The following is a 55,087-nucleotide window of genomic DNA, read 5'->3' on the forward strand; positions in this document are numbered from 1 at the left end:
GCCAGCAATTCCGCCAGCGCCGCGCCGTGCTGCAGGTCGCGCAAACCCGGCGTGTTGGGGGAGCTGATGTTGATCGTCACGTAATCCGCGACCGCCGCCGCCTTGGCCACGCCGCTCACATAATCGGCGATGCGATCGGTCGCGTCCTTGTTCGCGCCGACGTTGATGCCGAGCACGCCCGCGCGTTTGGCGGCCGCCGCACGCGGCAGCGCCGCATCGATCCCGCCGTTGTTGAAGCCCATGCGGTTGATAACCGCCTGATCCTCGACCAGCCGGAACAGCCGTGGCTTCGGGTTGCCCGCCTGCGGCAACGGGGTCAGCGTGCCGATCTCGACGCTGCCGAAGCCCAATGCAAAGAAGCCGTCAATCGCGCGCCCGTCCTTGTCGACGCCCGCCGCCAGCCCGACCGGACTCGCGAAATCGATGCCCGCGACCGTGTTGCGCAACCGCGCGTCCGGCGTCGCGGCGGCGAGCGGCGTGCCTGCCTTCGCCCACAGCGCGAGCGCATCTATGGTGAGCGTATGCGCGCGCTCGCCATCGAGCAGGAACAGGGCGGGGCGCACGGGAAAAGCCATCGCCGCCTGATGGCACCGCGCCGCGCGCGGGTCAAAATCGGCTTTCCGAAAATTGCGCGAAAATGCGAAAAAACCGCTTCCGCGTCGCTTCCATCCAATACGCCCCCGCACGATTCTGGTGAAGAGGGGCCGCGACCCAAGGGGTTCTCGGACCGGGAACCCTAGAACTATTGGCCCGGACGGTTTCCACCGTCCGGGCCACTTTTCTTTGGGGTGCGTTCGCGCTAACCGCCTGTTTTCTGAAAACACGTTCGAGAAAACAGGGGTCGCAGCGTGTCGGATGTAGAGCTGGACTATGCAGTCCCGGCGGCGGATGTCGCCGATTACGTGACATTGTTCTACGATTTCCGCGCCGATGTCGCGGTTTTCGAGGATACCGAGCGCGCCGATCACGCGCAGTTGCGCTTTCGCTTGCTGCCCGGCACCGCCGAATATCGTTTCCCCGACGGGTCGAAGCAGAAAGCGGGCGAGGTCCATCTGATCGGCCCGACCAGCGGCGCGATGAAGGTGCGCGCGCCGGGCCCGGTCGTGGTGTTCGGCATGGGTCTGACGCCCGCGGGCTGGGCGGCGATGGTCGGCGACGACGCCTCGGCGATGATGAACCGCGTGATCGATGCGTCCAGCCTGTTCGGCGCGCCGCTGCTGCGCAAGGCCATCGCCGACCTGCGCCATGCCCCCGATGCCGAGACGCGCGTCGCGGTGGCGGAACGGCTGGTGCGCGAACTGGTGCGCACCGGCGACGCGGGCGCGCGGCGCTTCGTGCGGCAGGTCGATGCGTGGCTGGCCGAGAGCCCCTCGCCCGAGATGGACGATCTCGTCGCCGAATCCGGGCTGTCGCGGCGGCAGGTCGAGCGCAAGTGCAAGGCGCTGTACGGCGTGCCGCCCAAGCTGCTCGCGCGCAAATACCGCGCGCTCCGCGCGGCGGTGGCCTTGCTGGCGACCGACGAACCGCTCGACGACCTGATGGAGCGCGGCTTCTACGACCAGTCGCACCTCATCCGCGAGATCAAGCATTTCACCGGCCTCACCCCGGGCCAGATGAAGGCCGAACCGACGATGCTCTCGCGCCTCACGATCACGCAGAGGTCCGCGCTCGGCGACCGGGTAAGCCCGCTGATCAGCGGCACTTAGTCTCGAACCTGTTCTCCCGCGAAAGCGGGAGTCGAGAGTCACGAACGCGACGCTACTTGGCGCTGGACTCCCGCTTTCGCGGAAGAACAAGGTGTTGACCTGACGCGTGTCAAAGCCCACATGCGCAATCGGATCGATTCCGTCCGATTTGAGAACCATTCGCAACTATGCGTCTTTCGAGCCTTGCCGATTATGCCGTCGTGATGATGTCGGCCGCCGCGCGCCATTGCGGCGTGAGCGGGCGGTTGAACGCGACGCTGCTCGCGAACGAGACCAGCCTCCCGCTGCCGACGGTGCAGAAACTGGTCAGCAAGCTCTCGGCCGCCGGCCTCATCGAATCGACGCGCGGCACCGGCGGCGGCTTCCGCCTCTCGCGTCCGCCCGCCTCGATCACGCTGGCCGACATCGTCGAGGCGATCGAGGGCCCGATCGCGATGACCGCATGCGTCGAGGCCGGCGCGCACGACTGCGCGATCGAGGGCGACTGCAAGGTCAAGCCGCACTGGAACGCCGTCAACGGCGCGGTGCGTGGCGCGCTGGCGGGGGTATCGCTGGCCTCGCTTTCCACCGTTCGCCCTGAGCCTGTCGAAGGGCTGCCCTTCTCTGCAGTCGTTGAAAAGAAGGACAGGGCTTCGACAAGCTCAGCCCGAACGGAAATGAAGGTTTCGCTCTGATGGCCACCAAGAACGCCGATGCGCTCGCCGCCGCCAACAAGGCGTATGAATGGGGCTTCAGCTCGGACATCGAGCAGGAGTTCGCGCCCAAGGGCCTCTCCGAGGACACCGTCCGCTTCATCTCCGCCAAGAAGAACGAGCCGGAATGGATGCTCGACTGGCGGCTCAAGGCCTATCGCCACTGGCTGACGATGGAGAGCCCCGACTGGGCCAAGCTGGAGATCGATCCGATCGATTACCAGGACGCCTATTATTACGCCGAGCCCAAGGCCAAGCCCAAGCTCGGCAGCCTCGATGAGGTCGATCCCGAGATCCTCAAGGTCTACGAAAAGCTCGGCATCCCGATCGAGGAGCAGAAGATGCTCGCGGGCGTCGAGGGCGCGCGCAAGATCGCCGTCGACGCCGTGTTCGATTCGGTCAGCGTCGCCACCACCTTCCGCAAGGAGCTGGAAGCCGCCGGCGTCATCTTCCGCTCGATCAGCGAGGCGATCCGCGAATACCCGGAGCTGGTGAAGAAGTGGCTCGGCAAGGTCGTGCCGATGCACGACAATTATTTCGCCGCGCTCAACTGCGCGGTCTTTTCGGACGGCACCTTCGTCTACATTCCCGAGGGCGTGCGCTGCCCGATGGAGCTGAGCACCTATTTCCGCATCAATGCCGAGAATACCGGCCAGTTCGAACGCACGCTGATCGTCGCCGACAAGGGCGCGTATGTCTCTTACCTCGAAGGCTGCACCGCGCCGATGCGCGACGAGAACCAGCTGCACGCCGCCGTGGTCGAGCTGGTCGCATTGGACGATGCCGAGATCAAATATTCGACCGTGCAGAACTGGTATCCCGGCGACGCCGACGGCAAGGGCGGCATCTACAATTTCGTCACCAAGCGCGCGCTCTGCCAGGGCCGCAACAGCAAGGTGAGCTGGACGCAGGTCGAGACCGGCAGTGCGATCACCTGGAAATACCCGAGCTGCGTGCTGAACGGCGAGAACAGCGTCGGCGAATTCTATTCGGTCGCCGTCACCAACAACCGCCAGCAGGCCGATACCGGCACCAAGATGATCCACAACGGCAAGGGCAGCCGCTCGACGATCGTGTCGAAGGGCATCTCCGCCGGCCGGTCGAACAACACCTATCGCGGGCTGGTGCGCGTGGCGGCGGGCGCGGAAGGGGTGCGCAACTTCACCCAATGCGATTCGCTGCTGCTGGGCAGCGAATGCGGAGCGCACACCGTGCCCTATATCGAGGTCCGCAACCCGAGCGCGCAGATCGAGCATGAGGCGACCACCTCGAAGATCTCCGACGACCAGCTTTTCTACGCGATGCAACGGGGCCTCGATCAGGAAGCGGCGGTGGCGCTGATCGTCAACGGTTTCGCCAAGGAAGTGCTGCAACAACTGCCGATGGAATTCGCTGTCGAGGCACAGAAGCTGCTGGGGATCAGCCTCGAGGGGAGCGTGGGGTGAGCCGCGCCCTCACTCCCTTCCGTCATGCTGGACTCGTTTCAGCATCCATCGCGCCGCAAATCCGGTCTACGCAAGTGGAGAGGTGGACCCTGAAACAAGTTCAGGGTGACGGCGTGTTTGGGGTGAGCGCGACATGATCCTCCTGCCCCTCCTCCTCGCCGGGCAGGCCGCCGAGACGCCGCCAGACGTCGTCGTGATGCACGACAAGCTCCGCAAGCTGCGCGTCAGCACGCAGCTCGACGCGCGCGGCCGGGTTCATGCCTGCGCCATCACCGTATCGAGCGGCGACCGCATGATCGACGAACGCGCCTGCCTCGCCACCCGCGACTGCGTGGCGGCCGGCAACCGCGACGGCGAGACGCTGGCGAACTGTGTCGATGCGAAGCTGGTGGCGTTCGTCCGCTCGGGGATGAGCGGATGAGCGCGTCACTTAACGAGTTTGAGGGCTGGTTCTTGATCCCAACTATACTGTCGGGATTCATGACTACATTTTTGCTAGCATTTAAATTCGTAAATGCAAAATTGGCGTACGTAACCGGGTTTCTTTGCGGATTTTTTTCGGCGCTTGTTGGGATTGTTGTTTTGTTCTCATCAAACTTCGCCAATCTCGATTATGATCTGTTTATATTTCCTTTTCGCATCGTTCAATGCGGAGCCTTAGGAGTTGGGACCGGCTTGTTCGCGGCATTCTGCACCAAAGCAATTTGTGATCTTTAAGTGAAAAGACAATTTGATGCTCCAAATCCATAACCTCCACGCCGAGATCGACGGCAAGCCGATCCTCAAGGGCCTCACCCTCACCGTGAATGCGGGCGAGGTCCACGCCATCATGGGGCCGAACGGCGCGGGTAAGTCGACGCTTGGCTATGTCCTCGGTGGTCGCCCCGGCTACGAAGTCACCGAAGGCGAAGTCACCTTCGACGGCATCGATTTGCTCACCCTCGCCCCGCACGAGCGCGCCGCGGCGGGGCTGTTCCTCGGCTTCCAGTATCCGGTCGAGATTCCCGGCGTTTCCAACGTGCAGTTCCTGCGCGAGGCGCTCAACGCGCAGCGCAAGGGCCGCGGCGAGGCCCCGCTTTCCGGTGGCGATTTCCTCAAGGTCGCGCGCGCGCAGGCCGCCGCGATCGGTATGGATGCCGAGATGCTCAAGCGCCCCGTCAACGTCGGCTTCTCGGGCGGCGAGAAGAAGCGCAACGAGATGGTGCAGATGGGCATCCTGAGCCCCAAGTTCGCGATCCTCGACGAGACCGACTCCGGCCTCGACATCGACGCGCTGCGCGCCGTCGGCGACGGCATCAACCGCATCATGCGCGCGAGCGACAAGGGCGTGCTGCTGATCACGCATTACCAGCGGCTGCTCGACTACGTGAAGCCCGACGTCGTCCACGTCCTCGCGGGCGGGCGCATCGTCAAGACCGGCGGGCCCGAACTGGCGCTGGAGCTCGAAGCGGCCGGCTATGCCGAGGTGGTGGCATGACGAGCGCCACCCTCTCTTCCCGTCATGCTGAACTTGTTTCAGCATCCATCGTGCCGCAATTCCCGTCCGTGCCCGTGGAGGGATGGACCCTGAAACGAGTTCAGGGTGACGGAGCTTTTTGTGGCTGACCTCGCGACTCTCCCTACCCGCCGCGACGAGGCGTGGCGGTACTCCGACCTGGAGGCCGTCGCCTCGGTCTGGCCACTCCCCGCGCCCGAACTGATCGAGGTCGCGGCCGGCGAGAGCGTCGCGCGCGTCATCGTGCAGGATGCGCCCGCCACCGGCACCGCGATCCGCGCCTACCGCGTCGTCCTCCACGCCGGCGCGACCGCGACCTTCCATGTGCTCAACACCGGCGGGAAACTCGGCCGGGTCGAGATCGACGTTACCTGCCACGACGGCGCGCATTTCGAGCTTGGCGCGGCGATGCTCGGCACCGGCGACCAGACGCTCGAGATCGTCACCACGCTCAATCACATCGAACCCAACGCCACCTCGAACCAGATCGTCCGCTCGGTGCTGGGCGGGCGCGCGACGGGCAGCTATCTTGGCAAGGTCGCCGTCGCGCGCGACGCGCAAAAGACCGACGCCAGCCAGTCGGTGAAGGCGATGCTGCTCGATCGCACCGCGACCGCCAACGCCAAGCCCGAGCTGGAAATCTACGCCGACGACGTGAAGTGCGCGCACGGCGCGACCGTCGGCGAGCTGGACAAGACCGCGCTTTTCTATCTCCAGAGCCGCGGCCTCCCCCCCGCCGAGGCCAAGACGCTGCTGCTGCGCGCCTTCGTCGGATCGGTGTTCGACGGCATAGCCGATGCGGACGAGCGCGAGGCCGTCGAAGCCGCGGCGCAGGCCGCGCTGGAGCGGATGCTGTGAGGGCAATGCGCAACCTGCTCCCCTCCCTGGAAGGGAGGAAGAAGGCATGAGCACGATATCCGACACCCGCCCGCTCGACCGGCTCGCCGATTTCCCGGCCATCCGCGACGGCTGGGCCTATCTCGACACCGCCGCCACCGCGCAGAAGCCGATAGCCGTGATCGACGCCATCGCGCGCGGATACGACACCACCTACGCCACCGTGCATCGCGGCGTGTATCAGCGCAGCGCCGACATGACGCTTGCGTTCGAGGCGGGCCGCAAGCGCGTGGCGCGCTTCCTCAATGCCGACGAGACCGAAGTGGTTTTCGTGCGCGGCGCGACCGAGGCGATCAATCTCGTCGCGCAGTGCTGGGCGCAAGAACAGCTCAAGCCCGGCGACCGCATCCTGCTCTCGCAGCTCGAGCATCACAGCAATATCGTGCCGTGGCAGATGGCGGCGGAAAAGACCGGCGCGGCGATCGACGTGGTGCCGCTCACGCCCGATCACCGCATCGATCTCGACGCGATGGCGGCGATGATCACCCCCGCGCACAAGCTCGTCGCGCTCGGCCATGTCTCGAACGTGCTTGGCTCGGTGCTCGACGCGAAGCGCGCGACCGAAATCGCCCATTCGGTCGGCGCGAAGATCCTGCTCGACGGCTGCCAGGCGGTGCCGCGCCTGCCCGTCGACGTGGCGGAGATCGGCTGCGATTTCTACGTCTTCTCGGGCCACAAGCTCTACGGCCCGACCGGCATCGGCGTGCTGTGGGGCCGCGCCGAATTGCTGGCGGCAATGCCCCCGTATCAGGGCGGCGGATCGATGATCGACCGCGTTACCTTCGCCAAGACCACCTACGCTCCCCCGCCCGGCCGCTTCGAAGCAGGGACGCCGCATATCGTCGGCGTGCTCGGGCTGCACGCCGCGATCGATTATGTCGACGCCATCGGGCTGGAGGCGATCCACACGCACGAGACGGAGCTCGTCGCACAGACGCGCGCGGCGCTGCGCGGCATCAACTCGGTCACGCTCTACGGGCCGGAGGATGCGGCCGGCATCGTCTCTTTCAGCATCCAGGGGGTGCATCCGCACGACATCGGCACCATCTTGGACGAGGGGCATGTCGCCATCCGCGCCGGGCATCATTGCGCGCAGCCGCTGATGGACAGCCTTGGCATACCCGCGACGGCGCGGGCCAGTTTCGGGGTTTATAACGGCCCGCAGGATATCGAGGCGCTGGTGCGCGGGATCGAACGAGTAACGAGGATCTTCGGATGAACGAGGAAAGCAGGATCGCGGTGGAAGAAGTCGAATCGGTCGATGCGCCGCCCAAGGCGCGCGTGGAGTCCGCCGATACCGGCCCGGCGCCCGGCACGCTCGCCGAGAAGCTGGTGCGCAAGCGCGACTATCTCGAGGGCTTTCTGGCGCAAAAGCCCGAGGGCGGCGCATCGGGCGAGCCCGGCGGCGAACTCTACGAGGCCGTCATCGCCGCGCTGAAGGAAATCTACGACCCGGAAATCCCGGTCAACATCTACGATCTCGGCCTGATCTACGGCGTCGAAGTGACGACGGAGGGCCACGCCGCCGTAACCATGACGCTGACGACGCCGCACTGCCCGGTCGCGGAGTCGATGCCCGGCGAGGTCGAAATGCGCGTATCCTCGGTCCCCGGCATCGCCACCGCCGACGTCAACCTCGTGTGGGAACCCGCCTGGGATCCGCAAAAGATGAGTGACGATGCGAAATTAGAATTGGGGATGCTGTGATGGCCACGATCACCCGCCAGCGGCCCGCCGCGCTCAACCTGACGCCTTCCGCAGAAGCGCGCATCACCGCGTTGATGGCCAAGGCCCCGGAAGGGTCGATCGGCGTCAAGCTCTCGACCCCCAAGCGCGGCTGCTCGGGCCTCGCCTATTCGGTAGATTACGTGAGCGAGGCCAAGCCTTTCGACGAGCGCATCGACACGCCCGGCGGCACCCTGTTCGTCGACGGCGGCTCGATCATGTATCTCGTCGGCAGCACGATGAACTGGGTCGAGGACGATTTCGCGGCAGGCTTCGTGTTCGAGAATCCCAACGCCAAGGGCGCCTGCGGGTGCGGGGAAAGCTTCACGGTCTAGTCGCCGCACCGGAGCCGCCGAGTTGCTGCGGCACGCGGTCGCCCCAAAACGCAGCGGCCCCGGCCTGCGCCCGGGCGACGTAACTCGATCTACTTCGCCGGAGCCGCCTTCGGCACCACCTGCAGCGTCCAGTCCTTGTCGGGGCGCAGATACCGCGCCGCCGTCGCCTGCACGTCCGCCGCCGTCATGCGCGTGAGCGTGCCGTAGAGCCCGGCCAGCGCATCGATGCGGCGCGGGTCGTAGGACGCGCCGGTCAGTTGCAGCATCCAGAACTGGTTGCCGGTCGATTGCCGCAGGATCGATTGCTGCATCGGCCCGAGCGTCCGCTTGAGCTCGTCGTCGCTCACCGGATTGGCGACGAGATCGGCGGCGATCTCGCGGCTGAGCTTGAAGAACAGCGGGATGTTGTTCGGCGCGACCTGGCCGATCGCGACCATCCGCCCGCCGCCGGGCAGGCCGGCGGGCCAGCTGCTCGACACGTTCGGGCTGTAGCTCGCGCCCGCTTCGGAACGGAGCTTGTCGAACAGCCGGTCGCTAAAGATCGCCGCCAGCACGTCGAGCCGCCGCGCGTCGGCGATCTCGTCGAGCCCACCGCCGGTCGGCCAGGCGATCACCGCCGCCGCCTGGTTCTCCGGCCCGTCGTGCGTGCGCGTGACGGGGGTGGTGTTGTGTGCGGGGAAGCGCACCGGCGGCGTGATCTCGGCGATCGCCGGCCGCGGCTTCAGCGCGCCGAAGGTCTTGCCGACCGCGAGCACCGCATCCTCGGGTGTGACGTCGCCGAACACCTGCACCTCGATGGGGCCGGTCTTCATCAACGGTTCCCACAGCGCGCGGAACGCCTCGGGCGTCGTACCCGAAATCTGCTCGCGGCTGGGCGTGCCCCAGCGCTGGTCGCCGTCACGCAGCAGCCGTTCGAGGTCGCGGCTCAGCACGCCGTCTGGCGAGGAATCGTACCCGGCATAGCCCGCCAGCGCGACGCTCTTGCCCCGCGCGAGCGGGTTCGGATCCCAGCCCGGCGTGTTGAGCTCGCTCGCCAGCAGCTTCAACTGGTCGTTGAAATCGGCAGGCGACGTCTGGCCGGAAAGCGAGAAAGCGTCGTCCTCGATATCGAAATCGAGTCCCATGCGCCGCCCCGCCGTCAGCGCGTCGAGATCGCCCTGACCGAGCTTGCCGATGCCGCCCTGGACGAGCGCGAGCTCGGCCGCCCAGGCCGGGGTCGGCTTGTCGGCGGGCAACGCAGCGTAGCCACCACCGAAACGTACGCGGACGTAGATGCGATTGTCCTCCGCCTTGGTCGAATAGACCATCAGGCGCACGCCGTTGGTGAATTCGCCCTGGCTGAGGTTCATGTCGGGGCCGAAGCGATTGATCTTCTCGAGCGGCGCCTTCAGCGCACCGGGCTTGCCGAGCGGCGGCAGCTTCGAGAAGGAGATGTTGGCCTGCGCACGGCGCTTGCCCGCCAGGCCCGACACATCGGCCGACAAGGCGGTGGCGAGCTTCGCGGCGGCGCCGTCCTCGGGCACCTGCAGCGAAATCAGCGCGCGCTGCGCCGTGCCCTCGAACACCTTCTTGGTCGAGGCGAGGATGCGCGCGGGCGTGAACATCTTCTTGGCGCGCGCGTCCTGGAACACCTTCTGGATGGTCGAGGGCGCGGTGGTGGTCTCGCGGATGTCGACCGCCTGCACCATGTCGTCGGCTTCCTTTGAGCCGGCCTCGGCGCGCGCGGTTTCCACGAGGGTGCGGAACGTCACCTCGGTATCGGCGAGCTCGCGATCGATCTCGGCCTGCGTCGCGGGATGGACCTGCGCGTCGGCGATCACGGCGCGGACATCGCGCAGCGCCGGTTCCCAATCGTTGCCGACCGGCAGGATCGTCACCAGAGTGACGTTGGCCGAGCGCGAGGGATCGTCGAGCGCGGCCTGTGCCGCGATGAAGCTGCCGCCGGTGCGCGCGCGCGTTTCCAGCCGGCGGTTGATCACGGCGAGCGCGACCTGATCGACCAGCCGGTTCTGGTTGAAGACCACCGTATCGTCATTGTATTTCCACGGCCGCACCACGGCGAAGGCGATGCGCGTCGGCAGGCCGGGCTCGGTGATCGCACCGGTGGCGGGCTGCTTGGCGTCGGGCGTGCCGAAATCGGGATCGGCGGGCGCGGGTCCGGTGCCCTTCCACGTACCGAAATACTTCGCGATCAGCGGCTCGATCATCGCCGGATCGAAATCACCGGCGATCGAGACGAGCGTGCGTTCCGGGCGATACCAGCGATCGTGGAAGGCGCGCACCGTCTCGGGCGTCGCCGCCTCCAGCGTCTTGATATTGCCGATCGGCGAGCGGTCGGCGAGCGGTTGCCCTGCGAACAGCGCCCCGTTGATCGCGTTCATGAAACGCACCTGCGGCCCCGGCTGCTCGCGCTGCTCGGCCAGCACGGCGGGGCGCTCGCCGGTCAGCGCCGCCTGCGTGATGTTGGGCTGGGAGACCATGCCCGACATGATCTTGATGCTCTGGTCGATGCCCTCGGGCGTCGCGGCGGGCAGATCGAGCTTGTAGACCGTCTGCGTCGTCGTGGTCTGCGCGTTGGTGTCCGATCCGAAGGTCGTGCCCATGCGCTGCCAGATGCGCTTGGCCTCGCCGTCAGGCACGTAGACCGAGCCGCGGAAGGAAAGATGCTCGATCAGATGCGCGAAGCCGCGCTCGCTGTCCTGCTCGTAGAGCGAACCCGCGTCGATGCGCACGCGGATCGAGATCTGGCCGGGCGGCACGCCGTTCTTGCGCACGGCATAGCGCAGGCCGTTCTTGAGCGTACCGAAATGCCACGCCGGATCGGGCGTGATGTCGCTGCCCTTGTAGAGCCAGGGGTCGCGGTTCGCGATCGCGCTGTCGTCCTGCCCCGCCTGCGAAAGCGAGGGGGCGATCAGCAGGGTTGCAGCCAGAATGACCTTGAGGGGGGCGAAGCGCGTCGCGCGCGAAAGAAGATGCATGGCAGGCAACGTAGCGACCTTCCCGCGCCGCCGCCAGCCGCGATCACGCCGCAGCAGGGTGGCTCTCGTTTACGCCGGGAAACCATTCGTTTCCGCAATCGCCTTGATCCCGCCCGCGCGCCGGGCCACATGGGGCCCATGCTGATCGAGACCGAAACGACGCCCAACCCGGTGACCCTGAAGTTCCTGCCCGGCCGCGCCGTGATGGATGCGGGGACGCGCGATTTCGCGACGCCGGAAGAGGCCGAGGCCTCGCCGCTCGCCGAGGCGCTGTTCGGCCTCGGCGATGTGACCGGCGTGTTCTTCGGTCGCGATTTCGTGTCGGTCACCGCCGGGCCGGGCGTCGAATGGTCTGGCCTGAAACCGGATGTGCTGGCGCTGCTGCTCGATCATTTCAGCGCGAACATGCCGCTGTTCCGCGCCGCCGGTAACGGCATCGCCGTGCCCGCCGAGGACGATTTCGCCGAAAACCCGGAGGACGCCGACATCGTCGCGCAGATCAAGGATCTGATCGAGACGCGCGTTCGCCCGGCGGTCGCCAACGATGGCGGCGACATCATCTATCGCGGTTTCGACAAGGGCAAGGTGTTCCTGCAGATGCAGGGCGCGTGTTCCGGCTGCCCGTCGTCTTCGGCGACGCTGAAGAACGGCATCGAGCAACTGCTGAAATATTACGTGCCCGAAGTCACCGAGGTCCGCGCGGTCTGATCTCCGCGCCGTTCTTCCAAACCCAGACAAGGAACCTGCGCATGGCAAAGCTGGCCGATGATGTGCTCGACACGATCTTTCGCAAGGGGCGCACCTACAACGGCTTCACCGACGCGCCCTTCACCGCCGCCGATGCCGATTCGATCTGGGAGCTGATGAAGTTCGGCCCGACCTCGGCCAATCTGCTGCCGGCGCGTCTCGTCTGGTGCTTCAGTCAGGAATCGAAGGAGAAGCTCGCCGCACTGTCGAGCGGCACCAACGGCGAGAAGATCGTGAAGGCGCCCGCCACCGTAATCATCGGCATGGACACCAATTTCCATGAACAGGCGCCGATCCTGTTTCCGCACGCACCCGGCGTGAAGGACTGGTTTCCCGATCCGGCCGCGCGCGAGATCATGGCGTTGCGCAATTCGTCGCTGCAGGGCGGCTATTTCATCCTAGCCGCGCGCGCGCTCGGTTTCGATACCGGGCCGATGTCGGGATTCGACAATGCCGCCGTTGATGCCGCCTTCTTCGCCGATACGCCGGCGGTAAAGTCGAACTTCATCTCGACGATCGGCGTCGGCGATCCTTCGACGATCTTCGAGCGCCTGCCGCGCCCGCCGTTCGAGACGTTTAACACGATCGTCTGAGGTCTTGCGCACGCTGGTGATCGAAACCGCGACCGCCGCCTGTTCGGTCGCGTTGCTGGAAGACGGCGCGGTCATCGCGGCGCTGCATGAGGTGGTCGGGCGCGGCCACGCCGAACGCCTGCTGCCGATGATCGCCGAACTGCCCGGCGGCGGCCGCGCGGCGCATATCCTCGTCGATTGCGGACCGGGCAGCTTCACCGGCGTGCGCGTCGGCATCGCTGCCGCACGCGGCCTCGCGCTCGGCTGGCGCGCGCAGGCGACGGGATATTCCTCGCTCGCGCTGATCGCCGCCGCCGCCTTCGCCGCCGGTCCCAGCCCCAATCCAAGCCTGCCCTCGCTTGCGGTCGTAATCGAAGGCGGGCATGGCGAGGTCTTTATGCAAGCCTTCGACGCTCCGCTCGCGCCCACGTCCGCCCTCGCCTCGCTGCGGCCCGAGGTTGCGCTCGCCGCATTGCGGGGCCGCCCGGCGATCGGCAACGGCGTGCGCCTGCTGCGCGCGATCGATCCCGAAGTCGCTTCGATCGAAGCACTGCCCCGCGCCGCCGACGCGGTGCTGCTCCCCGCCGCTTTCACCGTCCTGCCGCCGCGCCCGATCTACGGCCGTGCGCCCGACGCGAAAGTGCCCGGCACCGGGTCGATCGGGGCGTGAGCACGATCCTCAACGTCGTCGATCTGCGAAGCGGTGCCGCCGCCGATCTCGGTATTGTCGATACCATCATGCAGTCCGCCTTCGACACGCGCTTCGGCGAGGCGTGGACGCGCACCCAGTGCCTCGGCATCCTCGCCATGCCCGGCGTGTGGCTGACCATCGCGGCGGCAAACGGGGAGGATGCGGGCTTCGCCTTGTCCCGGATCATCGCCGACGAGGCCGAGCTTCTGCTGCTCGCCACCACGCCCGCCGCGCGCCGCCGCGGCATCGGCGCAGCATTGTTGCGATCCGTTATCACCGACGCGAAGGGTCGCGGCGCCCGGACAATCCATCTCGAGGTTCGGGAAAACAATGGTGCGATAAAGCTTTATCAAAGCGCAGGCTTCACGAAGGTTGGGGAACGGCGCCAATACTATCGCGGATCGAACGGCCAGACTTTCGACGCATTTACCTTCCGGCGCGAATTAGCCTGAACGCTTGTTCATGGACTAATTTGTTGCTTGCGAAACTTTCTCCGAAGGTGGATATGGCAAGCAACGGTTACGCCTAAAAGTAGCCGGGAATGGGTCGAAAGGACAATAATGGATACTACGCTCGAATTGCAGGAAACCCTGATCACGTTGACCGCGGATATTGTTGCGGCGCATGTCAGCAACAATAGTGTGGCCGTGTCGGACCTTCCGGTCCTCATCGCCAACGTGCATGGTGCGCTTACGGGTCTTGGCGGTGCCGCACCCGCACCCGAAGTGAAGCAGGAACCGGCGGTTTCGGTGCGCTCGTCGATCAAGCCCGACTACATCGTCTGTCTCGAAGACGGCAAGAAGCTGAAGATGCTCAAGCGTCACCTGATGACGCACTATCAGATGACGCCGGAACAGTATCGGGCCAAGTGGAACCTCCCCGCCGACTATCCGATGGTCGCGCCGAGCTATGCCGAGCAGCGTCGCACGCTCGCCAAGAAGATCGGCCTCGGCACCAAGCGCCGCAAGACCGCGACGCGCTGAGCCAACCAGATCGGCGGCGCGTGAGAAATCCGCGCCGCCGCTCTTTATCCTGTCGCGCAGACGCCCTACACTAGGCGCATGGCGCGCAAGATCGACATCGAATCCCTTTGCAATGAAAAGGGCCTCCGTATCACCGAACAGCGCCGCGTCATCGCGCGCGTGCTTTCGGAAGCCGAGGATCATCCCGACGTCGAGCGCGTCTATGAACGCGCCTCCGCAATCGATCCGGGCATCTCGATCGCCACCGTTTACCGCACGGTGCGGCTGTTCGAAGAGGCCGGGATCCTCGATCGTCACGATTTCGGCGATGGCCGCTCGCGCTACGAGCCCGCGCCCGAGGCGCATCACGATCACCTGATCGAGGTCGAGACCGGCCGCGTGATCGAATTCGTCGATCCCGAGCTCGAGCAGTTGCAGAAGGCGATCGCGGAACGTCTGGGTTTCCGCCTCGTCGATCACCGTATGGAGCTGTACGGCGTCGCCATCGACCGCAAGAACTGAGGCGGCGGCGGGCCGCCCGCAGCCGATCACGCCGCTGGGCTGGTGCCGGATAGCTCTGCGCGTGTCCGGCCTTCTGCTTGCGTTGGTGCTGACGGTCCCGCTGCATTATCTCTGGCGGCTGTTCCGCCTCACGTCGCCCTGGCCCAAACTGTTCCTGGGGGCTGCCGCGCGCATCGTCGGCGCGCGTGTCGAGCGGATCGGCGTGCCGTTGAAGCGCGATGTCTTCTACATCGCCAACCACCTGAGCTGGATCGATATTCTCGCCATCGCCGGACAGAGCGGCACCGCCTTCGTCGCCAAGGAGGAGATCCGCGCCTCGCCGGTGGTCGGCTGGCTGGCGACGCTCAACCGCACGGTGTTCGTGAAGCGCGAGAACCGCCTCGGCGTCGCCGAACAGATCAACGAACTGCGCGATGCGCTGGCGGAAAACTGGTCGGTCACGGTTTTCCCGGAAGGCACGACGACCGACGGCCAGTCGCTGCTCCCCTTCAAGACGCCGATGCTGCGCGTGCTGGAGCCACCGCCGCCCGGCGTAATGGTGCAGCCGGTGCTGCTCGATTACGGCGACATGGGCGAGGAGATCGGCTGGATCGGCGAGGAAGCGGGCATCGACAATGCCGGCCGCATCCTCTCGCGCCGCGGCAGCTTCCCGGTGCGCGTGCATTTCCTGGAGCCGTTCCACCCGCGCGACTTCCCCGGCCGCAAGGCGATCGCCGCCGAAAGCCGGCGGCGGATAGAGGAGGCTTTGGTCACGGTGCTCGGCCACCCCTTGCGCGACTTCGCCTATGCGGTCGGCGCGGTGCGCTATGCGGCGAAACCGCAGCCACTGGCGGATTCGGGCCAATCGGACTAAGGGCGCGGCGATGAAATCCGCTCCCAAGACATTCCACGTCAAGTCGTTCGGCTGCCAGATGAACGTCTATGACGGCGATCGCATGGCCGAATTGATGAGCGCTGAAGGGCTCGTCGCGACCGACGATGCCCATGCCGCCGATCTCGTCGTGCTCAACACCTGTCACATTCGCGAGAAGGCGACCGAGAAGGTCTATTCGGACATCGGCCGCATCCGCAAGGAAGCGGGGAAGCGCGGCGGCGATCCGATGATCGCGGTGGCAGGCTGCGTCGCGCAGGCCGAAGGTGTGGAGATCGTGCGGCGCGCGAAGGTCGATGTCGTGGTCGGCCCGCAGGCGTATCACAACCTTCCCGGCCTCGTCGCCAGGGCCGCCACGGGCACGTCCGCGCTCGACACCGACATGCCGGTCGATCTCAAGTTCGGCCATCTGCCCGCGCGCCGCCGCGTCTCACCCAGCACTTTCCTGACGGTGCAGGAAGGCTGCGACAAATTCTGCACTTATTGTGTCGTGCCTTATACGCGCGGCGCCGAAGTCTCGCGCGGGCGCGCGCAGATCGTCGACGAGGCGAAGGCGCTGGTCGATGCCGGCGCGCGCGAACTCACGTTGCTCGGCCAGAACGTCAATGCGTGGGAGGATGATGGCAAGGGTCTGCACGACCTGATCGCCGACCTCGCCGATATCCCCGCCCTCGCCCGCATCCGCTACACGACGAGCCATCCCAACGACATGGCCCAGGGCCTGATCGAGGCGCACCGCGATATATCGAAGTTGATGCCCTTCCTGCACCTCCCCGTGCAATCGGGCAGCGACCGCGTCCTCAAGGCGATGAACCGCAGCCACAGCCGCGACAGCTACCTCCGCCTGCTCGACCGCGTCCGCGCGGTGCGGCCCGACATCGCGCTGTCGGGCGATTTCATCGTCGGCTTCCCCGGCGAGACCGAACAGGATTTCGCCGAGACGCTCAGCCTGGTCGATGCGGTCGGTTACGCGCAGGCGTTCAGCTTCAAATATTCGCCGCGCCCCGGCACCCCCGCCGCGAGCATGACCGATCAGATCGCGCCCGAGGTGATGGACGAGCGCCTCCAGCGCCTGCAGGAAGCGCTCAACCGCGATCAGGCCGCCTTCAACGCCGCCACCGTCGGGCGGACGTGCGATGTGCTGATCGAGCGCAAGGGCAAGCTGCCCGGCCAGTTCCTCGGCAAGAGCCCGTGGCTCCATTCGGTGCATATCGTCGGCGATCTCGCGATCGGCGATCTCGTGTCGGTCGAGATCACGGCGGCCGGGCCCAATTCGGTCACCGGCGTGCCCAAAAGCGGCCATGAGCCGCTGCGAGAGAGCGCGCATGAACGTAACCGCGCCGCCGCGTAACGGAACCGAGATCGTGCTCCCGGATCCCCTCGACGAACACCGCCCGGTGAAGTGGAAGCGCAATCCGATCGGCCTCTGGATCTATGCCGGCATGGGTGCGGTGCGGATCATCCTCTCGGGGCTCTCGATCCTCATCATCCGGCGCTGACGAAAAAGATTTCGCGCCCCCTGTCGCTGCGCCGCGCGATCTGCCAAACTCCCGGGCGGATGCAGCGCAACCGCCTTCTTCCGCGATTTCCTCCGGCGCCCGCTCGCCGTGACGGGCCCCGGCGTTCGCTGCACCCTTCCGTCCTCCGTAGCGAAGGAATTGCATGAGCCGTAAGCCCGTCCCCGCCCAGGCCGGTGAGCGCAGCCGCGCCGAGGTCGTGTTCGAACGCCCGCAGCTGATGGCGCAGCTGTTCGGCGAGTTCGACCAGAACCTGCTGCTGCTCGAGAACCGGCTCGGCGTGTATATCACCGCGCGCGGCAACCGCGTCGGGCTGGAGGGACGCGCCGAATCGGTAGCGGCTGCGCGCGACGTGCTGACCGGGCTCTACAACCGCATCATGCGCGGCGAGGTGGTCGATCAGGGGCTGGTCGAGGCGGTGATCGCAATGTCGGCCGAACCGACGCTCACCGGCATCATCAGCGCGGAGGCGAGCGCCCCGCCGCAGATCATGATTCGCACGCGCAAGAAAACGATCGTGCCGAGGACGGTGGCGCAGGCGCATTATATGCGTGAGCTGCTCAATCACGATATCATCTTTGCGCTGGGGCCGGCGGGGACGGGCAAGACCTATATCGCCGTCGCGCAGGCGGTCGCGCAGCTCATCACCGGCAGCATCCAGCGGCTGATCCTGTCGCGGCCGGCGGTGGAGGCGGGCGAGAAGCTCGGCTTCCTGCCCGGCGACATGAAGGAGAAGGTCGATCCGTATCTGCGCCCGCTCTACGACGCGCTGAACGACTGCCTGCCCGCCGAGCAGGTCGAGCGCCGCATCGCGTCGGGCGAGATCGAGATCGCGCCGATCGCCTTCATGCGCGGCCGCACGCTGGCCGACGCCTTCATCATCCTCGACGAGGCGCAGAACACCACGCCCGCGCAGATGAAGATGTTCCTCACCCGCTTCGGCGAGAACAGCCGCATGGTGATCTGCGGCGACCCCAAGCAGACCGACCTGCCCGGCGGCATGGGCGCGAGCGGCCTGAACGACGCGGTCGGCCGGCTGGAAGGCGTCGAGGGCCTTTCGATCTGCCGCTTCGGCAGCGGCGACGTGGTGCGCCACCCGATCGTCGGGCGCATCGTCGAGGCGTATGAGGGTACGGATGCTTGAGATCGCCCTGTCGCGCGAGGACGTCTGGCCCGATCTCGACTGGGATGCGCTCGCCTTGCGCGCCGCCACCGCCGCCATCACGCGCACGCCGCAGGGCGAGATCCTGCGTGCCGCCGCGCTGTTCGAAGTGTCGGTGCGGCTCACCACCGACGACGAGGTGCAGGTGCTCAACCGGCAGTATCGCCAGAAGGACAAGCCGACCAACGTCCTCAGCTTCCCGATGGTGCAGGCCGATCTGCTCGACACGATCGGGCAGAACAGCGACGACGGCGAGGTGCTGCTCGGCGATATCGTCCTCGCCCACGGCGTCTGCGAACGCGAGGCGGTGGAGCGCGGCATCGCGATTACCGATCACGCCACGCATTTGATCGTGCATGGCGTGCTGCATTTGCTAGGCTATGATCATATGGCCGACGGCGAAGCCGAGGCGATGGAGGCGATCGAGACCGATACGCTGACCTCGCTGGGGCTCGCCGACCCGTATCTTATTCGAGAGGACTGAAACCGCCATTATGCCCGAGGGCCCCAGTAGCAGCGCGACGACGGCGCATTCTACCACCACCGGCAGCCATTCCGCCGACGCCCAGGAGGGCGGGATATGGCGCAACCTGAAGGCGATGATCTTCGGCGATCCCGGCGACGAATCGCTCCGCGCGCAGCTCGAGGAAGTGATCGACGCGCATGAGGACGATCCCGCCCCCGACGCCAAGGGCGACCTTTCCCAGCTCGAGCGTCAGATGGTGCGCAACCTCCTGCATTTCGGCGAGCGCGACGCGGGCGACGTGGGCGTGCCGCGCGCCGACATCGTCGCGGTGGAGGAAGCGACGAGCTTCGCCGACCTCGTGCAACTCTTCGCCGACGCGGGGCACAGCCGCATCCCGGTCTACAAGGAGAAGCTCGATACGATCATCGGCATGGTCCACATCAAGGACGTGTTCAACATCCTCGCGACCGGCGCGCCGCACCCGGACAGCATCGCCGGGCTGATCCGCGAGCCGCTCTACGTGCCGATGTCGCGCGGGGCGCTCGATCTGCTGGCGGACATGCGCACGAAGCGCGTCCACCTCGCCGTGGTGCTCGACGAATATTTCGGCACCGAGGGGCTCGTTACGATCGAGGATCTGATCGAGGAGATCGTCGGCGATATCGAGGACGAGCATGACGACGCGCCCGAGGCGCTGATCGTGCCGATCGATGGCGGCGGCTGGCAGGTCGACGCGCGTGCGGAGCTGGAAGATGTCGGCGAGGTGATCGACCCGCGCCTGGCCGAAGTCGACGGCGACATCGACACGATCGGCGGCCTGGCGGCGGTGCTGGCGGGGCACGTCCCCGAAGTCGGCGAGTGTATCGCCCACCCCAGCGGCTGGACGATCGAGATCGCCGCCGCCGATACGCGCCGCGTGCTGGCGCTGCGGCTGCATCCTCCCAGGCCGGAGCCGGAGGAATAAGCGTCATTCCGGTGCGGCGTCACCGTTGACGAGCGCCGCCACCCGCAGGCGGGGGAACACCGCCTCCAGCGGTTTGGTGTCGGGCAGGACATAGACGTACCCGCCCCTGCGCTGGAACAGCGGCCGCAGTTTCGTGCCGTAGAACACCTTGGGCACGTTGATGCAGCCGAAGGTGATGCGATTGTCGTCGGGCGTCGGCGACAGCATTCGTTCGCGGCGGCGGTCCTTCTTCTTACTGTCTGGCGGAATCGGGTGGAGCGCCACCGACGTGGCGTAGTCGACCCAGAGGATCCGTTCCTTGCCGAAGGCCAGGCCGAACTTGGCAAGGAAGCGGCCAGCCGGCGTGGTCTTTTCGGCCGGGCCGATCTCGGCGAGCTTCTTGCTGCCGATGCCGGGGCTGGCATCGTCGCCCACGGCGACGCCGATCAGCACCGGCACGACGGCGATCGGTTTCGCCTTCGCGTCGAACAGGAAGAGAGCGGCGTTCTTCTTGTCGACGATGGCATAGGGCAAGGCGCGATTGTCCCCCGATGCCGCGACCCAATCGGCGACGCGCAGCGCCTCCGCCGAAGGGAGGATCGCGGTGCCGTCGCGCGCCGCCGCGACCGGCGCGGGTTTCGGGGACGTAGTGCGCGGACGCTCCGCAGCCGGAGTGGCCAGCGCGAGGCCGGCGAGCGCCAGCAGGACATGGATCATCGGATCGGACGCTCAACAAGCAACGGCCGCCGCGGGATGCGACGGCCGTTGCGGCATATCACCCTGGATTCAGGACGGAATGGGGATTCAGGACGGAATGGCCGTGCGCGATCAATTGCGCGGGCGCTTCCGGCGCGATTCCTGCGCCGCCAGCCGCTGCTCCACGCCGTCCACACGACCGTTGAGCTGATCGAGCCGCTGGTTGCTGTTCTGCAACTGACCCGATGCGGCCTGCGCCTCCGCCAGCGCCTGCTTCGCGGTGCCGTCCGTCACCTGCAACCGCTGTTCCAGCGCATCGACGCGCTGGCTCACCGGAGCGATCTGTTCCCGCACATAGGATTTGGAGGCGCAGCCGCCGAGGCCGACGGCGCCCGCGAGAATCACAAGGGCGGGCGCAAATTTTACGGATGGCGACATCGCGTTTCTTCCTATCGTTAAGCAACTGCGCGGAAACGAAGCCGAGCGTCGCGGCACCGACAATCCGATTCTGTCCGGTCGTGCATCTTCCCGGATCAGCCGATGCCGTTTCGGGCCGCCCGCCGGGGTCAGCGCGCGCCGGATCGCCGCTTTGCGTCGGGGGAGAAAGGATCCCTGGGAATACCCTCCTCCCGGACCTTTCCGGCAGTGGGTCCGGGCTGGCGCATGGCGAGGCAGCGGCGCAATTCGGCCATCGCCGCGCCGCTGCCGTCGAGGTTCAGCCGCTCGACCGGGATGTCGCCGCGATCGACGCGCAGAAAGGTGGAAGCGGCGAAATAGACGGGAAACTTCGCCTCGAAATTCGTGACGAACCCCTGCTTGCCGTCCGACACGATGCCGATCGCGAAGTGCTTTGCATAGCCGCCGCGCGAGAGGCGGAAATCGAGCTTGAGCCGGTCACGCGACGCGATCGACCAGTTGGCATTGAGCAGGGTCAGATGATTGGTGCCGTCGGTATCGATGCCGAACAGCAATGTGGTGCCGCCGGGGCGCTGATAGGTTCTGGAGAGGAAGCAGCCGTTGCCGTCCGCGCTCGCGGCGACGGTCCAGTCGCCGACCTCGCGCGCCGGATAGCGTTGCGCGGCGGCGGGCGCGCCCGCGAACAGCACGGCGGCGAGGGCGAAAGCGGCGGGCAGTTTGGGAACAGGCATCGGCATCGGTCGACAACGATCCTGACGTGTACGGGTGCCATGCGCAACGCTCCCGTCGTCAATCAGCCAATCGATCACTATCGGCGATTTAATGTGTTTTCCCGATTGAACGGGAGGTGGCATCCCGCGTTCCACGACCAAACAGGCGTGGGAGAGTGCCATGAACAGCGAAACGAAATGTCCGGTAGGCTTCGGCAAGAATGGGGGTTTCGGCAAGAAGGGCCCCAGCAACAAGGAATGGTGGCCGAATGCGCTGAGCCTCGAAAGCCTCAACCAGCATAACCCGCGCTCCAACCCGCTCGGCGATTTCGACTATGCCGAGGCGTTCAAGGGCCTCGATCTCGACGCCGTCATCGCCGATCTCCACGCGCTGATGACCGATTCGCAGGAGTGGTGGCCCGCCGATTTCGGCCATTACGGCGGCCTGTTCATCCGGCTCGCCTGGCATAGCGCGGGCACGTACCGCGTATCGGACGGGCGCGGCGGCGCCGGTGGCGGCCAGCAGCGGTTCGCCCCGCTCAATAGCTGGCCGGACAATGCCAGCCTCGACAAGGCGCGCCGCCTGTTGTGGCCGATCAAGCAGAAATACGGCCGCGCGCTGAGCTGGGCCGATCTGTTCGTGCTGGTCGGCAACGTCGCGCTCGAATCGATGGGCTTCAAGACTTTCGGCTTCGCGGGCGGCCGCGCCGACACGTGGGAGCCCGAGGAGCTGTTCTGGGGCCCCGAAGGATCGTGGCTGGGCGACGAGCGCTACAGCGGCGAACGCCAGCTCGCCGAGCCGCTCGGCGCGGTGCAGATGGGGCTCATCTACGTCAATCCCGAGGGCCCCGGCGGCAATTCCGACCCCGCCGCGTCGGCGCGCGACATCCGCGAGACCTTCGCGCGCATGGCGATGGATGACGAGGAAACCGTCGCGCTGATCGCGGGCGGGCACACTTTCGGCAAGACGCACGGCGCGGGCGACCCGAGCTTCATCGGCGTCGAGCCCGAGGGGGCGGATATCGAGAACCAGGGCCTCGGCTGGAGCAGCAAGTACGAGACCGGCGTCGGCGCGCACGCCATCACCTCGGGCCTCGAAGTGATCTGGAGCCAGACCCCTACGCAATGGTCGAATCACTTCTTCGACAATCTGTTCAAGTTCGAATGGGAATTGGGCACGAGCCCGGCCGGTGCGCACCAGTGGTTCGCCAAGGATGCGCCCGAGAGCATCCCCGATCCCTTCGATCCGGCGAAGAAGCGCCGCCCGACGATGCTGACCTCCGACCTCGCGCTGCGCGTGGACCCGGCGTACGAGGCGATCTCGCGGCGGTTCTACGAGAACCCTGACCAGTTCGCCGATGCCTTCGCCCGCGCGTGGTTCAAGCTGACGCACCGCGACATGGGGCCGATCGCGCGGTATCTCGGCCCGCTCGTGCCGCAGGAAGCACTGATCTGGCAGGACCGCGTGCCGGCGGGTCCGCAGCTCGGCGATGGCGACGTGGCGGCGTTGAAGGCGAAGATCCTGGAGACGGGCCTCGGCGTGCCGCAGCTCGTCTCGGCGGCCTGGGCCTCGGCCGCGACCTTCCGCGGATCGGACAAGCGTGGTGGTGCGAACGGCGCGCGCGTGCGGCTGGAACCGCAGAAGCACTGGGAGGCGAACGATCCGGCACAGCTTGGCGAGGTGCTGTCGAAGCTGGGCGAGGTGCAGGCCGCGTTCGGCAAGCCGGTCAGCATCGCCGATCTGATCGTGATCGGGGGTGCTGCGGCGGTGGAGAAGGCGGCGAAGGATGCGGGCGTCGACGTCACCGTCCCGGTCACCACCGGCCGCGGCGACGCGACGCAGGAGGCGACCGACGTCCACAGCTTCGCGCCGCTGGAGCCGCGATCGGACGGCTTCCGCAATTATCGCAACGCCGACAGCGCGCACTTCATGTCGCCCGAGGAATCGCTGGTCGACAAGGCGCAACTGCTGCGCCTCAGCGGTCCCGAAATGACCGCGCTGGTCGGTGGCCTGCGCGTGCTCGGCGCCAATTCGGGCGGGTCGCGGCACGGCGTGTTCACCGACCGGGTGGGGCAATTGACGACCGATTTCTTCGTCAATCTGCTCGACATGGCGACGCAGTGGCAGGCGACCGGCGACGAGAACGCCTTCCAGGGCGTCGACCGCAAGACCGGCGCGGCGAAATGGACGGCGACGCGGGTGGACCTGATCTTCGGGTCGAACTCGCAACTGCGCGCGCTGGCGGAGGCGTTCGCGACCGCCGATGCGCAGCCCGCCTTCGTCGCGGCGTTCGTCGCCGCGTGGACGAAGGTGATGGACAACGACCGCTACGACCTCGGCTGAGGGCGTTTACGATCGCGACGGGGCCGCCGGCAGCGATGCCGGCGGTCTTTTCGTGTTCGGATGATACAGAATAACCTTTCGCTCGACCGCCCGCGCCCCTACCTTGGCGGGCATGCGCAAACACATCCTCATCGTCCTCGGCATCTTCATCGTCGCCGGCGCGGCTTTCTATTACTGGGCGAGCCGGCCCGATATCGCCAAGCTCCCCGCCGATGCGGTGACGGGCAAGCGGCCGAAGATCACGCAGGCGCGCTACCAGAATTTCCCGACGATCGGCATCGCCAAGCCGGTCGGCTGGGGCGGTGCGAAGCCGACCGCGGCGGCGGGGTTGCAGGTCAACGCCTTCGCCAGCGGGCTCGATCACCCGCGCTGGATCTACCGCCTGCCCAATGGTGACGTGCTGGTCGCGGAGACCAACTCGCCGCCGCGCCAGGTGCGCGGCGTGACCGACTGGGTGATGGGCCTGTTCCTCAGTCAGGCGGGCGCGAACACGCCCTCCGCCAACCGCATCACCCTGCTGCGCGATGCCGACGGTGACGGCGTGGCGGAAACGAAAACGGTGCTGATCGGCGGGCTCAACTCGCCGCTCGGCATGGCGCTGACGGGGGGCTATCTCTACATCGCCAACACCGATGCGCTGGTGCGCGTGCCCTTCACGCCCGGCCAGACGAAGATCACCGCCAGGCCCGAGACCGTCGTCACCTATCCCGGCGGCGGCAATCACTGGGGGCGCGGCCTGCTGGCGGCCCCCGACGGCAGTTCGCTCTACGTCTCGGTCGGGTCGTCGTCGAACATCGCGGAAGGCGAGATCGAGCCCGACGCGACGATCCCGGAGGAAAAGAACCGCGCCAACATCCTGCAGGTCGATTCCGTCCACAAGGCGGCGCGCGTCTATGCCGGCGGTCTGCGCAATCCGCAGGGGCTCGCCTTCAATCCGCAGTCGGGCGGGCTGTGGACCGTCGTCAACGAGCGCGACATGATGGGTTCCGATCTCGCGCCCGATTACATGACGCAGATCGAGCTCGGCGATCACTTCGGCTGGCCCTGGTATTATTGGGGCGGCTATCCCGATGCGCGCGTGAAGCCCCAGAACCCCGCGCTGCAGGAATATGCGAAGCGGCCGGACTATGCGCTCGGCGCGCATGTCGCCGCGCTCGGCCTCGCCTTCGCGAACGATGCGAAGCTCGGGCCGAATTTCGCCAACGGCGCCTTCGTCGGTGAGCATGGCTCGTGGAACCGCAAGCCGCTGACCGGCTACAAGGTCGTCTATATCCCCTTCGCCGCCGACGGTTTCCCGGTGAAGGGCGCACGGCCCGTCGATCTGCTCACCGGTTTCCTCGACGCGAACGGCCAGGCGCGCGGGCGGCCGGTCGGCGTCGCGACGGACAAGACCGGCGGGCTGCTCGTCGCGGACGACGTCGGCAACGTGATCTGGCGGGTCAGCGCGAAATAGGTCGATCCGCTCACGTGGACAGACCCTCGACATGAGACGGGCCGCGGCGATCCCCCGATCGCCGCGGCCCGTATTGGAACTGCTTTTCCCCCCGGAAACAGCAGCTCCGCCCCTACGCTTGTACACCCAGGCCGCTATTACCCGTCCCGTATCGGCACGGGCAATTGCGTATAAACCCTTAGTTTACGTTACAACCGAAACTACCCATAGCGGGTACATGGCCGAAGCGGACGTTTCCGGCCATGAGTGAGGTGTCATGGCCAGTGTTGTCGTAACGAACCAAGAAAAGATGATCGAGAACTGGCGCGTCGTAATGACCGCTTTGTGCAACCAGTTCCTGACGATGCATACGACTGTTGCGGAGAAAGTCGATCTCGGCCCCACCGAGATGCTGATTTATCTGACGGTGACTGTCGCCAATGTGCAGCGCCTTATGCGCCAGCGTGCGATCCCGCCCGAATATTGCGGCGGCACCACCCCGTTGCCGCGCGAATGGGTCGTGCCGATCTCGCGCAACGCCATCGCGTCGGCCAGCCGGCTGCCGCGCGAGACGGTGCGCCGCCACATCGGCAAGATGATCGCGCGCGGCCTGCTGGTGGAGGATGCGCGCGGCGGCGTTACCCCGCCGCCGGATATCGTCCACGTCGACCGCTACGAGTTGATGGTCGAGGCGCTGATGACCGATTTCGCACGCACGACCGAGACGATGCTGCGCACCGGGGTGATCTCGATCCGCCAGGAATAAGCGTCATTCGTCGACCGTCAGCACTTCGATCGCGACGCTGACCGGATCACCGCGCCGCACCGCCGCGATGGTGAGATCGGCGACCAAGGTCCGCCGCACCGGCAATTCCGCCTCGGGCAGCGCGGCGAGCCATGCATCCAGCGCGTCGCCCGGCCGCGCCTGCAGCGTGAGCGCGTGACGCGCGCCCGCGAAGGTCGCACTCGCCCAGCGGTCCCAGGCCGCCTCCGTGACGGTGATCGCAACGCCATTGCGCGCGGCATGGGCGACGATCGCACGTTCGAGCAGGGTGCCCGCATCCGGCCCGCGGCTCATCGCGCGTCGCCTTCGGCCAGGAACGATTCGATTCGCGCAACCATGCGCGCGCCGGGTTCGCGCCCGTTGCGAAGATCGTGGACGAGGCGCGGATCGCGCACCGCCAGCCGCCCGAATCTGGTCGGCGTCATGTTCCTGGCCTTCAGAAACCGATCGATTTTTCCCAAAGTCGTCACCGCAATCTCCCTCGCCGACTCGATATGTTCTTTTTTTGTTCTCCGATTTCCAACTTGTCTAGGAAATTTCCTAGGCCTAGAGTGCGGCAATGGATCAGGCGCGCGAGACTCTGGCGACGCTGATCGCCGAAAGCGGGCAAAGCTACGGCGCGCTGTCGCGGATGCTCCGCCGCAACGAGGCGTATCTGCAGCAATATGTGCGGCGCGGGACGCCCCGCATCCTTGCCGAGCGCGACCGGCGCTTGCTGGCGGCGTTCTTCCGCGTCGAGGAAAGCGTGCTGGGCGGGCCGCCGTCCAGTGCGCCCGCGCGAATCGCCGTGCGTCGTCTCGACATCCACGCCTCTGCCGGTCCCGGTGCGCTGGCCGATGACGATCTGCGCACCGGATCCGCCCATTTCGACGCCGGGCTGCTCGCGCGGCTAGGTGTCCAGCCCGGTGCGGCGGCGGAAATTCGCGCGTCGGGCGAATCGATGGCACCGCTGATCCAGGACGGCGACCTGATGCTGGTCGACGAACGCGATCGCCGCGTCGGCACTGCCTCGGGCGTTTACGTGCTGCGGCTGGACGGCGCGCTGATGGTCAAGCGCCTGTCGCGCGACGGCCCCCTCATCCGCATCCAAAGCGACAATCCCGCCGCGCCGCCGATCGCACCGCGCGACCTGCGCGAGATGGAGGTGATCGGCCGCGTCGTCTGGCTGTCGCGGTCGCTGCGTTAATTCCGGCGGTCGAGCAGCCAGATCGCGATCGCCATGCCGATGCCGGCACCAAGGCCGATGAGGAAGCCCTTGGTCGGCTCGCCCTGAAACAGGCCGATAATCGCGCCCGCGATCGATCCGATCGCGATCAGGAAGCCGCCTGCCGCGGGTGATTTTGTCTTGCCTGCCATCGTTGCGGCTCTGCCATGTCCCGATCGAGGACGCCAGCGTCCCATGCCGGCACGCCCGGCACGCCGCTTGCCGCGACGTTTACCACTGCGACGCGCGGGCGCTGGCGGTTCCGCCGATCTGGCACGGCGCTTGTTACTGCGCGGGAACCTATCGGCCCCCGGGAGAATCCACAGAATGTCGCACATGCCCTGGCTCGCCGACGTTTCGCAGTACAATGACGCGGCGCAGTTGATCGCGACGTTCGGCGACGATGCAGGTTTCGAGGCGGCCGCGCGCGCCGACCGCAGCCGCGATCTCGGCAATCACATCCATTTCTGCCGCTGGCGCCAGATCGAGCGGCTGATCGTGCTGCTCTCGGTCGAGCAGGCGGTTGGAACGGTGCATTGATCTAACGCTGTCACTGGCGCGGACGCCGCGCTAGGACGCCTTCATGTCTTTGAGGTTCGGGCTGCGGAGCGCGGTGTGCGGCGCCACCGCCGGGTTGCTGGTTTCCGCCTGCCCGGCCGCCCGCGCGCAACAGACGCCGCCTCCCGAACCCGTGCTCGATCCGAACAGCCCGATGGCGCCGCTGCCCGATCTCGGCGTCGCCTGGCCCGAGCTCGGCCCGCAGAGCCCCGAGGACGCGAAGGCAACCGAGACCGTCCACGGCGATGCGCGCTATTCGTACCGGATCGAGGGGATCGACGCGATCCCCTCGCCGCTGCTGCGCACGCGCTTCGACCAGCTCTCGACGCTCGCGGCCAACGACGGGCAGGCGGCCAATGCCGCCCAGCTCGATCGCCGCGCGCGCGAGGACGCGGGCCTGCTTGCCAGCCTGCTGCGCGCCGAGGGCTATTACGATGCGCGCGTCACCAGCCGCGTCGAGCCGGCGGACGGCCGCCCGGTCGTCGTGATCGCTGCCGAGCCGGGCAGCCTGTACACCTTCGGCGGCGTCGCCGTGACCGGGCTCGATACCACGGGCGACAAGGCCGCCGCCTTGCGCGAGGCGTTCGGCGTGAAGGAAGGCGATCCCGTCAACGCCGACAAGATCGCGGCCGGCGAGGCGAATTTGCGCACGCTGATCGGCAATCGCGGCTTCCCCTTCGCCGTCGTCGGCGAACCCTCGGTCGTCGTCGATCACGCCGCCCATACCGCGACGCTCGCCATGACGGTCGCGCCCGGCACCGAGCGCAAATTCGGCAAGATCACCGCGCCCGACAACAAGGTGTTCGGCGCGAAGCACGTCCAGGAGATCGCGCGCTTCCGCCCTGGAGACCCGTACAGCACCACCGCCATTGCCGACCTGCGCCGCGCGCTGATCCAGACCGGCCTCGTCTCCAGCGTCGACATCAAGCCGGTCGATGCGCCCGATCCTAACGTGGTGGATATCGCCGTCGCGCTCGAACCCGCGCCGCCGCATACGATCGCGGGCGAGCTCGGCTACGGCACCGGCGAAGGCGCGCGCGCGGAGGTGAGCTGGACGCACCGCAACCTCTGGGCTCCCGAGGGCGCGCTCACCTTGCGCGGGGTCGCGGGCACGCAGGAACAGCTCGCCGCGATCACCTATCGCCGCAACAATTTCCACGGCCGCGACCGCGTGCTGACCTTCCAGGCGACCGCCTCCAACCTCAACCGCCCGGCTTACCGGGCAAAGACGGTGTCGCTGTCCGGCAGTCTGGAGCGGCAGACCAACATCTTCTTCCAGAAGAAATGGACCTGGTCGCTCGGGGCCGAGCTCACCGCCTCCGACGAGCGCGACGTGATCGAGACGACCGGACTGCCGCGCCGCCAGACTTACTTCGTCGGCGCGCTGCCGACGACGCTCAGCTACGACGGGTCGGACGATCTGCTCAATCCGAGCAAGGGCTTCCGCCTCGCCGGGCGGCTTTCCCCCGAAGTGTCGCTGGAAGGCAAGGCGTTCGGCTATGCCCGCGTCCAGTTCGACGCGAGCGCCTACCGCCCGGTAACGCCGCGCGTCGTCGTGGCGGGGCGCATCCGGCTCGGCACGATCGTGGGCGCGCCGCGCGACGCGATCGCGCCGTCGCGGCGCTTCTACGCGGGCGGCGGCGCGTCGGTACGCGGCTACGGCTATCAGGATATCGGCCCGCGCGACCCGAACAACGATCCGATCGGCGGGCGCAGCCTGAGCGAGTTTTCGCTCGAGGCGCGGGTGAAGGTGTTCGGCAGCTTCGGCATCGTGCCGTTCTTCGACGGCGGCAACATCTACACCAGCGCGCTGCCCAAATTCACCGGCTTCCGCTACGGCACCGGCATCGGCGTGCGCTATTATTCGAACTTCGGGCCGATCCGCATCGACGTCGGCACGCCGGTGAACCCGCAGACCGGCGATCCGCGCGTCGCCGTCTATGTCTCGCTGGGCCAGGCGTTTTGAGCGAGGACGCGGCCCCCGCGCCGAAGCGGACGGGCGGCTGGGCGCGCCGCATCCTCACGCTCGTCGCGCTGTTGCTCGCGCTCGTCACGCTCGGCGTGGTGACGCTCGATTCGGATATCGGCCACCGCTGGGTCGCCGACCGCATCGCCGCTTTGCGCCCCGCCAATGGCCTGCGCTACAGCGTCGGGCGGATCGACGGCTCGCTGTTCTCGAAGGCGGTGATCGTCGATCTCCGCATCAGCGACCCGCAGGGGCTCGTCCTTGCCGTTCCCCGCGCCGATCTCGACTGGTCGCCGCTCGCCTGGCTCGGCAACCGCCTCGATATCGAGAGCCTCGTCGCCCCGCAGGCGAGCCTCGTGCGCGTGCCGACATTGGTGCCCTCGGCCAGGAAGGGCCCGATCCTGCCGGGCTTCGACATCCGCATCGGTGCCTTGCGCATCGACCGCCTCACCGTCGCGCGGCGGATCACCGGCACCGCGCGGCGCGGGCGGGTGGCGGTGAAGGCCGATATCCGCGGGGGCCGGGCACGCATCGACCTCGACGCGCTTATCGCGGGCAGCGACACGGTGAAGCTCAAGCTCGACGCAGAACCCGACCACGACCGTTTCGACCTCGACCTGACGGCACGCGGGACGGCGCGCGGCCTGCTCGCCCACACGATCGGCGTGCCGCAGCCCGTCGCGGTGGACATTCACGGCGATGGCACGTGGCGCAAGTGGCGCGGCAAGGCGCTCGCCGATATCGGCACGACCCGCCTCGCCGACCTCGCGCTCGGCAACGATGCGGGCGCGTACACGCTGGCGGGCACGCTCACCCCCTCCCCCATCGCGCGCGGCAAGCTGCAGCGGCTGACCGCGCCGCACGTCCGCGTCGATGGCCGCGCCAGGCTCGCCGACCGGCGGCTGACCGGCACGCTCAATCTGCGCTCGGCGGCGATGGCGGTCGAGAGCGAGGGCGTGATCGATCTCGCCAGCAGCGCCTTCGAGTCCGTGCGCCTGCGCGCGCGGCTGCTGCAACCGCCCGCGCTGTTTCCCAACATGACCGGGCGCAATATCGAGCTGCGCGCGATCCTCGACGGCGCGTTCGGCAGCGCCGCCTTCGACTATCGCCTGACGGCCGATCGCTTCGCCTTCGACCAGACCGGGTTCGAGGGCGTGCGCGCCGCCGGCAAGGGCCATTTCTCGAAGGCGCCCGTCCTGCTCCCCGTCCGCCTCTCGGCGCAGCGCGTGACCGGGGTGGGCGACGTGGCGGGCGGCATCCTGCGCAACCTCACACTCGAAGGGCTGCTGCGCGTCACGCCCAAGCTCGTCACCGGCGACGACCTCCGCCTCTCGTCGGACAAGCTCAAGGGCCGCTTCACGCTGATCCTCGATCTCACCAACGGCCATTACGAAGTCGGCATCAACGGCGGCCTCGCGCGCTATCTCATCCCCGGCCTCGGCGTCGTCGATGTCACGTCGAACCTGAAGGTCGTGCCCGGCGCGGGCGGCCAGGGCACGCGCGTGATCGGCCAAGGCACCGCGACGATGGTGCGGCTCGACAACGCGTTCTTCCGGTCGCTGACCGGCGGCCTGCCGAAGATCACGACGGGGCTGGAGCGCACGCCCGACGGCATCCTGCATCTCACCAATCTCGTGCTGACTTCGCCGCAACTGCGCCTCGCCGGCAACGGCATCCGGCGGCGCGACGGGACGTTCCATTTCGAGGGCAGCGGAAAGCAGGCGACCTACGGCCCGCTTACGCTGAAGCTCGACGGCAAGATCGACCGGCCGACGCTCGATCTCGTCTTTGCGTCGCCCAACGCGGCGCTCGGCCTGTCGGCCGTGACCGCGCATCTCGATCCGACCGCGACCGGATTCGCCTTCACCGCGAAGGGCGGATCGCGGCTCGGGCCGTTCGGCGGCGAGGGCGCGATCCTGCTGCCCAAGGGCGGCGGCGCGACCATCGCCATCGCCCGGCTAGACGTCAGCGGCACGCAGGCGAAGGGCGATCTCGCGGTCGTGCCCGGCGGCTTCGACGGCCGCCTCGCGCTGGCGGGCGGCGGCATCTCGGGCGAATTGCTGTTCAAGCCCGCCGGCGAGCACCAGCGCATCGAGGCGCACCTCGACGCGGCGGCCGCGAAGCTCGCGAACGCGGTGACGCTGCGGCGCGGACATCTCGACGCGGTCCTGCTGCTCGACCCCGAGGGCACCAGCATCGAGGCGACCGCGACCGGCAACGGTTTGCGGCGCGGCGCACTGGTGATCGGGCGCTTCGCCGCGCACGCCGCGCTGAAGGGCGGCAGCGGCGAGGTGCGGCTCGCGGTCTCGGGCCAGCGCGGCCGCGCGTTCGACATCCAGAGCGTCATCGCCGTCACGCCCGACCGCTACAGCCTCACCGCGCAAGGCACGCTCGACCGCAAGCCGCTGCAATTCGTCACGCCCGCCGTCTTTACCCGCGACGGCGACGGCTGGCGGCTCGCGCCCGCCAAGCTCCGCTTCTCGGGCGGCGAGGCGGACCTGTCGGGGCGCTTCACCGGCAGCTCCAGCGCGATCGACGCGACGCTGTCGAAGCTGCCGCTGGCGATCCTCGATATCGGCTATCCGGGGCTCGGACTCGGCGGCAACGCCTCGGGCACGCTCTCGTACAGCCAGTCGGCGGGCGCGGCACCGACCGGCAAGATCGACATGACGGTGCGCGGCCTTACCCGCTCGGGCCTCGTCCTGTCGTCGCGCCCGGTCGATGTCGGCATCGCCGCGATCCTGTCGCCCGACAAGGTCGCCGCGCGCGCGGTCGCGGCGTCGGGCGGCAAGACCGTCGGGCGGGCGCAGATGCAGCTCACTTTGCCCGGCGGCAGCGACCTCGCCGCGCGCGTCGCCAATGCGCCGATGTTCGCGCAGCTCCGCTACGACGGCCCCGCCGACACGCTCTGGCGGCTGACCGGCATCGAATTGTTCGACCTGAGCGGCCCGGTGGCGATCGGCGCGGACGTCGGCGGGCGGCTCGCCGATCCGCAGATCCGCGGCGTCGTGCAGGCCAATGGCGCCAAGATCGAGAGCGCGACGACAGGCACCGTCCTCACCAACGTCATGGCGAGCGGGCGCTTCAACGGTTCGCGGCTGGTGCTCGACAAGATCGCGGCGGACGCGGGCAAGGGCGGCCGCGTCACCGGCGCGGGCAGCTTCGATCTCGCCGCCGCCAACGGCTTCGGCATCGACCTGTCGGTGCAGGCGCAGAACGCGCTGCTCATCAACCGCGACGATATCGCCGCGACCGTCACCGGGCCCTTGAGCTTCAAGTCGGACGGCGCGGGCGGCGTGATCGCCGGCGACGTCACGCTCACCAAGAGCAGCTACCGGCTCGGCCAGGCGAGTGCCGCCACCGCCGTCCCGCGCCTCAACCTGCGCGAGATCAACCTGCCCGGCGGCGGCGAGGAGGACGATGCGCCGCGCAAGCCCTGGCGGCTGGCGGTGCATGCCAAGGCCCCCAACAACCTCACCGTCACCGGCCTCGGCCTGCGCAGCGAATGGTCGGCGGACCTCACCATCGGCGGCGCGCCCGACAATCCCGCCATCTCCGGCCGCGCCGATCTGGTGCAGGGCGATTACGTGTTCGCGGGCCGCTCGTTCGAGCTGGAGCGCGGCAAGATCCTGTTCTCGGGCGAGGTGCCCGCCAACCCGTCGCTCGATATCGCCGCCAATGCCGATGCGAGCGGGCTCAGCGCGACGATCCGCGTCACCGGCCCCGCGCTGAAGCCGGAAATCTCCTTCGCCAGCGTGCCCGCGCTGCCGCAGGACGAACTGCTGTCACGCCTGCTGTTCGGCACCTCGATCACCAGCCTGTCCGCGCCCGAGGCGCTGCAGCTCGCCGCCGCCGTCGCGGCGCTGCAGGACGGCAAGGGCGGGCTCGATCCGATCAACGCCGTGCGCCGCGTGACCGGTCTCGACCGGCTGCGCGTCCTCCCCGCCGATCCGCAGACAGGTGCCGGCACCTCGGTCGCGGCGGGCAAATACATCACGCGGCGGCTGTTCGCGGAGATCATCACCGACGGTCAGGGCTATTCGGCGACGCAGGCCGAATTCCGCGTCACGCGCTGGCTGTCGATCCTCTCCAGCGTCTCGACCATCGGCCGCCAGAGCGCCAACGTGCGTGTCTCCAAAGACTATTAACTGAACGCCTGCGTCGCGTAGCGCACGTAGACGAACAGGGCGATCGCCAGCACGAAGGTGGCGATGATCGCGATCCGGCTGCGCCGCCCGGTAATGACCTGCAACGCCCCGCTCAGCGTCGCGAACAGCCCGAAGGTCATCACCGCCGCGAACAGATACAAAGCGGTGCGCGCCTGTTCGGGCGTGCCGGTGAAGCCGCTCGATCCGCCGGTATTGGGATGCATCAGCATCGGCAGCAGCGCGATCGTCACCGTGCCCATCAGACCGAGCAGGAAGACACCGCACGCCAGCGAAGTGCCGCCGAGGATGCGGATCGTCCGCGACGACATCATCTTCTTGCCGCACGTCGGGCAGGTCTTCACCTGGCCCTCGACCACCGTGTTGCAGGCGAAGGATTTGCAGTTGCTGGTGGCGGGCATCAGGCGGCCTTCAACGCGGCGACGGGATAGCGGAAGGTCTGCCCCGCCGGCACCGCCGCCAGCAGCACGAGCTTGTCCTGCGTCAGCCCGAACACCTCCCATTGCGGCGCGCCGAGGCCGGGGGGATAATCGGGATGCGCGGGCTTGATCGTCGTCGAGATACCCTCGGGCGTGTTGCTGTGGCCGCGGTACATGAACTGGGCGGCGGTGGGCAGCGGGCGCACCGCATAGACCGCCGCGCCATTGAGCAGCTTGCTGCCGCTGCGCAGGCCGACGATATTCTCCATCTCGGCGGGCGTGCGGCCGATGATGAACTTGTACGACGTGCAATAGCCGATCGCCCGCCCGCCGGATGGCGCCATGTCGATCGGCATCACCTTGACGAGCGCATCCATGCCGCCCGCCGACCACATCTGGATGAGCCCGGCCTTCACCCGCGCTTCGTCGAGTTGCATGTGATTCCCCCGCCACTGTCGCCCTGCCGTATAAACGGCAACGCCGGTTCAGCGATAGGGGCCCTTGTACGGCCGCAGCCCCGGCGTCGCGGCGGCGGGACTGCCGTCGCGCAGCATTGCGGCATCGGCGGTCAGCGGGATGGTGCGCGCCATCTGCGACAACACCTGCTTCGCCAGCGCCGCATCGCCGAAGCGCGCGACGAAGATCTGCCCCTCGACATGGAAGGCGAGCGCCATGCCGCCGCCCCACATCTTGCGCGCGTCGATCTGGCTGATCTCCTCGAAGCGCACGTGCGTCGTGCCGATCACGCGGATGCGGAACCCCTCGGGCAGCACCGCGAAGCTCGGGTTGAGGCTGTTGCGCGAGCGGCCGCCGAACAGCACCGCGCTATGCCAGTACGTGCCGCGCACCGGAATGTCCGTCGCGGCCGCATCGCCGCCCATCGCGAAGCCGCGCTCGCGGCTGCGCTGCGCCGCCGAGCGGGCGCGCAGGACGAGCATCGTCAGGATCGTCACCAGGATCGCGACGCCGACAACCGCGTTGATCAGGACCGGCGTCGACACCTATTCGTGCCGCAATGCGTCGATGGGATTGAGCGCCGCCGCACGCCGCGCCGGGAAATAGCCGAACACCACGCCGATCACCGCCGATATGACGAAGGCCACGATGTTGATCTGCGGTTCGAACATCCAGTCGACCTTCATCACGCCGACCAGCCCCAGCACCGCCAGCTGCGCCACGACGAGCCCGATCAGCCCGCCGAGACACGACAGCGCTATCGCCTCCACCAGGAATTGCAACAGCACCTCGCGCGCGACCGCGCCGATCGCGAGGCGGATGCCGATCTCGCGCGTGCGCTCCGTCACCGACACCAGCATGATGTTCATGATGCCGATGCCGCCGACGATCAGGCTGATCGCCGCCACCGCCGTGACGATGCCGGTCAGCAAGGTGGTCGAGGAGGTCAGCGTGTCGCTGATCTGCTTGGTGTCGAAGATGTTGAAATCGTCGGTCTTGGTGCCGGTGATCTTGCGCCGCTCGCGCAGCAGATCCTCGATCGAGCTTTGTACGGCGGAGGTCTGATAGGCGTCGTCCACGCCGACCAGCATCAGCCGCACGTCGGTCGATCCGGTGAAGCGGCGCTGCACGGCCTTCAGCGGCATGATGACGACATCGTCCTGATCGCCGCCGAACCCCGCCTGCCCGCGCGTGCTCAGCACGCCGATCACGTCGCACGAGATATTGCCGATCCGCATCCGCGTGCCGACCGCCTCGCCCTTGGGGTAGAGGTTGGTCTTGACGGTGTTGCCGAGGATGCAGACCGCCTTGCCCGCCGCTTCCTCCGGCCCGGTGAAATAGCGCCCTTCGGCGAGCGGCCAAGGCTGGACCTGGAAATAATCGCCGGTGGTGCCGTTGATCGTCGTCGACCAGTTGGCGCCCTCGTAGATCGCCGTCGCGGTCGACTGCGCCTGCGCCGCGACCGCCTTCACGCCGGCGATCTGCTCGCGGATGGCGATGACATCCTCGCGCTTGAAATCGGGCGGACGCGGGCCGCCGCCGCCGCGCCCGAAGCCCTGGCCGGGGCGGACCTGCAGGATGTTGGTGCCGAGCGACGCGATCGATTTCTGCACGGCGGCGGTGGTCGCCTTGCCGAGCGTCACCATCGTCACCACCGCCGCCACGCCGATGATGATGCCGAGCGTCGTGAGGAACGACCGCAGCTTGTGCCGCGCGATCGACCGCAGCGCGAGGACGAGGGTTGTTCCGAACATGTTACTTAAGCCCCTCCCCTTCAGGGGAGGGGTTGGGGTGGGGCCGTGCCGCGAGCGCAGTCTCGGTGAGACTTCCCCCACCCCCTGCCCCTCCCCTGAAGGGGAGGGGTTTGGTGTTGGCTTGCACGCTCACGCCACCGCCTCGCCCTGCCTGTGCTGCTTCTCGATCCGTTCGACCAGCCCGTCCTTGAAATGCACGACCGTCCTCGCGAAGGCCGCCATGTCGGGCTCGTGCGTCACCATCAGCACGGTGATGCCGCTGTCGCGGTTGAGGCCCGAGAGCAGCTCCATGATCTCGATCGAGCGCTCCGAATCGAGATTGCCGGTCGGTTCGTCGGCCAGCAGCACGTCGGGGTTGGTGACGATGGCGCGCGCGATCGCCACGCGCTGCTGCTGCCCGCCCGACAATTCCGCCGGCGTATGGTCCCACCAGTTCGCGAGGCCCACCTTGTCGAGCGCGGCCATCGCCGTGTCGTGCCGCGCCTTCTTGGCATCGCCGCGATACAGCAGCGGCAGCTCGACATTCTCCAGCGCGGAGGTGCGCGCGAGCAGGTTGAAGCCCTGGAACACGAAGCCGAGATATTTCCGCCGCAGCAACGCGCGCTGGTCGCGGTCGAGCGTCTCGACATGATGGCCGCGAAACTCGAACGTCCCGCCGGTCGGCACGTCGAGACAGCCGAGGATGTTCATCGTCGTCGACTTGCCGCCGCCCGACGGGCCCATCACCGCGACGAAATCGCCCGCGTCGATATCGAGATCGACGCCCTTCAGCGCCTGGAACGCGGTCGCGCCCTCGCCGTAGGTCTTGGTGACGCCGCGCAGGCGGATGATCGTGCCGTTACTGGCCACCGCCGCCGCCTTGCTGCGACCGCCGCCGCTGGCCGCCGCCCGATCCGCCGGTCGCGCCGTTGGCGAGTTGGCCGGTGATCACCTCCATGCCGGGCTTGAGATCGCCGCCGATCACCTCGGTCTGCGATCCGTTGGTCTCGCCGGTGATGATCTGCACCGCGGTCGGCGTGCCGTCGTCGCCCTTGACGTAGACGGTCTGCGATCCGCCGCGCTTGACCGCGTCGCCATTGGCGCCACCGCCCCGCCCGCCCCGGCGCGGACGCGGCATCAGCGCCCCGGCGATGCCGCTGCTCGAGGACGAGGCACCGCCCGCCGCCGCCGGCTTGAAGCGCAGCGCCGCGTTGGGAATCAGCAGCACGTTCTGCTTGGCGGAGGTCGTGATGTCGGCGGTCGCGGTCATGCCAGGCCGCAATTGCTGGTCGGCATTGGAGACGGCGAGCGTCGCCGCGTACGACACCACCTGCCCCGTCGTGCTGGTCGTCGTCGTGGTGGTCGAACTGCTCGACTGCGCCGACAGGTTCGATCCGAGATCGACGCGCGTGATCGTCGCCGGGAAGGTCTTGCCGGGGAAGGCATCGACGGTGAAGGCGGCCTTCTGCCCCTGCTTCACCTGCCCGACATCGGCCTCGTCGATCGCGACCTCCAGCTTCATCGTCGTCAGATCCTCGGCGATGACGAACAGCGTCGGCGTGTTGAACGATGCCGCCACGGTCGCGCCCGGTTCGATCTGCCGCGCCAGCACCACGCCGTTGACGGGCGAGCGGATCACCGCCTTGGTCAACTGCGTCTTGTTGGAGGAGAGCGTCGCCTCGGCCGAGACGACATTGGCCTGCGCGGCGCGGACGTTGGCGACGGCGCGGTTCTTGTCGGCGATCGCCTGATCCATCTCGGTCTTGGCCGGCACGCGCCCGCCCGACAGCCGGCTCACCTCCTGATAGCGCGCCAGCGTCGCGTTCGACTGGTCGAGCGTCGCCTGATTCTGTGCGACGGTCGCCTTGGCGGCGTTGAGCGCGGCGGCGCTCTGGTTGACGCTGTCCTGGAAGCGCGAGGGGTCGATCAGCGCGAGCGGCTGCCCCGCCGTCACGCGGTCGTTGACATCGACCACCACCTTGGTGACGAGGCCCGAGAGTTCCGATCCGACATCGACCTGATTGGTCGGCGCGAGCTTGCCCGTCGCCGACACCGTCACCGCCAGCGCACCGCGCTCGACCGCCACGGTCGCATATTCGGTCTTGGTCCCGCCGAACACGCAGCTCCGCACGAGCAACAGCAGCAGGATCACGCCGATCGCGACCGCCACCCACTTCACGTAACGCCGCCACGCCGGCACCGGCTTCGTGCCGAGGAAATCGTCGAGGTCGGAACGCCCGGATTCGGAAGATTGGTCGGTCATGGCTTTTCCTGCGGCGGGATCGTCGTCGGGTCGGTGGCGGGATTCCAGCCGCCGCCGAGCGCGAGGTAGAGCTGGACGAGCGCCTGCGCCTGATCGCCCTGCGCCTGCGAGAGGTTGTTGCGCGCGTTCAGCAGGCTGGTCTCGGCGGTGTTGAGCGTGGTGAAATCGGTGAGGCCCGCGCGGTACTGGCTGCGCGAGAGGATCGCGAAGCTGCTCGCGGCGTCGAACGCGGTCCTGAACTCGGCCCCCCGCCGCTGCGCCGCGTCGAGCGCGACGATGGCGTTCTCGACATCCTCCAGTCCCGTCAGCACGGTCGACTTGTACGCCGCGAACGATCCCTGCGCCGCCGCCTCGTTGGCGCGGACCTGCGCGCGCAGCCGCCCGCCGTCGAAGATCGTCTGCGTGAGGCCCGCGAACAGGCTGCCCGAAATCAGCTCGAACAGATTGCCGACCTTCGCCGCGTTGCTGGTGATGTTGCCGCTGATGGCGAGCGCGGGATAGAGCTGCGCCTTGGCCACGCCGATCTGCGCGGTGGCGGCGGCGAGGTTGCGCTCCGCCGCGCGCACGTCGGGGCGCTGGCGCAGCGTGTCGGCGGGGATACCGACCGCGAGGTCCGACGGCCCCTTCGGGATTGGCCGCACCGCCTCCAGCTCGCCTTTCAGCGCTCCCGGAGCCTGCCCGGTCAGCACGCCGAGCCGCGAGACGGCGGAATTGTAGTTCTGCTCGATCGTCGGCACCGAGGCCGCCGTCGTCGCCCGCTGCGTGCGCGCCTGTTCCTGGTCGAGCGACGAGACCAGCCCGGCCTGTACGCGGAAACCCACGATCTCGAGATTGTCGTCCTGGATCTTCAGCGACTCCCGCGCATTGGCGAGCTGCGCCTGATAGAGCCGCGCCAGCATGTAGTTGCGCGCGACCTCCGCCTCGGTCGAGATCAATACGCTGGCGTAGTCATAGCCCGACGCCTCGAACTGCGCCTTCGATCCCTCGATCTGCCGCCGCACGCCGCCGAAGATATCGGCTTGGTACGATACGTTGAGCCCGACCGAGAAATTGTCGCGCGATCCGGCCGAATTGTTCAACACCGTACCGTCGGGCAGCGTCACCGTCGTGTTGCCGCCGGCGATCGACTGCTGCCGGTTGTAGCCCGCCGATCCGCCGAGCGTCGGGAACAGCTCGCTGCGCGACTGCACCAGCGCCTCGCGCGCCTGCCGCAACCGCGCCACCGCCTGCGCCACGTCGAGATTGCTGGCGCGCGCCTGTTCCTCGATCTTCGTCAGCAGCGGATCGTCGAACCGCTGCCACCAGGCGGTGATATCCTCGGGCGTGCCGACTGGCGTCTTGACCGAGTAACCCTCGGGCACGCCGAGCGCCGCGGGCGCCGCCGGGCGATAGTCCGGCCCGACCGCACAGCCCGCGGTCGCGAGCAGCATCATGACAACGGCGGTGTGTTTCCCGAACATGTCACCTGAAATGGACATGCGGCCGGTTCGGGTCCACCGAAATATTGTCGCGAAATGTCGCCGGCACCGTATCGTCGCCCCGGCGGAGGCCGGGGCCGCTGCGATATCTGGCACGACGATCGCCACGAACATCGCGGCCCCGGCCTCCGCCGGGGCGACGAGGTGGGATCAATGCGCCTCCTTCGGCGTCTCCATGATCTCGGTCAGCACGCCGCCCATGTCCTTGGGGTGGACGAAGAACACGAGCGTCCCGTGCGCGCCGATGCGCGGTTCGCCGAGCACGCGCGCGCCCTTGCCCTCGAACCACGCCTTCGCCTCATGGATTTCGGGCACTTCGTAGCAGACGTGGTGCTGCCCGCCCGCCGGGTTCTTGGCGATGAAGCCGTGGATCGGCGACGCCTCGCCCAGCGGCTCGATCAGCTCGATCTGCGCGTTGGGCGTATCGACGAAGCACACCCTCACGCCCTGCGGCGGCAGGTCGAAGGGCTCCCCGATCCTGGTCGCGCCGAGCACGTCGCGGTACAGCGCGATCGACGTTTCGATGGAAGGCGTCGCGACGCCGATATGGTTCAGTCTTCCGAGCTTCATGTAAGTACCTCTACTGGTCTGGATCGACGGGTTTTTCCGGCGGTGGCGGCGGTGCCACGGGCATCTGGCCAAAGACATAGCCGCACGCATCGAGCACCTGGCGGATCACCGTCTCGCTGCCCGGCCCCGCAAACGTGGCGTCGATCGGCACGTTGTCGGTGCCGATCGCGCGGACCTTGATCGCCTTGGCATGCGCGATCGCCACCGTCAGCGTCGTCACCACCGCATCGTTGGCGATATAGGCGCCGCCGCCGGGGAACTCCCAGTTGGTGCCGAGCGCCTGCCCGTCATCGGGCGTGATCGTCACCGGGCGCGGGCTGGCCTTGGCGAAGGGCGGCTTCGGAATGAACTGCACCGACGCCGCCTTGATGTCGGGCTTGGGCAGGTCGCAGCGCACGACGAGCCGAGACTTGCCGTCGGCGGCATGGACGGAGGTGGAGACCGAGCCGAGCTTCGTCGCCGGATCGATCTTCACGACCGGTGCCCAGTCCGGCGTCGCGGGCGGCGCGGCCGGCGCGGGGGCCGCTGTCGCCGTAGCGGCCTGAAGCAACATCAAGAGCACCATGATTCCCCCTCCCGCATCCCCGAACGGTCCCGGAGGATTGGCAAATGCGGGGCCGCGTTACAAGCGCAACCGCATGCGCACCTTGCGCACTTGCCACCGCGCGCTATCCCCCGGCAAAAGGCGCGCCGGGAGAAGACGATGGCCGATCAAGACCTGTACCCGGTTCCAGCCGAATGGGCTGCGCGCGCGCGCGTCGATGCCGCCGGGTATGATAAGCTCTACGGCCGCAGCCTCGCCGATCCCGGCACCTTCTGGCTCGAACAGGCACGCCGGCTCGACTGGATCAAGCGGCCGGAGATCGCCGGCGACTGGTCGTTCGAGGCGCATGATTTCCACATCCGCTGGTTCAGCGACGGCAAGCTCAACGTCTCCGCCAATTGCCTCGACCGCCACCTCGCCAAGCGCGGCGACCAGATCGCGCTGATCTGGGAACCCGACGATCCCAGGGCCGAACCGCGCCGCTTCACCTACCGCGAGCTCCACGCCGAGGTCTGCCGCTTCGCCAATGTGCTGAAGGCGCAGGGCGTCGCCAAGGGCGACCGCGTCACCATCTACCTGCCGATGATCCCCGAGGCCGCCTTCGCGCTCCTCGCCTGCGCGCGGATCGGCGCGATCCATTCGGTCGTGTTCGGCGGTTTCTCGCCCGAGGCGCTGGCGGGCCGGATCGAGGATTGCGGATCGAAGATCGTCGTCACCTGCGACGAGGGCCGCCGCGGCGGAAAGAAGGTGCCGCTCAAGGCCAATGTCGACGCATCCGCCGCCCACGCGCCCGGCCTCGCCACCGTTGTCGTCGTCAGATCGACCGGCGGCGACGTCACGATGCAGCCGGGCCGCGACGTGTGGTATCACGAAGCGGCGGAAGGGCTCCCCGCCACCTGCCCGCCCGAGCCGATGGGCGCGGAAGATCCGCTCTTCATCCTCTATACCTCGGGCTCGACCGGAAAGCCCAAGGGCGTCCTTCACAGCTCTGGCGGCTATCTCCTCTGGGCGAGCCTGACGCACGAACTCGCCTTCGATTACCGCGCCGGGAACGTCTGGTGGTGCGCCGCCGACGTCGGCTGGGTGACGGGCCACACCTATATCCTCTACGGCCCGCTCGCGAACGGCGCGACGACCTTGATGTACGAGGGCCTGCCCAACTGGCCCGACGCCAGCCGCATCTGGCAGGTGTGCGACCGCCACCAGGTCCACACCGTCTACACCGCGCCGACCGCGCTGCGCGCGCTGATGAAGGACGGCGACGATTTCGTGAAGGCGACCAGCCGCGCGTCGCTGAAACTGCTCGGCACCGTCGGCGAGCCGATCAATCCCGAGGCATGGCGCTGGTATCACGACGTCGTCGGCGAAGGCCGCTGCCCGGTCATCGACACCTGGTGGCAGACCGAGACCGGCGGCGCGATGATCGCGCCGATGCCGGGCGCGACCGATCTCAAGCCCGGCTCCGCCACCAAGCCGATGCCCGGCGTCGATCTCCAGTTGGTCGATGCCGAAGGCCAGGTGCTGACCGGCGCGGCCGAGGGCAACCTCGCCATCACGCGCAGCTGGCCGGGGCAGATGCGCACCGTCTGGGGCGATCACGAACGCTTCTTCCAGACCTATTTCTCGACGTATCCGGGCAAATATTTCACCGGCGACGGCTGCCGCCGCGACGCGGACGGCTATTACTGGATCACCGGCCGCGTCGACGATGTCATCAACGTGAGCGGCCACCGCATGGGCACCGCCGAGGTCGAGAGCGCGCTCGTCCTGCATCCCAAGGTGGCGGAGGCCGCCGTCGTCGGCATGCCGCACGACATCAAGGGCCAGGGCATCTACGCCTATGTGACGCTCAACGCGGGCGAGACCGCGTCGGACGAGCTGCGCGCCGAGCTGGTAAAATGGGTCCGCACCGAAATCGGCCCGATCGCCGCGCCCGACAAGCTCCAGTTCGCCCCCGGCCTGCCCAAGACGCGCAGCGGCAAGATCATGCGCCGCATCCTGCGCAAGATCGCGGAGGGCGACGTGTCGAGCCTTGGGGATACCTCGACGCTGGCGGACCCGGCGGTGGTGGACGATCTGGTGGCGAACCGGGTCGAAGCGGGGTGAAGGCGCGCGCGCCGCGCGCCGGTGCGCGAAAGCGCATCAACCCGCACGGCCGGCGGGTCGGGTAACACCCGAACCCGGCCGACGGCTTTGCGGGCGGCGGGCGTAGCGGGGGACGGCTTTCGACCCGTTGCGGATAGCGCCGAACGGCGTCTTCCGACCATTTGCGAGCCAAGTTTCTTCTCCCCTCCCGCCTTCGCGGGAGGGGCTGGGGGAGGGTCTTCTTCTTTCTACGGTTGCAAAAAGAAGACCCTCACCGACTACGACTAGGCCCGCATGAAGAATGCGGACCAAGTCTCCGTTGCCTCTCCCGCGAACGCGGGAGAGGATGAGTGAAGTCGCCTCTCCACCCAATCCCGGACATTCCCGCTGTCCTACACGCCGCCGTTCTGCAACACTCGCCACCGCTCTTTCCCATCGTCGGCTCGTCTCTCGACGACGCGCTCCCGCCTGCGCGAAAAACAGGCGGACCAGTGTGACCCTAGTGTGACTTTCCGTGCCCGATCGGCGCGGCCGCGACCCCGCGCAATCCCCATTGCCGCCCCTGCGGCTCACCGCTACAAAGCGGCAATACACCGTATTTTTCCGAGGGGATTTCATGCGCCTGTCCACTTTGCTTCGTACGTCCGCGATCCTTGCGCTCGTTGCCGCCGCCCCGCTCGTCGCCAAAAACGCCGCGCCCGACGCGACGACCGCCAAGGCGAAGTACGGCAGCTTCGGCATCGATCTCACCGCCAAGGATCCGTCGCTGAAGCCGGGTGACGATTTCTGGGCCTATGCCAATGGCGGCTGGGACAAGCGCACGCAGATCCCCGCCGACAAGGCCGGCGTGGGCTATGGCAACATCCTCAGCGACGAGGCCGAGGCGAACGTCCGCCTGATCCTCGACGACATGGCCGCCAACCCCGCGAAATACGGCACGACCGGCAAGCAGGTCGGCGATTTCTACGCAAGCTGGATGGACGAGGCCGGCATCGAGGCAAAGGGCACCGCCCCGCTCAAGCCCTATCTCGCCAGGATCGCGGGCGTGAAGGACAAGGCCGGGCTGCAGGTGCTGTTCGCGACCGTCGGCTACGCCTCGCCGGTCGAGATCGGCGTCATCCCCGATCTCGCCGATCCGACGCACTATGTCGCCGCCGCCGGCCAGGGCGGGCTGGGCATGCCGCGCGATTATTATCTGCTGCCGGGTGAGAAGTACGACGCCTTCCGCAAGGCCTACCGCGCCTACATCCAGCACGTTCAGGAACTGGCCGGCATCGCCGACGCCTCGGCCAAGGCCGATGCCATCATGGCACTCGAAACCGCGATGGCGAAGGATCAGTGGACGCCCGAGCAGAGCCGCGACATCGCCGCGATCAACGATCCCGAGGATCTCGCCGGGTTGAAGGCGAAGGCGCCCGATTTCGACTGGAAGCTGCTGCTCGACACCGCCGGCGTCAACGGACCGCGCAAGGTGCTGATGACGCAGAACACCGCGCTGACGGCGATGGGCAAGATCTTCACCGCGACGCCGCTTTCGACCTGGAAGGATTACGTCGCCTTCCACTTCGTCAGCGATCACGCCAACGTCCTGCCCAAGGCGTTCGACGACGCGCGCTTCGATTTCTATTCGAAGACGCTGTCGGGCGTGCAGGTCCAGCGCGACCGCTGGAAGCGCGGCATCCAGCTCACCAACGGCGCGCTCGGCGAAGCGGTCGGCCAGCTCTACGTCGATCGCTATTACCCCGCCGACAGCCAGGCGAAGATGACAGAGCTGATCGAGAACCTGCGCGCCGCCTATCAGGAGCGTATCTCGGGCTCGACCTGGATGGATGATGCGACGAAGAAGGCGGCGCTCGTCAAGCTCGCCGCGTTCGAGCCGCGCATCGGCCATCCCGACAAATATATCGATTACAGCAGCTTCAAGGTCGTGCGCGGCGATCTGCTCGGCAACACGATGCGCGCGGGCGAGTTCCAGCACGCGCTCGAGCTGTCGCGCTTCCCCAAGCCGGTCGATCGCACCCTGTGGGATATGACGCCGCAGACGGTGAACGCCTATTACAACCCGCTCGCCAACCAGATCACCTTCCCAGCCGCGATCCTGCAGCCGCCCTATTTCGATCCGAACGCCGATGCGGCGGTCAATTACGGCGCGATCGGCGCGATCATCGGCCACGAGATGGGTCACGGCTTCGACGATCAGGGGTCGCAGTTCGGCCCGACCGGCAAGGTCGAGAACTGGTGGACCGACACCGCCAAGACCAGGTTCAAGGCGCGCACCGGCGCTCTTTCCGCGCAGTACGACGCCTATGAGCCGATCCCCGGCACGCACATCAAGGGCGCGCTCACGCTCGGTGAGAATATCGGCGATCTCGGCGGGATCGAGGCGGCCTATTCCGCCTTCCAGCGCTACCAGAAGCAGCACGGCAAGTCGGCGGTGGTCGGCGGGCTGACCGGCGACCAGCGCTTCTTCCTGTCCTTCGCGCAGGCGTGGCAGTCGAAGCGGCGCGAGGGCGCGGCGCGGCAGGCGCTCCTCACCGATCCGCACAGCCCGCCCTATTTCCGCGTGAACGGCATCGTCCGCAACGTCGACGCCTGGTACGCCGCGTTCGACGTGAAGCCCGGCGACAAGCTGTACCTGCCGCCCGAGCAGCGCGTGCATATCTGGTAAGGCCCGAGCGAGGCGGTCAGCGGAGCTGACTGCCGGTTCGCGCAAGCGAACGCGAACGGCCGGCCGGCGCGGGCAAGCCCGCGTCCGACGGGGCGGGATTCACTCCCGCCCCGGCCCGCCAAACCGCTTAAGCCAATCTGAATCCCGCCCTACGCAATAACCCGACCGTAGTTTCCCGCGGGTGCGCGCCGCGAAATCCTGGCGTAAATCCATCCTTGAAGTGCTGCGCATTCCTGCGACGCACGTCTGGGGCAATGCGTGAACGGCAAGATCCGGGTTCTGGTGGTCGACGATTCGCTGACGATGCAGAAGGCGCTCGGCATGGTCTTTGCGCGCGAACAGGACATGGACGTGATCGGCTATGCCGCATCGGGCGAAGAGGCCGAGCGCATGATCGACCGGCTCCGCCCCGAAGTCGTGACGATCGACATCGGCCTGCCCGGCCTCGACGGCCTCGGCCTGCTCGATCACCTCCGTCAGGGCCACTGCCGCTCGCGCACCGTCGTGCTGTCGAGCACGGTGACCGCCGCCAACGATGCTGTCCGGCGCGGCGCCTTCGGCTTTTTCGACAAGCGCCGCGTGCTGAGCGACGCGGGCGAACTCATCGACCTCGTCCGCCACGCCGCCGGCGGCTACAAACTGGCGAGCTGAGGTCAGGCATCGAAGGCTGAGCGCTCATCCATTGCGGAATGAAGCACGCGTAGCACGCGGACCAGATCACCTTCGATCTCGTAATATATGCGACGGCGGCGATGCGTCAGCTTGCGGACACCCGGCAGGATTTTGCTGAGCGGAGCACCGATTTCGGGATGCGCGATCAACCGCGCAAAACTGCCTTCGAAGCTGGAAAAATAGTCGCGCGCCGCATGCTCGCCGAAGGCGAGCGCCGTGAACGCGACAATGTCTTCGAGATCATCTTCGGCCGCCGCCGTACGCTCAAGCCGCATTGCGCCGGCGCAGACCGTCAGCCAGAATTTCTTCCATCGTTCGCGTGCCCGGCCCGGAGGCGCGACCATATTCCAACGCCTCGCGCAGTTGCGCGTCCTTTTCGCGCATTTCCAGATCGCGCCGCACTAACTCGCGCAGATAGTCGCTGGCGCTGGAATACGTGCCGGCGGCGACAGTGTCGTCGATCCAAGACTTCAGCCCGTTGGGCAGCGAAAAGTTGATCTGTGCCATGCGGAGTTACATACATATCCGCACGGATTCGCACAACATCACTTCAGCAGCACCAGCTCCTCCGCCATCGTCGGATGCAGCGCCACGGTCTCGTCGAAAGCGTCCTTGGTCAGCCCCGCCTTCACCGCGATCGCCGCCGCCTGCAGGATTTCCGGCACGTCCGGGCCGATCATGTGCAGACCGAGGATCTGCCCGGTGTCGCCGTTACACACCATCTTGTAGAGCGCGCGCTCGTTGCGGCCCGCCAGCACGTTTTTCATCGGCCGGAAATCCGACGTGTAGACCTTCACCGTCCCGTATTTGTTCTTGGCCGCGCTCTCGGTCAGGCCGACGCCCGCGATCGGCGGGTGGCTGAACACCGCCGCCGGGATGTTTTCATAATCGACCCGCGTGGGCTTGCCGCCGAACACCGAGTCCGCAAACGCCTGCCCCTCGCGGATCGCGACGGGAGTGAGCTGCACGCGGTTGGTGACATCGCCGACCGCGTAGATCGATTCGCACGACGTCCGATTGTCGTCGTCGACCGGGATTGCGCCCTTCTCGTCCACGACGATGCCGGCATTCTCCAGCCCGAGTCCCTTGGTATTGGGGTCGCGACCGGTCGCGAACATCACGCAATCGGTCTCGATCGGATCATGGCCCGTCATCTTGACGAGCAGGCTGCCGTCGGCCTGCTTCTCGATCCCCTGGAACGCCGCGTGGAAGCGGAACTGCAGCCCCTTCATCATCGAGATCTGCAACAGCCGGTCGCGGATCTGCTCGTCATAGCCGCGCAGGATCACGTCGGTGCGGTTGATGAGCGTTACCTGCGCGCCGAACTGATGGAAGATGCCGGCAAACTCGTTGGCGATATAGCCCGCGCCCGCAATAACGATGCGCTTCGGCACGGCGTCGAGGTGAAACGCCTCGTTCGAGGTGATGCCGAGCTCGTGCCCCGGACATTCCGGCACGGCGGGAGTCGCGCCGGTCGCGATCAGGATCTTGCCCGCACTCACTTCCCGCCCGTCACCGAGTTTCAGCGTGTGCGGCCCAGTAATGACGGCACGGTCGTGGAGGATCTCGACCTTGTTGTTCTCCAGCGTCGACGTGTACGCCTGGTTGATCCGGTCGACCTCCTCGAAGACGTTGGCGGTCAGCACCTTCCAGTCGAAATCGCAGTCGGGCACGTTCCAGCCGAAGCGCCGCGCATCGGCCAGATCCTCGGCGAAATGCGCGCCGTAGATCAGCAGCTTCTTGGGCACGCAGCCGCGGATGACGCAGGTGCCGCCGACGCGGTGCTCCTCTGCCACTGCTACCTTCGCCCCGTGCGCCGCCGCCACCCGCGACGCGCGCGTGCCGCCGGAACCCGCGCCGATGACGAAGAGGTCGTAGTCGTATTTTTCAGTCATTCACGAAACTCCGTGGCGCTTACCAAACCCATTCCGTTCGTGCTGAGCGAAGTCGAAGCACGTGCCCGGAACACGCCCTTCGACTTCGCTCAGGGCGAACGGAGCGGGAAAACCCTGTCTTTACCCAAACGCCCGCTTGATGAGGTCGGTGGTGGAGACGTCGAATTCCTGCCCGCCCTTGTCCGCCGCCTTGGCCATTTCCTTGCCCAGCTCAACCCCGAACTGGTCGAACGAGTTGATCCCCAGCAGCACGCCGTTCACGAACACGCGGTGCTCGTAGAAGGCGATCAGCGCCCCTAGAGTGCGCGCATCGAGCGTGTCGAGCAGGATCGTCGAGCTCGGGCGGTCGCCCGAATAGCTGCGTGCGAGATCGTCGTTCGCCCGCCCCGCCATCAGCGCCGCACCCTGCGCGAAGGCATTGAGCAGCAACTGCCGGTGATGATCCTCGCTCTGCGTATCGCCGGGCTCGATCACCGCGATGAACTCTACGGGAACGAGGTGCGTGCCCTGATGGAGCAGCTGGAAAACGGCGTGCTGCGCGTCCGTGCCGACGCCGCCCCAGGTGATCGCCGCACTCGGCCGGTCGAGCTTCTGGCCGTCGATCGTCGTACCCTTGCCGTTCGATTCCATCTCGAGCTGCTGGAGGTACGACGGCAGCAGCCGCAGCCGCTCGTCATAGGCGAAGGTCGCGCGCGTCTCGCAGTGGCGGACCTGCGCGTAATAGAGGTCGGCGAACGCCGCCAGCGCCGGCGCGTTCTCTGCCAGAGCCGTCAGGCGGAAGTGCCGGTCCATCTCGGCCGCGCCCTCCAGCAGTTCGGAAAACTCGTCCCAGCCCACCGCCAACGCCGCCGGAAAGCCGATCGAACACCACAAGGAATAGCGCCCGCCGACCGACTCCGCGAACGGCAGCACGCGCGTCTCGTCGACGCCCCATTCCACCGCCTTGTCCGGGTCCGCGGTCAGCGCGACGACGCGGCCGTAGACGTCCTCGACGCCGGCCTCGGTCATCCACTGCAGCACGCTCTCGGCGTTGAGCATCGTCTCCTTGGTGGTGAAGGTCTTGGAGGCGACGACCAGCAAGGTCGCGGCCGGGTCGCACACCGCGAACGCCTCCTCCAGCGCCTCGCCGTCGACGTTGGAGACGATATGCACCTCGTAGCGCCCGGCATCGCGGCCGAGCGCATCGACCAGCAGATCGGGCCCGAGCGCCGATCCGCCGATGCCGACATGGATCACCGACTCGATATCGCCGAGCGCACCCTGCTCGATCGCATCGATCAGCGCGCGCATCCGCGCGTGCAGCGCCTGCGCCTTGGCGACGTCCTCCTCGCTGCCCTCGCCGCGCTCGGCGGTGTGGGTGACGGGGCGCCCTTCCGTGGTGTTGATGACCTTGCCCGAGAACAGAGCCTCGCGCTTGCCCGCCAGATCCTGCGCCTTGGCGAGCGCCTCGAACGCGGCGACGGCATCCTTGGTCAGATGCGTCTTCGACCAGTCGAAATGCAGCCCCGCGACATCGGCGCTGAACGTCGCCAGTCGCGCATCGTCGGCGGCGAACAGATCGGTGAGCTTTTTGGCGGGCAGGGCTTCGATCGCGGTCCAGTCGGCAGGCATGGGGGAGTACCTCGGATGTTGTTCGCGTATTGGCGACTTGGGAGGGGGGACGCCTGACATCGCCCTAACGTTCCCCGGTTACAACCGCCAGCTTGACGGCCCGCTTGACGACAGGGCGGGGCACGATCAAACCGCCCGCGATGACCGACACCGAAATCCCTGCCGAAAGCCTTCCGAAAAAGGCGAAAAAGCCGGTCTCCGAAACGCGCGAGACGATCGTCTTCCTGCTCAAGCTGTCGATCGTCGTGTTGATCTTCCGCAGCTTCATCTTCTCGCCCTTCTCGATCCCCAGCGAATCAATGATGCCGCGCCTGCTGATCGGCGACTATCTCTTCATCTCGAAATGGAATTACGGCTATTCGAAGCATTCGCTGCCGTTCAGCATCCCGCTGATCCCCGGCCGCATCTTCGCCCGCAACCCGGAGCGCGGCGACGTGGTGGTGTTCAAGGCACCGCCCGGCAACGATCAGGATTACATCAAGCGCGTCATCGGCCTGCCCGGCGACAAGATCCAGATGGTCCACGGCCAGGTGATCCTCAACGGCAAGGCCGTGCCGAAGCAGCGTGTCGCCGACTTCACGCTGCCGCTCACCCCTAACTACGACGCGCGCGCCTGCCCCAGCGAGTTCCAGGACGTCGACGCGAAAGGCGGGGCGATCTGCCGCTACCCGCGCTTCCGCGAGACGCTGCCGAACGGCCGCAGCTACGACGTGCTCGATCGTGGCGAGATGCCCGACCGCGACGAAACCGGTGTCTACGACGTGCCCGCCGGCCATGTCTTCCTGATGGGCGACAACCGCGACAACAGCGGCGACAGCCGCTTCCCCGCCGAGGAGAACGGCCCGATCGGTATGGTTCCGCTCGAAAATCTCGAGGGCAAGGCGGTGGTCGGTTTCTGGTCGACCGACGGTTCGGCGAGCTGGTTCCTGCCCTGGACGTGGTTCACCGCCGCGCGCTGGAGCCGGATCGGCCAGGGCTTCTGATGACCGACGCCCCCCTCGCCGCCTGGATCGCGGCGAGCCTCGGCTACGCGCCCGCCGATCTCGCGCCCTACGACCGCGCGCTGACGCACGGCAGCCAGGCCTCCGACAATTACGAGCGGCTCGAATTCCTCGGCGACCGCGTGCTCGGCCTCGTCATGGCGGAATGGCTGTTCGAACTGTTCCCGAACGAGGCCGAAGGCGCGCTGTCGAAGCGCCAGCACATGCTCGTCTCGGGCGCGACCTGCGCCGACGTCGCGCGCAGCCTAGGCGTGCCCGCGCATCTCCGCCTCGGCAAGCAGGCACGCGATGCGGGCGCGAGCGACAGCGACAATGTGCTCGGCGACGTGATGGAGGCGCTGATCGGCGCGCTCTACCTCGACGGCGGCCTCGCCCCCGCGCGCGCCGCGATCCGCAAGGGCTGGGGCCAGCGCGTGACCGAACAGCGCAAGGCGCCGCAGCATCCCAAATCCGAATTGCTAGAATGGGCCGCCGCCAACCGCCGCAAGCCGCCCGCCTACACCATCCTCGACCGCTCCGGCCCCGATCACGCCCCCCGCTTCACGATCCGCGTCGCGCTCGGCGACTATGCGGAAGCGAGCGCGGAGGGAGCCTCCAAACAGGAAGCGGAAACGGCGGCGGCGGCGGCGTTGCTGGCGAAGGTAAAGGCATGAACCCCCACCCCGTTCGTGCTGAGCGCAGTCGAAGCACGTGCCACACGCGCTCCGCTCCGGTACACGCCCTTCGACTTCGCTCAGGACGAACGGAAGAAGAAATGAAAGCATGAACCAACATTGCGGCCTCGTCGCCGTCCTCGGCGCGCCGAATGCCGGCAAGTCCACGCTCGTCAATGCGCTCGTCGGGCAGAAGGTGGCGATCGTCAGCCCCAAGGCGCAGACCACGCGCACCCGCCTGCTCGGCGTCGCCATCGAGGGCGAGGCGCAGATCCTGCTGGTCGACACGCCCGGCATCTTCGAGCCCAAGCGCCGGCTCGACCGTGCGATGGTGAGCGCGGCGTGGGGCGGCACCGAAGGCGCCGACATCCTCGCTTTGGTGGTCGATGCCAAGGGGGGCCTGCGCGAGAAGGTCACCGAAATCGCCGAGAGCATCGCGACCCGGCCCGAGCCCAAATACCTCATCCTCAACAAGGTCGATCTCGCCGACAAGGCGAAGCTGCTGCTCCACGCCGAGCGCCTGAACGGCCTCGCCCCCTTCGCCGAGACCTTCTTTGTCAGCGCGCAGACCGGCGACGGCCTGCCCGAGCTCAAAAGCCATTTCGCGAAGGCGATGCCCGAAGGCCCCTGGCACTATCCCGAGGATCAGGTCTCCGATGCGACCGAACGCGCGCTCGCCGCCGAGGTGACGCGCGAACAGCTCTACCTCCAGCTCCACGCCGAACTCCCCTACGCCTCCGCCGTCGAGACCGAGAAATACGAGGAGCGCGAGGACGGATCGGTCGAGATCCACCAGCAGATCATGGTCGAGCGCCCGACGCAGCGCGCCATCGTCCTCGGCAAGGGCGGCGCGCGCATCAAGGAGATCGGCGCCCGCGCCCGCGCCGAACTCGCCGAGATCACCGGCCGCCCGGTCCACCTCTATTTGCACGTGAAGGTCCGCCCCGGCTGGGACGACGAACGCGACGTCTACCGCGAGATCGGGCTCGACTGGGTCGATTGAGGCTTGTCTCCAGCGCGCGCCCGGCTGCGCATTGCGCACGCACGCCGGGCTCGACTGACACTGCGAACGCCCTAGAGGGAAGGATGTGACCGTCCTCTCCGCCGTCCTGCCCGTTTTCCTCACCATCGCCGCCGGCTGGCTGTTCGGGCGCATCCGCAAGATCGACGGAGGCGGCGTCGCCCTGCTCAACGCCTATGTCGTCTGGGTCGCGCTCCCCGCCCTGCTGTTCGATTTCATCGCCGAGGCCGATTGGGCGGTGCTCGGCCAGGGCCGTTTCGCGCTCGTGTTCTTCGGCGGCATCGCGATCACCTTCCTCGCGACGATGCTGCTGCCGGCGCGGGCCGGCGACGGGCGAGGCCTCGCCGACCGCTCGATCCAGTCGCTCGCCGCGAGCTATGCCAACACCGCGTACATGGGCATTCCCCTGCTCGGCACGCTGTTCGGCGCGGCGGGCACGGCGGCGGCGGTACTCGCCTCGATCCTGACGGTGTGCCTGATCTTCGCCTTCTCGATCGCCCTGGTCGAGACCGACGTGCGGCGCGGCAGCGGCTTTGCGGCCACGCTGCTGCGCGTCGGCGCGGGCGTGCTGCGCAATCCCATCGTCCTGTCGCCGCTCGCCGGGCTCGCGTGGAACCTCACCGGCCTCGCCATGCCCCACGCCGCGCAGAGCTTCCTCAAGCTGCTCGGCGGCTCGGCGACGCCGGTCGCGCTGGTGACGATCGGCATGTTCCTCGCGATCCCGCGCCCCGCCGTGCCGAAGCTGCCGCTCGCGCTCACCGCCATCGCCAAGCTCGCGCTGCAGCCGCTCGCTACCGCTGCGCTGCTGATGCTGATCCCGCTGCCGAAGCCCTGGGCGGCGGCCGCGCTGCTGCTCGCGGCGCTGCCGACCGGCACCGGCCCGTTCATGGTCGCGCAGCTCTATGGCCGAGACATGGCGCTCACCGCGCGCACGATCCTCATCACGACGATCCTGTCGGTCGCGACCGTCTCGGGGCTAGCCTTCCTGCTAATCTAGCACCGCATCGACCCACGCCGGCACCAGCACGCTCGCCGGGCCCAGCCGCGTCTCGGCGAAATAGGCGCTCCCCGCCGACGCCTCGAGGTTGAGCTCGAGCGTATCCGCCCCGTGATAGCGCGCGCCCTGCACGAACCCCGCCGCCGGATAGACCGCGCCCGAGGTGCCCACCGACACGAACAGATCGGCCTCCCCCAGCGCGCGCTCGATCCGCTCCATCTGATACGGCATCTCGCCGAAGAACACGATGTCGGGCCGCATCTCGGGCGACATGCACGTCCCGCACACGCTGCCCGGCGGCAGCGGCCCCGCCCATTCGACGCGCTCCCCGCACCCCGCGCACAGCGCCGAGAGCAATTCGCCGTGCATGTGCAGCACGCGGTTCGCCCCGGCCCGCTCGTGCAGGTCGTCGACATTCTGCGTGACGATCAACAGCTCGCCGCGCCACTCGCGGTCGAGCCGCGCCAGCGCGAGATGCGCCGCGTTGGGCTCCACCGTCGCGAGCGCCGCCCGTCGCGCATCATAGAAACGGTGTACCAGCTCGGCATCGGCAGCCAGCGCCTCGGGCGTGCAGACATCCTCGACGCGGTGCCCTTCCCACAATCCGCCCGGCCCGCGGAAGGTCGCGAGCCCGCTCTCGGCGGAGATCCCTGCGCCGGTGAGGATGACGATGTTGCAGGGGGCGGGCATGAGACAGGCTTAACCGATGCCCGCCGCCTCCGCCATGGGCGGTTACTGTCCTACAGTCCGCATTTCCGTCATGGACGCCCGATGCGCCGCCGCAACCACCCTGCCACGATCCTCCCGACTGCCGCGATTTCCCCGGCGAGGAATGCGAACAAGCGGGGACGTAGCGTAAATTTCGTAAACTTTCGCGCGCGTGCTTCCGCCGGCCCCGCGCCCGAAAAAAGCGCGCCGCCCCTGTCCCGCCGCGCCGCTTTCTGCCATGCGCGCTCCCGCAAACCGGCGGGAGTGGTGAAGCGATGACGGCGATCGGAATCCTGGGCAGCGCGGGCAA

58 protein-coding genes (2 of these 58 cut by a window edge) are annotated in these 55,087 nt (G+C 67.5%); 36 read left to right on the forward strand and 22 right to left on the reverse strand.

What is annotated here, in order from left to right; genetic code table 11:
* Positions 1-575: the 5' portion of a quinone-dependent dihydroorotate dehydrogenase gene (locus tag Q5H94_RS13360; RefSeq protein WP_304561778.1), read on the reverse strand. It extends 460 nt beyond the left edge of the window; 575 of the gene's 1,035 nt are visible here — the first part of the coding sequence; it begins with the start codon at positions 573-575; its stop codon lies beyond the left edge, outside the window.
* Positions 576-848: 273 nt separating this feature from the next.
* Here Q5H94_RS13360 and Q5H94_RS13365 point away from each other — a divergent pair, with 273 nt between their 5' ends.
* The 9 genes from Q5H94_RS13365 (at position 849) to Q5H94_RS13405 (ending at position 8,295) form a co-directional block, all read left to right on the forward strand.
* Entirely contained in the window at positions 849-1,706 is an 858-nt protein-coding gene (locus Q5H94_RS13365; protein ID WP_304561779.1) for a helix-turn-helix domain-containing protein, read from the forward strand.
* Between the two features lie 167 nt (positions 1,707-1,873).
* Complete coding sequence (locus tag Q5H94_RS13370) at positions 1,874-2,380, forward strand: SUF system Fe-S cluster assembly regulator (RefSeq protein WP_304561780.1); 507 nt, start codon at positions 1,874-1,876, stop codon at positions 2,378-2,380.
* Positions 2,380-3,843, forward strand: coding sequence for a Fe-S cluster assembly protein SufB (sufB, locus tag Q5H94_RS13375; protein WP_304561781.1), 1,464 nt, complete (start codon positions 2,380-2,382; stop codon positions 3,841-3,843). Before Q5H94_RS13370 ends, sufB begins: the two co-directional genes overlap by 1 nt.
* 133 nt (positions 3,844-3,976) lie before the next feature.
* Complete coding sequence (locus Q5H94_RS13380; RefSeq protein WP_304561782.1) at positions 3,977-4,264, forward strand: hypothetical protein; 288 nt, start codon at positions 3,977-3,979, stop codon at positions 4,262-4,264.
* 312 nt (positions 4,265-4,576) lie between these two features.
* The gene (gene sufC / locus Q5H94_RS13385) at positions 4,577-5,320 is read left to right on the forward strand and encodes a Fe-S cluster assembly ATPase SufC (RefSeq protein WP_304561783.1); all 744 of its coding nucleotides are present in this window, start codon (positions 4,577-4,579) and stop codon (positions 5,318-5,320) included.
* A 120-nt stretch (positions 5,321-5,440) separates the two neighbouring features.
* Positions 5,441-6,196, forward strand: coding sequence for a SufD family Fe-S cluster assembly protein (locus tag Q5H94_RS13390; protein WP_304561784.1), 756 nt, complete (start codon positions 5,441-5,443; stop codon positions 6,194-6,196).
* Between the two features lie 46 nt (positions 6,197-6,242).
* On the forward strand, positions 6,243-7,454 hold the full coding sequence (locus tag Q5H94_RS13395) for a cysteine desulfurase (RefSeq protein WP_304561785.1): 1,212 nt from the start codon (positions 6,243-6,245) through the stop codon (positions 7,452-7,454).
* Positions 7,451-7,942 carry an SUF system Fe-S cluster assembly protein gene (locus Q5H94_RS13400; RefSeq protein ID WP_304561786.1) on the forward strand — a complete coding sequence of 164 codons (492 nt, stop codon included), beginning with the start codon at positions 7,451-7,453 and terminating at the stop codon, positions 7,940-7,942. Before Q5H94_RS13395 ends, Q5H94_RS13400 begins: the two co-directional genes overlap by 4 nt.
* On the forward strand, positions 7,942-8,295 hold the full coding sequence (locus Q5H94_RS13405; protein ID WP_304561787.1) for a HesB/IscA family protein: 354 nt from the start codon (positions 7,942-7,944) through the stop codon (positions 8,293-8,295). Before Q5H94_RS13400 ends, Q5H94_RS13405 begins: the two co-directional genes overlap by 1 nt.
* Positions 8,296-8,384: 89 nt before the next feature.
* Here the strand turns inward: Q5H94_RS13405 and Q5H94_RS13410 are convergent, their stop codons facing one another.
* Positions 8,385-11,273, reverse strand: a complete 2,889-nt coding sequence (locus Q5H94_RS13410) for a M16 family metallopeptidase (RefSeq protein WP_304561788.1) — start codon at positions 11,271-11,273, stop codon at positions 8,385-8,387.
* A gap of 138 nt (positions 11,274-11,411) precedes the next feature.
* Here Q5H94_RS13410 and Q5H94_RS13415 point away from each other — a divergent pair, with 138 nt between their 5' ends.
* The 12 genes from Q5H94_RS13415 (at position 11,412) to Q5H94_RS13470 (ending at position 19,747) form a co-directional block, all read left to right on the forward strand.
* Positions 11,412-11,981 carry a NifU family protein gene (locus Q5H94_RS13415; protein ID WP_304561789.1) on the forward strand — a complete coding sequence of 190 codons (570 nt, stop codon included), beginning with the start codon at positions 11,412-11,414 and terminating at the stop codon, positions 11,979-11,981.
* Between the two features lie 41 nt (positions 11,982-12,022).
* Complete coding sequence (locus Q5H94_RS13420; RefSeq protein ID WP_304561790.1) at positions 12,023-12,613, forward strand: malonic semialdehyde reductase; 591 nt, start codon at positions 12,023-12,025, stop codon at positions 12,611-12,613.
* A 4-nt stretch (positions 12,614-12,617) separates the two neighbouring features.
* On the forward strand, positions 12,618-13,262 hold the full coding sequence (tsaB, locus tag Q5H94_RS13425) for a tRNA (adenosine(37)-N6)-threonylcarbamoyltransferase complex dimerization subunit type 1 TsaB (RefSeq protein WP_304561791.1): 645 nt from the start codon (positions 12,618-12,620) through the stop codon (positions 13,260-13,262).
* Positions 13,259-13,735 carry a ribosomal protein S18-alanine N-acetyltransferase gene (gene rimI, locus Q5H94_RS13430; protein ID WP_304561792.1) on the forward strand — a complete coding sequence of 159 codons (477 nt, stop codon included), beginning with the start codon at positions 13,259-13,261 and terminating at the stop codon, positions 13,733-13,735. Before tsaB ends, rimI begins: the two co-directional genes overlap by 4 nt.
* Before the next feature lie 108 nt (positions 13,736-13,843).
* Positions 13,844-14,266, forward strand: coding sequence for a Ros/MucR family transcriptional regulator (locus Q5H94_RS13435; protein ID WP_304561793.1), 423 nt, complete (start codon positions 13,844-13,846; stop codon positions 14,264-14,266).
* Positions 14,267-14,344: 78 nt separating this feature from the next.
* Positions 14,345-14,767, forward strand: a complete 423-nt coding sequence (locus Q5H94_RS13440; protein WP_304561794.1) for a Fur family transcriptional regulator — start codon at positions 14,345-14,347, stop codon at positions 14,765-14,767.
* A 25-nt stretch (positions 14,768-14,792) separates the two neighbouring features.
* Positions 14,793-15,620, forward strand: a complete 828-nt coding sequence (locus Q5H94_RS13445; protein ID WP_304561947.1) for a lysophospholipid acyltransferase family protein — start codon at positions 14,793-14,795, stop codon at positions 15,618-15,620.
* Between the two features lie 10 nt (positions 15,621-15,630).
* Positions 15,631-16,989 (forward strand): tRNA (N6-isopentenyl adenosine(37)-C2)-methylthiotransferase MiaB, encoded by a 1,359-nt coding sequence (miaB, locus tag Q5H94_RS13450; protein WP_304561795.1) that lies wholly within the window; start codon positions 15,631-15,633, stop codon positions 16,987-16,989.
* Positions 16,964-17,137: a hypothetical protein gene (locus Q5H94_RS13455; RefSeq protein ID WP_304561796.1), complete on the forward strand. Its 174-nt coding sequence runs from the start codon at positions 16,964-16,966 to the stop codon at positions 17,135-17,137. Before miaB ends, Q5H94_RS13455 begins: the two co-directional genes overlap by 26 nt.
* Before the next feature lie 163 nt (positions 17,138-17,300).
* A complete protein-coding gene (locus Q5H94_RS13460) occupies positions 17,301-18,299 on the forward strand; it encodes a PhoH family protein (RefSeq protein ID WP_304561797.1) in 999 nt (332 codons plus the stop codon).
* A complete protein-coding gene (gene ybeY / locus Q5H94_RS13465) occupies positions 18,292-18,801 on the forward strand; it encodes an rRNA maturation RNase YbeY (protein WP_304561798.1) in 510 nt (169 codons plus the stop codon). Before Q5H94_RS13460 ends, ybeY begins: the two co-directional genes overlap by 8 nt.
* A gap of 10 nt (positions 18,802-18,811) precedes the next feature.
* A complete protein-coding gene (locus Q5H94_RS13470; RefSeq protein WP_304561799.1) occupies positions 18,812-19,747 on the forward strand; it encodes a hemolysin family protein in 936 nt (311 codons plus the stop codon).
* Between the two features lie 3 nt (positions 19,748-19,750).
* On the opposite strand, the gene Q5H94_RS13475 is transcribed toward Q5H94_RS13470, so the two are convergent.
* From Q5H94_RS13475 to Q5H94_RS13485, 3 genes are all read right to left on the reverse strand, one after another.
* Complete coding sequence (locus Q5H94_RS13475) at positions 19,751-20,443, reverse strand: hypothetical protein (protein WP_304561800.1); 693 nt, start codon at positions 20,441-20,443, stop codon at positions 19,751-19,753.
* 111 nt (positions 20,444-20,554) lie between these two features.
* Positions 20,555-20,860 carry a hypothetical protein gene (locus Q5H94_RS13480; RefSeq protein ID WP_304561801.1) on the reverse strand — a complete coding sequence of 102 codons (306 nt, stop codon included), beginning with the start codon at positions 20,858-20,860 and terminating at the stop codon, positions 20,555-20,557.
* 128 nt (positions 20,861-20,988) lie between these two features.
* Positions 20,989-21,576, reverse strand: a complete 588-nt coding sequence (locus tag Q5H94_RS13485; protein ID WP_304561802.1) for a hypothetical protein — start codon at positions 21,574-21,576, stop codon at positions 20,989-20,991.
* 154 nt (positions 21,577-21,730) lie between these two features.
* Here Q5H94_RS13485 and katG point away from each other — a divergent pair, with 154 nt between their 5' ends.
* The 3 genes from katG to Q5H94_RS13500 all read left to right on the forward strand — a co-directional run bounded on the left by katG (position 21,731) and on the right by Q5H94_RS13500 (position 26,091).
* Positions 21,731-23,893 (forward strand): catalase/peroxidase HPI, encoded by a 2,163-nt coding sequence (gene katG, locus Q5H94_RS13490; protein WP_304561803.1) that lies wholly within the window; start codon positions 21,731-21,733, stop codon positions 23,891-23,893.
* Positions 23,894-24,005: 112 nt separating this feature from the next.
* The gene (locus Q5H94_RS13495; RefSeq protein WP_304561804.1) at positions 24,006-25,346 is read left to right on the forward strand and encodes a PQQ-dependent sugar dehydrogenase; all 1,341 of its coding nucleotides are present in this window, start codon (positions 24,006-24,008) and stop codon (positions 25,344-25,346) included.
* A 289-nt stretch (positions 25,347-25,635) separates the two neighbouring features.
* Entirely contained in the window at positions 25,636-26,091 is a 456-nt protein-coding gene (locus Q5H94_RS13500; protein ID WP_304561805.1) for a helix-turn-helix domain-containing protein, read from the forward strand.
* 3 nt (positions 26,092-26,094) lie between these two features.
* Here the strand turns inward: Q5H94_RS13500 and Q5H94_RS13505 are convergent, their stop codons facing one another.
* Together Q5H94_RS13505 and Q5H94_RS13510 are read right to left on the reverse strand one after the other, a co-directional pair.
* Complete coding sequence (locus Q5H94_RS13505) at positions 26,095-26,403, reverse strand: hypothetical protein (protein WP_304561806.1); 309 nt, start codon at positions 26,401-26,403, stop codon at positions 26,095-26,097.
* Entirely contained in the window at positions 26,400-26,534 is a 135-nt protein-coding gene (locus Q5H94_RS13510) for a hypothetical protein (RefSeq protein ID WP_304561807.1), read from the reverse strand. The genes Q5H94_RS13505 and Q5H94_RS13510 overlap by 4 nt, the downstream gene beginning before the upstream one ends.
* A gap of 134 nt (positions 26,535-26,668) precedes the next feature.
* Between Q5H94_RS13510 and Q5H94_RS13515 the strand changes: the two genes are divergently transcribed.
* The gene (locus Q5H94_RS13515; protein WP_304561808.1) at positions 26,669-27,295 is read left to right on the forward strand and encodes a S24 family peptidase; all 627 of its coding nucleotides are present in this window, start codon (positions 26,669-26,671) and stop codon (positions 27,293-27,295) included.
* Here Q5H94_RS13515 and Q5H94_RS13520 read toward each other — a convergent pair.
* Positions 27,292-27,465, reverse strand: a complete 174-nt coding sequence (locus Q5H94_RS13520) for a hypothetical protein (protein WP_304561809.1) — start codon at positions 27,463-27,465, stop codon at positions 27,292-27,294. The genes Q5H94_RS13515 and Q5H94_RS13520 overlap by 4 nt on opposite strands.
* Positions 27,466-27,649: 184 nt before the next feature.
* On the opposite strand from Q5H94_RS13520, the gene Q5H94_RS13525 reads away from it, so the two are divergent.
* Genes Q5H94_RS13525 through Q5H94_RS13535 form a run of 3 tightly spaced genes read left to right on the forward strand, consistent with a single transcriptional unit; the run spans position 27,650 to position 33,985 of the window.
* A complete protein-coding gene (locus tag Q5H94_RS13525) occupies positions 27,650-27,853 on the forward strand; it encodes a hypothetical protein (RefSeq protein WP_304561948.1) in 204 nt (67 codons plus the stop codon).
* Between the two features lie 43 nt (positions 27,854-27,896).
* Complete coding sequence (locus tag Q5H94_RS13530) at positions 27,897-29,837, forward strand: autotransporter assembly complex protein TamA (protein WP_304561810.1); 1,941 nt, start codon at positions 27,897-27,899, stop codon at positions 29,835-29,837.
* Positions 29,834-33,985 (forward strand): translocation/assembly module TamB domain-containing protein, encoded by a 4,152-nt coding sequence (locus Q5H94_RS13535; RefSeq protein WP_304561811.1) that lies wholly within the window; start codon positions 29,834-29,836, stop codon positions 33,983-33,985. The genes Q5H94_RS13530 and Q5H94_RS13535 overlap by 4 nt, the downstream gene beginning before the upstream one ends.
* Here Q5H94_RS13535 and Q5H94_RS13540 read toward each other — a convergent pair.
* From Q5H94_RS13540 to Q5H94_RS13580, 9 genes are all read right to left on the reverse strand, one after another.
* Positions 33,982-34,404 carry a hypothetical protein gene (locus Q5H94_RS13540; protein WP_304561812.1) on the reverse strand — a complete coding sequence of 141 codons (423 nt, stop codon included), beginning with the start codon at positions 34,402-34,404 and terminating at the stop codon, positions 33,982-33,984. The two genes, Q5H94_RS13535 and Q5H94_RS13540, sit on opposite strands and share 4 nt — an antisense overlap.
* Positions 34,404-34,859 (reverse strand): hypothetical protein, encoded by a 456-nt coding sequence (locus Q5H94_RS13545; protein WP_304561813.1) that lies wholly within the window; start codon positions 34,857-34,859, stop codon positions 34,404-34,406. Before Q5H94_RS13545 ends, Q5H94_RS13540 begins: the two co-directional genes overlap by 1 nt.
* A 48-nt stretch (positions 34,860-34,907) precedes the next feature.
* Positions 34,908-35,423, reverse strand: a complete 516-nt coding sequence (locus Q5H94_RS13550) for a hypothetical protein (RefSeq protein WP_304561814.1) — start codon at positions 35,421-35,423, stop codon at positions 34,908-34,910.
* The gene (locus tag Q5H94_RS13555; protein ID WP_304561815.1) at positions 35,424-36,632 is read right to left on the reverse strand and encodes an ABC transporter permease; all 1,209 of its coding nucleotides are present in this window, start codon (positions 36,630-36,632) and stop codon (positions 35,424-35,426) included.
* Between the two features lie 129 nt (positions 36,633-36,761).
* The gene (locus Q5H94_RS13560) at positions 36,762-37,481 is read right to left on the reverse strand and encodes an ABC transporter ATP-binding protein (RefSeq protein WP_304561816.1); all 720 of its coding nucleotides are present in this window, start codon (positions 37,479-37,481) and stop codon (positions 36,762-36,764) included.
* Entirely contained in the window at positions 37,471-38,874 is a 1,404-nt protein-coding gene (locus Q5H94_RS13565) for an efflux RND transporter periplasmic adaptor subunit (protein WP_304561817.1), read from the reverse strand. Before Q5H94_RS13565 ends, Q5H94_RS13560 begins: the two co-directional genes overlap by 11 nt.
* Entirely contained in the window at positions 38,871-40,304 is a 1,434-nt protein-coding gene (locus Q5H94_RS13570) for an efflux transporter outer membrane subunit (RefSeq protein ID WP_304561818.1), read from the reverse strand. The genes Q5H94_RS13565 and Q5H94_RS13570 overlap by 4 nt, the downstream gene beginning before the upstream one ends.
* A gap of 198 nt (positions 40,305-40,502) precedes the next feature.
* Complete coding sequence (gene mce, locus Q5H94_RS13575; RefSeq protein ID WP_304561819.1) at positions 40,503-40,922, reverse strand: methylmalonyl-CoA epimerase; 420 nt, start codon at positions 40,920-40,922, stop codon at positions 40,503-40,505.
* A 10-nt stretch (positions 40,923-40,932) separates the two neighbouring features.
* On the reverse strand, positions 40,933-41,487 hold the full coding sequence (locus Q5H94_RS13580; RefSeq protein WP_304561820.1) for a hypothetical protein: 555 nt from the start codon (positions 41,485-41,487) through the stop codon (positions 40,933-40,935).
* A 138-nt stretch (positions 41,488-41,625) separates the two neighbouring features.
* Between Q5H94_RS13580 and acs the strand changes: the two genes are divergently transcribed.
* The 3 genes from acs to Q5H94_RS13595 all read left to right on the forward strand — a co-directional run bounded on the left by acs (position 41,626) and on the right by Q5H94_RS13595 (position 46,870).
* Positions 41,626-43,572, forward strand: coding sequence for an acetate--CoA ligase (acs, locus tag Q5H94_RS13585; protein WP_304561821.1), 1,947 nt, complete (start codon positions 41,626-41,628; stop codon positions 43,570-43,572).
* A 595-nt stretch (positions 43,573-44,167) separates the two neighbouring features.
* Complete coding sequence (locus tag Q5H94_RS13590; protein WP_304561822.1) at positions 44,168-46,219, forward strand: M13 family metallopeptidase; 2,052 nt, start codon at positions 44,168-44,170, stop codon at positions 46,217-46,219.
* 258 nt (positions 46,220-46,477) lie between these two features.
* Positions 46,478-46,870: a response regulator gene (locus Q5H94_RS13595; RefSeq protein ID WP_304561823.1), complete on the forward strand. Its 393-nt coding sequence runs from the start codon at positions 46,478-46,480 to the stop codon at positions 46,868-46,870.
* Positions 46,871-46,872: 2 nt separating this feature from the next.
* Here Q5H94_RS13595 and Q5H94_RS13600 read toward each other — a convergent pair whose 3' ends face one another.
* The 4 genes from Q5H94_RS13600 to pgi all read right to left on the reverse strand — a co-directional run bounded on the left by Q5H94_RS13600 (position 46,873) and on the right by pgi (position 50,397).
* Positions 46,873-47,235 (reverse strand): type II toxin-antitoxin system RelE/ParE family toxin, encoded by a 363-nt coding sequence (locus tag Q5H94_RS13600; RefSeq protein ID WP_304561824.1) that lies wholly within the window; start codon positions 47,233-47,235, stop codon positions 46,873-46,875.
* A complete protein-coding gene (locus Q5H94_RS13605) occupies positions 47,156-47,398 on the reverse strand; it encodes a type II toxin-antitoxin system ParD family antitoxin (protein WP_304561825.1) in 243 nt (80 codons plus the stop codon). The genes Q5H94_RS13600 and Q5H94_RS13605 overlap by 80 nt, the downstream gene beginning before the upstream one ends.
* 38 nt (positions 47,399-47,436) lie before the next feature.
* Positions 47,437-48,786, reverse strand: coding sequence for a glutathione-disulfide reductase (gorA, locus tag Q5H94_RS13610; protein WP_304561826.1), 1,350 nt, complete (start codon positions 48,784-48,786; stop codon positions 47,437-47,439).
* A 120-nt stretch (positions 48,787-48,906) separates the two neighbouring features.
* The gene (gene pgi, locus Q5H94_RS13615) at positions 48,907-50,397 is read right to left on the reverse strand and encodes a glucose-6-phosphate isomerase (RefSeq protein WP_304561827.1); all 1,491 of its coding nucleotides are present in this window, start codon (positions 50,395-50,397) and stop codon (positions 48,907-48,909) included.
* A gap of 140 nt (positions 50,398-50,537) precedes the next feature.
* Here pgi and lepB point away from each other — a divergent pair, with 140 nt between their 5' ends.
* From lepB to Q5H94_RS13635, 4 genes are all read left to right on the forward strand, one after another.
* Positions 50,538-51,380 carry a signal peptidase I gene (lepB, locus tag Q5H94_RS13620; RefSeq protein WP_304561828.1) on the forward strand — a complete coding sequence of 281 codons (843 nt, stop codon included), beginning with the start codon at positions 50,538-50,540 and terminating at the stop codon, positions 51,378-51,380.
* Positions 51,380-52,051, forward strand: coding sequence for a ribonuclease III (rnc, locus tag Q5H94_RS13625; RefSeq protein ID WP_304561829.1), 672 nt, complete (start codon positions 51,380-51,382; stop codon positions 52,049-52,051). The genes lepB and rnc overlap by 1 nt, the downstream gene beginning before the upstream one ends.
* A gap of 109 nt (positions 52,052-52,160) precedes the next feature.
* Positions 52,161-53,054, forward strand: a complete 894-nt coding sequence (era, locus tag Q5H94_RS13630; RefSeq protein ID WP_304561830.1) for a GTPase Era — start codon at positions 52,161-52,163, stop codon at positions 53,052-53,054.
* 85 nt (positions 53,055-53,139) lie between these two features.
* A complete protein-coding gene (locus Q5H94_RS13635; protein ID WP_304561831.1) occupies positions 53,140-54,069 on the forward strand; it encodes an AEC family transporter in 930 nt (309 codons plus the stop codon).
* Here the strand turns inward: Q5H94_RS13635 and Q5H94_RS13640 are convergent.
* A complete protein-coding gene (locus tag Q5H94_RS13640; protein WP_304561832.1) occupies positions 54,061-54,759 on the reverse strand; it encodes an NAD-dependent deacylase in 699 nt (232 codons plus the stop codon). The genes Q5H94_RS13635 and Q5H94_RS13640 overlap by 9 nt on opposite strands.
* A 293-nt stretch (positions 54,760-55,052) precedes the next feature.
* On the opposite strand from Q5H94_RS13640, the gene dapB reads away from it, so the two are divergent.
* Positions 55,053-55,087 carry the beginning of a 4-hydroxy-tetrahydrodipicolinate reductase gene (gene dapB / locus Q5H94_RS13645; RefSeq protein ID WP_304561833.1) on the forward strand. 694 nt of this gene lie beyond the right edge of the window, so 35 of the gene's 729 nt are visible here — the first part of the coding sequence; it begins with the start codon at positions 55,053-55,055; its stop codon lies off the right edge, out of view.

Source organism: Sphingomonas immobilis (genome assembly GCF_030580995.1).
In the GTDB taxonomy this organism is placed as follows: Bacteria; Pseudomonadota; Alphaproteobacteria; order Sphingomonadales; family Sphingomonadaceae; genus Sphingomonas; species Sphingomonas immobilis.

Excerpts from the sequence above, each read along its gene's own strand:
- Q5H94_RS13640 (WP_304561832.1), bottom strand. The coding sequence starts at position 54,759 with ATGCCCGCCCCCTGCAACATCGTCATCCTCACCGGCGCAGGGATCTCC.
- Q5H94_RS13565 (WP_304561817.1), bottom strand. The coding sequence starts at position 38,874 with ATGACCGACCAATCTTCCGAATCCGGGCGTTCCGACCTCGACGATTTC.
- ybeY (WP_304561798.1), top strand. The coding sequence starts at position 18,292 with ATGCTTGAGATCGCCCTGTCGCGCGAGGACGTCTGGCCCGATCTCGAC.
- pgi (WP_304561827.1), bottom strand. The coding sequence starts at position 50,397 with ATGCCTGCCGACTGGACCGCGATCGAAGCCCTGCCCGCCAAAAAGCTC.
- Q5H94_RS13505 (WP_304561806.1), bottom strand. The coding sequence starts at position 26,403 with ATGAGCCGCGGGCCGGATGCGGGCACCCTGCTCGAACGTGCGATCGTC.
- miaB (WP_304561795.1), top strand. The coding sequence starts at position 15,631 with ATGAAATCCGCTCCCAAGACATTCCACGTCAAGTCGTTCGGCTGCCAG.
- Q5H94_RS13515 (WP_304561808.1), top strand. The coding sequence starts at position 26,669 with ATGGATCAGGCGCGCGAGACTCTGGCGACGCTGATCGCCGAAAGCGGG.
- Q5H94_RS13420 (WP_304561790.1), top strand. The coding sequence starts at position 12,023 with ATGGCAAAGCTGGCCGATGATGTGCTCGACACGATCTTTCGCAAGGGG.
- Q5H94_RS13410 (WP_304561788.1), bottom strand. The coding sequence starts at position 11,273 with ATGCATCTTCTTTCGCGCGCGACGCGCTTCGCCCCCCTCAAGGTCATT.
- Q5H94_RS13495 (WP_304561804.1), top strand. The coding sequence starts at position 24,006 with ATGCGCAAACACATCCTCATCGTCCTCGGCATCTTCATCGTCGCCGGC.
- acs (WP_304561821.1), top strand. The coding sequence starts at position 41,626 with ATGGCCGATCAAGACCTGTACCCGGTTCCAGCCGAATGGGCTGCGCGC.
- Q5H94_RS13455 (WP_304561796.1), top strand. The coding sequence starts at position 16,964 with ATGAACGTAACCGCGCCGCCGCGTAACGGAACCGAGATCGTGCTCCCG.
- Q5H94_RS13370 (WP_304561780.1), top strand. The coding sequence starts at position 1,874 with ATGCGTCTTTCGAGCCTTGCCGATTATGCCGTCGTGATGATGTCGGCC.
- Q5H94_RS13405 (WP_304561787.1), top strand. The coding sequence starts at position 7,942 with ATGGCCACGATCACCCGCCAGCGGCCCGCCGCGCTCAACCTGACGCCT.
- Q5H94_RS13500 (WP_304561805.1), top strand. The coding sequence starts at position 25,636 with ATGATCGAGAACTGGCGCGTCGTAATGACCGCTTTGTGCAACCAGTTC.
- Q5H94_RS13485 (WP_304561802.1), bottom strand. The coding sequence starts at position 21,576 with ATGCCGATGCCTGTTCCCAAACTGCCCGCCGCTTTCGCCCTCGCCGCC.
- Q5H94_RS13570 (WP_304561818.1), bottom strand. The coding sequence starts at position 40,304 with ATGCTGCTCGCGACCGCGGGCTGTGCGGTCGGGCCGGACTATCGCCCG.
- Q5H94_RS13590 (WP_304561822.1), top strand. The coding sequence starts at position 44,168 with ATGCGCCTGTCCACTTTGCTTCGTACGTCCGCGATCCTTGCGCTCGTT.
- Q5H94_RS13600 (WP_304561824.1), bottom strand. The coding sequence starts at position 47,235 with ATGGTCGCGCCTCCGGGCCGGGCACGCGAACGATGGAAGAAATTCTGG.
- Q5H94_RS13545 (WP_304561813.1), bottom strand. The coding sequence starts at position 34,859 with ATGCAACTCGACGAAGCGCGGGTGAAGGCCGGGCTCATCCAGATGTGG.
- Q5H94_RS13400 (WP_304561786.1), top strand. The coding sequence starts at position 7,451 with ATGAACGAGGAAAGCAGGATCGCGGTGGAAGAAGTCGAATCGGTCGAT.
- lepB (WP_304561828.1), top strand. The coding sequence starts at position 50,538 with ATGACCGACACCGAAATCCCTGCCGAAAGCCTTCCGAAAAAGGCGAAA.
- katG (WP_304561803.1), top strand. The coding sequence starts at position 21,731 with ATGAACAGCGAAACGAAATGTCCGGTAGGCTTCGGCAAGAATGGGGGT.
- Q5H94_RS13415 (WP_304561789.1), top strand. The coding sequence starts at position 11,412 with ATGCTGATCGAGACCGAAACGACGCCCAACCCGGTGACCCTGAAGTTC.
- Q5H94_RS13470 (WP_304561799.1), top strand. The coding sequence starts at position 18,812 with ATGCCCGAGGGCCCCAGTAGCAGCGCGACGACGGCGCATTCTACCACC.
- gorA (WP_304561826.1), bottom strand. The coding sequence starts at position 48,786 with ATGACTGAAAAATACGACTACGACCTCTTCGTCATCGGCGCGGGTTCC.
- era (WP_304561830.1), top strand. The coding sequence starts at position 52,161 with ATGAACCAACATTGCGGCCTCGTCGCCGTCCTCGGCGCGCCGAATGCC.
- Q5H94_RS13475 (WP_304561800.1), bottom strand. The coding sequence starts at position 20,443 with ATGATCCATGTCCTGCTGGCGCTCGCCGGCCTCGCGCTGGCCACTCCG.
- Q5H94_RS13380 (WP_304561782.1), top strand. The coding sequence starts at position 3,977 with ATGATCCTCCTGCCCCTCCTCCTCGCCGGGCAGGCCGCCGAGACGCCG.
- Q5H94_RS13525 (WP_304561948.1), top strand. The coding sequence starts at position 27,650 with ATGCCCTGGCTCGCCGACGTTTCGCAGTACAATGACGCGGCGCAGTTG.
- Q5H94_RS13480 (WP_304561801.1), bottom strand. The coding sequence starts at position 20,860 with ATGTCGCCATCCGTAAAATTTGCGCCCGCCCTTGTGATTCTCGCGGGC.
- Q5H94_RS13555 (WP_304561815.1), bottom strand. The coding sequence starts at position 36,632 with ATGTTCGGAACAACCCTCGTCCTCGCGCTGCGGTCGATCGCGCGGCAC.
- Q5H94_RS13580 (WP_304561820.1), bottom strand. The coding sequence starts at position 41,487 with ATGGTGCTCTTGATGTTGCTTCAGGCCGCTACGGCGACAGCGGCCCCC.
- mce (WP_304561819.1), bottom strand. The coding sequence starts at position 40,922 with ATGAAGCTCGGAAGACTGAACCATATCGGCGTCGCGACGCCTTCCATC.
- Q5H94_RS13605 (WP_304561825.1), bottom strand. The coding sequence starts at position 47,398 with ATGGCACAGATCAACTTTTCGCTGCCCAACGGGCTGAAGTCTTGGATC.
- Q5H94_RS13435 (WP_304561793.1), top strand. The coding sequence starts at position 13,844 with ATGGATACTACGCTCGAATTGCAGGAAACCCTGATCACGTTGACCGCG.
- Q5H94_RS13460 (WP_304561797.1), top strand. The coding sequence starts at position 17,301 with ATGAGCCGTAAGCCCGTCCCCGCCCAGGCCGGTGAGCGCAGCCGCGCC.
- Q5H94_RS13530 (WP_304561810.1), top strand. The coding sequence starts at position 27,897 with ATGTCTTTGAGGTTCGGGCTGCGGAGCGCGGTGTGCGGCGCCACCGCC.
- rnc (WP_304561829.1), top strand. The coding sequence starts at position 51,380 with ATGACCGACGCCCCCCTCGCCGCCTGGATCGCGGCGAGCCTCGGCTAC.
- Q5H94_RS13540 (WP_304561812.1), bottom strand. The coding sequence starts at position 34,404 with ATGCCCGCCACCAGCAACTGCAAATCCTTCGCCTGCAACACGGTGGTC.
- sufC (WP_304561783.1), top strand. The coding sequence starts at position 4,577 with ATGCTCCAAATCCATAACCTCCACGCCGAGATCGACGGCAAGCCGATC.
- sufB (WP_304561781.1), top strand. The coding sequence starts at position 2,380 with ATGGCCACCAAGAACGCCGATGCGCTCGCCGCCGCCAACAAGGCGTAT.
- Q5H94_RS13395 (WP_304561785.1), top strand. The coding sequence starts at position 6,243 with ATGAGCACGATATCCGACACCCGCCCGCTCGACCGGCTCGCCGATTTC.
- Q5H94_RS13520 (WP_304561809.1), bottom strand. The coding sequence starts at position 27,465 with ATGGCAGGCAAGACAAAATCACCCGCGGCAGGCGGCTTCCTGATCGCG.
- Q5H94_RS13510 (WP_304561807.1), bottom strand. The coding sequence starts at position 26,534 with ATGACGCCGACCAGATTCGGGCGGCTGGCGGTGCGCGATCCGCGCCTC.
- Q5H94_RS13440 (WP_304561794.1), top strand. The coding sequence starts at position 14,345 with ATGGCGCGCAAGATCGACATCGAATCCCTTTGCAATGAAAAGGGCCTC.